This window comes from Nitrosomonas sp. (genome assembly GCF_022842015.1).
Classification (GTDB): Bacteria; Pseudomonadota; Gammaproteobacteria; order Burkholderiales; family Nitrosomonadaceae; genus Nitrosomonas.
Map to the genome: position 1 here is coordinate 1 of NZ_JALHQJ010000003.1, position 57671 is coordinate 57671.

Sequence of the window (57671 nt, forward strand, 5' to 3'; positions counted from 1 at the left end):
CTGGCATTAATTTCAACTGTAATCCCTAAAGAATTTTGAGTTACTCTTACTTGACCATCCTTAACTAATGGCTCCAGAGCATGGAGGATATTCTTAGCCATGCCTTTCATCTTCTCTTGTTTTTTTACTTTCTGAGCGTTGAAATTATCTGTCAGCCTGATCAGGCCACCTTGATTTGAGGGCTCATGTTGAAGAGGTGAAAATTCAACTACCGGTTGAGATTCGGGTAATTGTAGAGATTCAGAAGTAGTTGAGTTATTACTTTTAAACGCGCTAACTAATGAAGAGCTCAACACACGATACTTACCTTCATTTACCGATGAAACAGCATACATCACTACGAAAAAAGCAAATAGTAATGTTATAAAATCTGAGTACGAAACAAGCCAACGCTCCTGATTTTCATACGGCTCATCATCTATTTTCTTTCTTCTCTTTATCATTCAGCAACTTAATAGTTAAATTAATACTTAATGAGACTAAATATAATATCCCTTCAATCGGCTTTCTATCAGCCGAGGATTTTCACCATTCGCGATTGCCACAAAGCCATCCACCATCATTTCCTGCATGACAACATGCTCATTAATAATATTTTTTAGCTTATTTGAAATTGGCAAGAAAATAAGATTAGCCAAACCAACACCGTAAATGGTTGCCACAAAAGCCACTGCAATACCGTTACCCAACAGGCTAGGATCCGATAAATTCTCCATCACATGAATCAAACCCAACACGGCACCCAAAATACCAATGGTGGGAGCATACCCACCAGCTGCTTCCCAAATCCGTGCAGATTGCCGTTGATGTGTCTCCAAAGCTAAGATATCAATTTCTAGGACTTCACGTAATTTTTCCGGAGTACTACCATCAGCAAGCAATTGCAAACCTTTTTTTGAGAATGGGTCTATCGCCGTAGGTATATACGATTCGAGTGCCAACAACCCTTCTTTGCGTGAAATGTTAGACCAATTAACAACTTGCTTAATTAAGTTCTGCGGGGAACTTTCAGGTGGATAAAATACCCACCTAGCCATTTTGACTCCATTGACAAAAACTTTGACCGGGCTTTGTAACAATACAGCACCAACAGTCCCTCCCATAACGATCAAAAAAGCCGCCGTCTGCAATAAAGAACCGACGTGTCCCCCCTCAAGAAATTGTCCACCGATAATTGCAACAAAAGCCAACACAATACCGGTAACACTATTCACATCCATCTTTGATTTCTTATTCATCCCAACATTCAATTAGATCACTGGATAATCAGCATTTCTTGCACCTCAAAGATTTCTCAAACGGGCACGAAGCCTTGCAACGGCTTGAGTATGCAATTGGCAAACTCTGGATTCGCTGACTCCAAGTACTTCGCCAATCTCTCTTAAATTCATCTCCTGTTCGTAGTGCATTCCCATCATCTGTTTTTCCCGAGGTGGTAAATTATCAATCGCTGCAATCAACTGGTTGCGAAAATTCTCATCCAGCAGCGCATTTAAGGGATCTCCCTCAGAATCAATAAATAAACGATCCAAGAAAGGCTCTTCATCATCTTGCTGAAAATCTTCGTAATAAATTAATTGCGCGCCTCGAGCACTCTGCAGAGTTTCATGATATTCATCCAATGACATATCTAATTCTTTAGCTAAATCCAGTTCATTGGGCGCACAACCATTGCGCTGCTCTAATAAATTCACAGCTGCTTCAATACGACGCATTTTCTTTCGTATACTACGCGGCAACCAATCCGCCTCGCGCAATTCATCCAAGATTGAACCTCGTATGCGCTGTGCCGCATAACTCTCAAATTGCCGTCCGTATGAACCCTCGTAACGATTGATGGCATCCAGCAAACCCATCATGCCGGCTTGAATCAGATCATCAACCTGAACGCTAGCGGGCAATCGGGTCATCATGTGGTATGCAATACGTTTCACCAGTGGCGTAAATTCAGTTATAAACTGATCTTTATCAATTGCTTTAGTTCCAGTCGCAGTATACATATCATTTACACCATAAAATTGGCCATACTTAGATGACTTGTCTGAATCAATCGTTGTATAAAATTATCAATTCCCCCGTGATACTTATCTGGACAAGAGGAGCGTAAAATATTTTGCGCCACCTGCCCAAAGCACATTGCAGCCTGTGAAGACGGGTATGCTTCGAGTACAGGCTTGCGCAATTGCGTTGAACTGCGTAATTTCTCGTCGTTCGGAATATAACCAGCATATTCAAGCGTTACCGATAGATATTGACGAGCCACTTTGTAAAAATTTTGATAAATTGCTAACGATTCAGCTTCCGACCCCACTTTATTCACCACTATGAGAAAATGCTTCCTCGTATACTCCTGGCTCATGATTTTAATCAGAACATACGCACCTGTAAGAGATGCGGCTGAACCCGAAATCACCATCATCACCTGTTCCGAAGCCAAACTGAGCGGCAACACGTGGGTTGTCCCCGCCATTGCGGTATCTATCAGAACAATATCTACAGATTTAGTTAACTCTGAAAAACTTCTGACAAGCCAATCTTGCTCGAGCGGACTCAATTTGTTCAGCGCATGAATACCTCTCATGGCGGATAATATGGCAATATTTCGAGGGCCCTGCAAAAGCACCTGATCCAGCTTTTTATCCTTATAAATTACATGCAGTAGGTCAAAACGTGCCTGCAATCCAAGACTGGTACAAATGTTGTTATGGCAAGGATTTTCATCAATCAGCAATACACGCTGACCTTTCTGAGCCAAGGCAACTGCCAGATTCACAACAAGACTGGTTTTTCCAACCCGAGACTTCCCTCCCGCAATAGTAAAGACACGCGCTGAATCAGATGCCGTGAATGATGTTAGTCTGCGCAGGCCCATTGCCTGATCGTGTAACATTAATCTAGTCATGGAAGAACCCTGCCGATGATTTTTCTCCAAATTGCGCCATTTCAGCGCTCTTCTTAGTCGCCATTACCAAAGCAAATTCGGCATCTTGTAGAGTAAAAGCAGAATCACCAGGAATGGGTTTAAAAACACGATGCAATAAATAACGCGGATTTGCTGCGTGAATATCTTCCGGAACTTTCTGTCCATTTGCGACATAATGCAGCACCAATTTTCTGCGAATAACAATATCCAGCGCCACACCCAAGCTCGCAGCCTCATCGACTTTAGTGATAATACAGCCGTAAATACCACTTTTCTGATAAGCGGAAACCACTTCATCCAGTGTTTTCCCATTGGATGCTGCACTTAATATCAACAATCGTTTAACATCGGCTCCACAATTACTTAACATCGTAATCTGCTCGGCAAGCATTTGATCACGCTGACTCATCCCTACAGTATCAATCAACACCATATGCTTATTTCTAAGCTCTGATAGTGTCAGCTGCAAATCTTCAGTATCTTTAATCGTGCGCACAGGAATACCGAGTAATCGGCCATATATCCTCAACTGCTCATGACCACCGATACGGTAGCTGTCAGTGGTGAGTAGTGCCACTCTATCCGCGCCATGCCGAATTACACAACGCGCCGCCAATTTTGCTGTGGTAGTAGTTTTACCAACACCTGTGGGACCAATCAACGCATAAATACCGCCCTTTTCTATTATTTCGTCGTTGACAACAGTATGCAGGTTAGAGACTAATGCAGACACTGCCTGCTTCAAGCTTGACTCGTAATCAAGCTCAGCGGTCAGTTTCTCTACTAACCGGCGCGATAATAGCGGGCTAAAACCTGAATCCAGCAAAGTACGAAGCAGTTTTAGTTTTTCCGGACTACGTTGCGTAAAATTTCCCCATGCAACAGTATTCAACTGATCCTCCAATGCGCTTTTCATGGCCTGAATTTCAGCAATAATGTCGCGAGCAAACGAAGCAGTCATCGCATTATTTGTGGTTTTTCTAACGCCTTCCTGGTCATTCGTTAAGGAAAGTAGCTCTGCATATGACTCAACAGACCCTAATTCTTTAGTTAGCTTTTTATTTTGCTCATAGTAAGCCGCACTCACTGAGTGTGATGCAGGTAATGGTTGCGAAGGTACTAAATTAGACATTTCAGAGTCAGCCAGTGCCATGATTTCCACGCCATCTCTGGTTTTTCTGTTCGAGAGAATGACGGCATTGTCACCAAGCTCTTCTTTAACCTGGCGCATCGCTTCTCTGGATGTGGATGCAATATAACGCTTTACTTTCATTTGTTACCTCCAATAACGGAAGTGATCTTAATTCTTCTTGAATCGGGAATCTCAGAATGGGCTAATACTCTTAATTGAGGCAGTGCGCGACGCAAAAATCTAGCCAACAAAAAGCGAATGGTGCCCGGAACAAGTAATACAATTGGCAATCCGAGCTTCTCCTGCTGCTGGGCAGCACTGTGAGCTTCTTTTAACAAGGTATCGGCAAGCCCGGGTTCAATCCCAGCGCTTTGTCCACCGCCGGTTTGCATCACTTGGCTAAGAATATTTTCCAATTCGTGATGTAAGCTCATTACTTGCACTTCTGAACCTGCAGGATAATATTGATCTAGGATAGCGCGCCCCAAGGCTGTTCTGATGATTGCTGTCAGCTCGATAGCATCCTGTGTTTGCACTGCATGCTCAGTCAACACATCGATAATGGTGCGCATGTCGCGAATATGCACACTCTCTTGTAGCAAGTTATGCAAAACTTTCTGCACTGTTGACAGCGGCAATAATTTTGGAACCAGATCTTCAATAAGTTTGGGAAATTGTGTATTAAGATGATCAAGCAGTTTCTGCAATTCCTGCCTGCCCAATAATTCAGCAGCGTGCGAATGGATCAAGTGGTTGATATGCGTCGTTACCACCGTGCTGGCATCAACCACGGTATAGCCATGCAGTTGCGCCTGTTCGCGTAAGGTTGCTTCAATCCATACTGCTGGCAATCCGAATGCCGGATCACTGGTTGCTGTGCCGGGTAACTGCATCGTGACTTGTCCTGGGTTTATCGCTAGATACATACCCAAGTAAGATTCTCCCTGACCGATGACAGAACCTTTCAACGTAATACGATAAGCGTTAGGTCGTAACTCCAGGTTATCCCTAATATGAATTACAGGTGGTAGAAAACCGATTTCCTGAGCAAATTTCCTGCGTATGCCATTAATTCTTTTTAGTAGATCACCTTGTTGTGCTTTATCAACCAAAGGAATCAACCGGTAACCAACTTCTAATCCCAATGTATCAATTGGAGTTACATCATTCCAACTGGCATCTGTCTTTTCGATTGTCGGTATTTCTGGAGCAACAGACTCAACAAGCTGCGTAACTGGGCTTTTTTTCTTCCAATAAGCTATCGCACCTAAGGCAGAAGCGATAAAAAGAAATACAAAATTTGGCATGCCCGGGATGAGCCCCATCACAGCTAAAATTGCGGCAGTAATTACCAATACTTGCGGTTGATTAAATAACTGACTTAAAACTTGCTCGCCCAGATCTTGATCAGTCGTTACTCGACTTACCACCATGCCTGCAGCGGTAGAAATAATGAGCGATGGGATTTGTCCGACCAAACCATCGCCGATGGTTAACAAAGTATAATTCTTCGCTGCCGATGCTAATTCCATATCGTGCTGCATAACACCCACAATCAATCCACCGACAATGGTAATCAGCATAATCAATATGCCGGCAATTGCATCGCCGCGCACAAATTTACTGGCACCATCCATGGACCCATAGAAATCGGCTTCTTGCGAAATGACCAGTCTACGTTTACGCGCTTCGTCCTCGCCGATCAATCCAGCATTCAAATCAGCGTCAATGGCCATCTGCTTGCCAGGCATAGCATCAAGTGTGAAGCGTGCGGTAACTTCTGCGATACGCCCCGCTCCTTTAGTAATCACGACAAAATTGATTACCACCAGAATAATGAACACCACCAACCCGACAGCATAATTCCCACCCACTAGAAAATGTCCAAATGCCTCGATCACTTTGCCTGCAGCATCGGGTCCGGTATGTCCTTCAAGCAAGACAACCCGGGTTGAGGCGATATTTAACGACAGTCGCAACAAAGTTGTAATCAACAAAATAGTCGGGAATACTGCAAAATCGAGTGGATTCCTGGTATACAGGCTCACCATGAGCACGATAATGGCTACCGCAATATTGAAGGTAAACAGCAGATCCAATACAAAAGGCGGCAATGGCAACACCATCATGGCCAGGATCATAATAATCAAGACCGGCCCAGCCAAGGTCCTGAAATTATTAATATCTGCTAAAGATGACAATGTAACCGCGTTATTCATGGTTTCGAAATAAATAATTTAAAGAAAATTTAACTTAAAATTCACTCACGCTGCTAAACCGCAAGATTTACCTGATCCAGCTCAGCCGGAACAGGCACATCAACCGGCGGTCTCGGCTCAGCGCCGCCATACTCGTTATATCGCCGTAACTGGAAAACGTACGCCAATATCTCAGCCACTGCGGTATACAGCTTTTCCGGTATCTCGCTTTCTAGTTCCGCGTGGTGATACAACGCTCGCGCAAGCGGCGGTGCTTCAAGAATTGGTATACGATGCTCAGTAGCAATCTCCCGAATTCGTGCAGCCAGCAAATGCACGCCTTTGGCGACCACTTTGGGTGCACGCATACTATTACTCTGATATCGCAATGCCACAGCATAGTGTGTCGGATTGGTAACAATGACGTCTGCCTTTGGAATTTCAGACATCATGCGACGGCGTGCGGCTTCACGTTGCAGATTACGAATACGGGCCTTGACGTACGGATCACCTTCGCTTTCCTTGTGTTCTTTACGAATTTCGTCTTGAGTCATGCGTAATTGTTTCGCGTGTTCCCAGAGTTGAAATGGCACATCGATCGCAACTATCATGATCATTGCGCCAATGATCAGCAGAAAACTCATTGCCAGAAAGTCACCGGTACGGCTAATTCCCAAATCAATGGATACTGTAAGCAGCGCTATCACAGACTCTTTGTTATTCCAAATAACTAATGCCGCGACTCCACCAATGATGACGGTTTTAAGAATGGCCTTAACAAGCTCAATCAGGCTACGCATTGAAAAAATGCGGGCCAAACCTTTAAATGGGTCAATGCGCTTAAAATCTGGAATAACAGCCTTAGCACTGATAATCCAGCCACTCAAAAACATCGGAGCAAAGAATGCCACGACCAGAAGCAAAAACAACAAGGGTGCCATCGATATCAGACCTTCAATAGCAAGCTGATAAAAACGATCGATCATTAATTCAGGCTGAAACGCCAACTCCCGCTCCATTTGCATGCCAGATTGCATGATTTTCACCAACTTCTCCATCAGAGCTGCGCCCATCATCAATATCCCGACAGCAGCAGCCATCAATAAGGTAAATGTGGTAAGTTCTTGAGAACGCGCAACCTGACCTTCTTCCCGTGCCTTCTCCAGGCGCCTGGGTGTGGCCTCTTCAGTACGTTCTAGATCACTTTCTTCAGACATGACAAGCTCCAAATTTCTATCAATGAATTATCATTGGAATTATCTGAATCCCATATTGGGAATAAAGAAGGAATCATCCCCTTTATTACTGGAACATTAAAAGCAGTCATATATCGTTCCTATCACCCATGAATCAGATCATTTTTCAGTTAATGGCTATGGCAAATCTGAAACGTATTACTATATGATTTACCCGTTTATTTTTGTGATCACTCGATGCAGTTTACTTTACGTTTTGTCGGATACATTTTTGCAACAGGGCTGCTTATCACTGTCTTATTGATCCTTATCGCCTTCTTACTGCTGCGCGCAAGTTTGCCGCAATATGACGGCGAAGCACCGCTTGCTGGGTTATCTGCACCCGTATTCATCGACCGAGATGCACTTGGCAGCGTGACCTTTAAAGGCGAAAATCGATTGGATTTAGCGCTGGCGATGGGCTATGTCCATGCACAGGAACGCTTCTTTGAAATGGATTTGATGCGCCGACAGGCTGCGGGCGAATTGTCCGAATTATTTGGTACTGCATCGCTCGCGCATGATCGCAAAGCACGTGCATTTCGCATGCGCACGCGCGCCACCGCCGTTTTACAACAGTTGCCTAAAACTCAACTGCAATTACTCGATGTTTATCGGGACGGTGTCAATCAAGGCATTGCAGCACTGACGGCGCGCCCTTTTCCATACTTATTGACTCAAACCCAGCCTACCGTGTGGCGCAATGAAGACAGCATCTTAGTCATTGCTGCAATGTTTTTTACTTTGAATGAATCCAATATTTATCGTGAATTGGCGCTATCCCGCCTGCGCGCAACGCTATCAGAACCGGTTTATCGATTTTTGAACACTCCGGCAGGCAATTGGGATGCACCGTTGATTGATGAACCCATCACCTTACCGGAACTCCCTTCAGCGGTGCATATCAATCTGCAAGCATTAGACAAAAAATTATTCAATGGCAACCCGTTAGCCATAGAACAATCGCCCGGCAGCAACAGTTTTGCGGTTGCCGGAGGACTAACCGATGGCCCTGCCATCGTCGCTAATGACATGCATTTATCGTTACGAGCACCTAACCTTTGGTTTAGAACTCGCCTTATTTATCCTGATGCCGCAACTGCAGATCAGTTTCACGACATCACCGGCATCAGCCTGCCCGGCGTGCCTTCAGTTGTGATCGGCTCAAATCAGCATATCGCCTGGAGCTTCACCAATAGCCACGGAGATTTTTCCGATTGGGTAAGGATAAAAACTGATGCAGACGATCCAACACGCTACCTCAGTTCAACTGGCTGGCAACCGATGAAGATTCACCATGAAACCATTCGCATCCGCAATTCAATAGATGAAACCCTGCAAATTTCAGAAACTGAGTGGGGCCCTATTTTGGCGCAAGACCACGATAAAACCCCATTAGCGTTAGCCTGGACAGCATTGCAACCTGAAGCTATAAATCTTAAATTGACCGAGCTGGAACAGGTCAGGTCCGCGCAACGCGCCGCAAGGATTGCACCATTACTTGGCATCCCGGTACAAAACTTTATCGTCGGTGATCGTCATGGCAATATCAGTTGGACTCTTGCAGGCCGCATCCCCATCCGATCAGGTATGTATGATCCGCACGTACCTGCCGACTGGACTACAGCAAGTACGGGATGGAGCGGATGGCTGGAGCCTGAGCGCTATCCGCTCATCAATAATCCTGCAACACTACGACTATGGTCTGCAAATTCACGTCCTGTTTCAGGTAGCCTGCTGAATCTTTTGGGTAATGGCGGCTTTGATTTAGGCGCAAGAGCCACGCAAATTCGCGACAGTTTATTGGCGCGTAACCAATTTACCGTAGCGGATATGCAAGCCATTCAATTGGATAATCGCGCGCTCTTGTTGACACGCTGGCATCAGCTACTGAGCAATATTCTGGAATCGGCAGACAGTGAGCTACCGTGGGTTTTAACAATGAAAAATGCATTAACTGACTGGAATGGACAGGCTTCCACGGATTCTATTGCCTACCGGATTGTACGCACGTATCGCCATGAAGTGACAAAGACTGTATTAAACGGTTTTGCCGCCCCAGTGCGGCAAAACGATGCAGCTTTTGAATTACCTAGACTAAGTCAAGCGGAAGTAATTGTGTGGCAACTGCTCGAACAGAGACCCCAACACCTACTGCCATCGCCGTATAAAAATTGGGAAGAATTACTATACCTTTGCGCACAACAAAGTGCCAAACAGATGCAACAAGATGGCGGTATTGCTGAACGAAACTGGGGTGAAGTCAATGCAGCGCGTATTCGGCACCCCCTCAGTCAAAAACTTCCGTCATGGGTAGCACAATGGCTTGATATGCCAAGTGATCCGCTACCGGGTGATCACAATATGCCGCGTGTGCAATCCCCCAACTTTGGCGCCTCGCAACGCTCCGTGGTTGCTCCAGGGCAGGAAGAACATGGCTATTTTGATATGCCTGGAGGACAAAGCGGTCATCCGCTTTCGCCATACTACGGTCGTGGGCACGCCGACTGGGTAAATGGAAATCGCACACCTTTTCTTCCGGGGGCAGCGGAAAGACAAATGAAGCTTATTTCAGTCCAGTCTAAATAAATGGATTCCAGCAAAGCTGGTTATCTTGGTTAATTATCTTCATCGATAAGCACTGCACTGCCATAGTACAAACTATCTGCTATGCAACAGATTACTTCTTCTGTCCGCTCCGATGTACTTCCGTTTCTTCAATAATTTGTGCGTCTTCGATGATTACGGTTTGATCCATACCGGATTGACGGTTTACATCATTGGATTGCTGCATGGTCTTTTCATGTTTCCGGCGTAACCACCAGAAACGTATGCCAACGACCACAACCGCCACGGCAACTAATGCCAGGAAAGCGGCAAAAAAGAAAATACCCGCGAACACCATAACCACAACAACGGGAATCAGCATCGCATAAGTAAGCCAGCGATTTAAAGGCGAAACCGGTGCACGCTGAAATTCTCCCGACTCATCCTGACGGTATTCAGCAATCCTGCTCATTACAATTTTTCTCTCTTCATCATTCATTGCATTAACTCCTCTATTGCAGCAATTGTTTTGGGTGCCGCTAAAGTTAAAAGTTCATGGTCTGTTTGCGTAACCACCACGTCATCCTCAATGCGAATGCCAATATTCCAGAAATGCTCCGGCACATTATCCGCTGGACGGATGTAGCAACCCGGCTCAACTGTCAGCACCATGCCAGGCTGCAATAAACGCCATTCACCTTTCTGTTTGTATTCTCCAACATCATGCACATCCATACCCAGCCAATGACCGGTCTTATGCATATAAAAACGTTTGTAGTCGCCCGACTCCAGCACAGCCTCCATGCTACCCTGACATAATCCCAAATCAATAAAACCTTGCGCTAACACAAGCAGTGCGGCTTGATGCGGATCATTCCAGTTATTTCCCGGCTTCACTTGCAATATTGCTGCTGTCTGGGCAGCCAGCACGAGTTGATACACATCTCTTTGTGCGGCAGTAAATTTTCCATTGATAGGAAATGTCCGCGTAATATCAGAAGCATAGCCATCCAACTCACAACCCGCGTCAATCAATAATAAATCACCTGATTTCAATTCGGCATTATTCTGCACATAATGTAATACGCATGCGTTAGCGCCTCCGGCAACAATAGAAGTATAAGCCGGTGACTGAGCACCATGCCGATAGAAGGTATAAAGCAATTCAGCTTCAATCTCGTTTTCGCGCATTCCCGGTATTGTCGTTTGCATCGCGCGCTGATGTGCCTGCGCTGAAATATCCGCTGCCCGCTGCATAATTTGCAATTCGTCGGTACCCTTAATCAGGCGCATTTCATCCAATAATGCACGGTAATCATGAATCTCACTCGGTGCCGCAACGCCTGTACGTGCCAGTTCACGCACCCGATTTAACCAACCGACAACACGCTGATCCCAGTTCTGATCCAATCCCAAGGCGGTGTAAACAGCGGGTTGATCTGCGAGTAACTGGGGCAGCAATTCTTCCAATTTAGCTAATGGATAAGTCTCATCAAAGCCGAAAACCTCCTTGGCTGCCTCCGGCCCATAGCGAAAACCATCCCAGATTTCACGCTCAGCGTCTTTCTCCCGGCAAAATAAAATATGCTCGGCCGGTGCACAATCAGTTGCGGCAACAATCAAAAGCACCGCCTCTGGTTCACGAAAACCAGTCAAGTAATAAAAATAGCTATCAAACCGGTATGGATAATGCGCATCACCATTCCGTAACCGCTCCGGAGCCGTTGGAATAATCGCCACACCCGTTTGCATTTGAGCTGCCAGAAGTTTGCGACGTGCGATAAAAGGTTGAATATAGGTCATAGTTACTATTTCAAGTTATTACAATCAGTTATTACTTGATCCCTGTTTGCGATTTAAGTTGCTTATCCAGTGCTTCGAGTCGCTCCGATGTTCCTACATCAATCCACTTTCCGGAAAAATATTCACCGCTCACTTTGCCTATTGCTATTGCCTGCCGCAATACCGGAGCTAGTTTTACCGCCATGCCTGGTTTTATTGCGCTAAATAGTTGCGGTTGATAAATGCCGATGCCACTAAACGTTAATCGATTGCTGCCTGTCAGTAAGATCTGATCCTGCTGTAACGCAAAATCTCCTGCGGCGTGATGCGATGGATTATCCACTAGCACCAGATGCGCCAACTGTACTTTCTCCGACTGCATCGCTCTCATAACCGGTAACAACGATACATAATCCATTTCACAATAAATATCTGCGTTGACCACCAAGAATGGCTGATTGCTGGATTGACTCGTCAATAGCGGCAAGGCATTAGCGATCCCTCCCGCAGTTTCCAAAACTACTTGTTCAGGTGAATATTGAATATTAACACCATAGCACTCACCTGTACCCAAAGCATTTTCAATCATTGCACCCAGGTACGCATGGTTAATGACAATATCAACAAAACCAGCACGCGCCAGATTTCTTAACTGGTATTCAATTAACGCCGCACCTCCTGCCTTTAACAATGGTTTTGGTACAGCATCGGTAAGCGGGCGCATGCGCTCACCGCGCCCCGCCGCAAGAATCATTGCCTTGTAGGCAACATTTTTAGAAGGTGTAGCCAATCTTCTGGTCTGATTTAGCAGGATGCAATTCATCCAATAAATTCAGCAGCGGACGGAGTTCCCGGTAGCGCTCACACGCTGTACGCAAATATTGCATCACCAGCGGCATATCGTTTAGATAAGTCGCTTTGCCATCGCGATAATTGAGACGGGCAAAAATCCCTAACACTTTTAGGTGGCGTTGCACACCCATCCACTCAAAGTCGCGATAAAACTCTGCAAAATCTGCAGCCACCGGCAACCCGGCTTGGCGTGCTTTTTCCCAATAGCGAATGGTCCAATCCAGAATGCGGTCTTCGTCCCAGTGAATATAGGCATCTTTGAATAAAGACACCAGATCATAGGTAATCGGCCCATGTACCGCATCCTGAAAATCAAGAATACCCGGATTCGGCGTGGATACCATCAAATTGCGTGAATGATAATCCCGATGCACCAATACTTTGGCCTGTGCCAGATTGTTTTGCACTATATGATCAAAAACATTGCGTAAAACCGTTTGCTGTTCTTTGGATAGACTCACTTGCAAATGTTTCGCAATATACCAATCCGGAAACATATCAAGTTCTCGCTGCAATAACGCTTGATCATAACTTGGCAAGCCTTCGACTTGTTGCGACATCTGCATTTGCACCAACGCCTCCGTCGCATCACAATAAAGTTGATTGGCTGATTCAGGTGCCTGATTGAGTGCATGCAAAAAAGTGGTATGACCCAAATCGGATAACAACAAAAAACCAAACTCTACATTTTGTGCCAGAATTCTGGGCACATGCACCCCGGCTGCAGCCAAAATCTCCGCCACGTGCAAGAACGGCGCACAATCTTCATATTGTGGCGGCGCATCCATCACAACCAGTGTCTGGTCATCGAAAGAAACCCGGAAATAGCGCCGGAAGCTTGCATCCGCAGAGGCTGGTTCCAGCATAAATAATCTTTCGGGGAATTGCCCCTTTAGCCAATTCTCAAGTTGTTGTATACGTTCCATTCATATATCCGGATAATTAATCGCTCTCATCAAGATCAAAAATAGCCTATATTTTAACCCTTGAGAAAACTTCAGAAACTTTCCCTAGCGGGTAAAACTGGAACCGTTCTCAATAACAGTGGATAATTCGAACTTGTAAGCTCACAGCGTGAGATTTTATCACGTCACACACGTGGCCAGTTGATCAGCTGGCAGATCAATCAACAAGGAGAACAACCATGATTAATAAAAATGTAATTGACGAAATCAATGCCAAAGTCAGCGAAATTATGCAAAACAGTCCAGCCAAAGATATCGAAAAAAATGTCCGGGTTTTATTATCGGGCGCATTTTCCCGGCTTGAATTAGTTACTCGTGATGAATTTGATGTACAGCAGGAAGTATTACAGCGCACCCGTGAAAAACTGATGATTCTTGAAGCCAAGGTAACCGCACTAGAAGCTCAGTTGGGTACAAACGAAATGCAGTCAGAGTCCGATAAGTAATTTATACTCCGTGGTAATAGCTTGAGTAAATCTTAACCTGCATCCATAACTTAATTCTGCGCTTAATAGATGTCACTCGCCATACTGTATAGCCGCGCGCTTTCCGGTATTCAAGCACCGTTGGTGACAGTGGAAACGCACATCGCCAACGGCTTGCCCAGCTTCACCATCGTCGGCCTTCCCGATACCGAAGTTAAAGAAAGTAAAGACCGCGTCAGAGCGGCGCTGCAAAATGCACAATTCAAAATCCCTGCGCAACGCATCACCATCAATCTAGCTCCTGCGGACTTACCCAAAGAGAGCGGACGGTTTGACTTACCCATAGCATTAGGAATACTCGCCGCAACCGGGCAAATTCCCAAAGATAAACTGGACCAATATGAATGGGCTGGTGAACTGGCATTAACCGGAGAATTGCGCCCGATTCACGGCGCTCTGGCAATGACCTACAACGCATTACAATCTGGCCGCAGTTTTGTGCTGCCGGAACAAAATGCCGCTGAAGCCGCGCTAGTCAAAAAAGCCACGATCTACGCGGCCAAATCGTTACTACAAATCTGTGCGCATTTAACCGAACGAGAAACCTTGCCCATTTTTTCAGGCGTAACCGAGGCCAGGAATGAAGACTCCACTTACCCGGATCTTGATGAAGTCAAAGGACAAACGCAAGCCAAACGTGCGCTAGAAATTGCCGCCGCAGGTGGCCATAGTCTGCTAATGATTGGCCCGCCCGGTACCGGAAAATCCATGTTGGCGGCACGCTTCCCCGGTATTCTACCGCCCATGACAGAGGTAGAGGCTCTCGAATCTGCAGCCATTCAATCACTTAGTTATGGTAGCTTCAATATTGAGAATTGGAAAAAACGGCCGTTCCGCTCACCGCACCATACGGCATCCGGTGTTGCTCTGGTCGGCGGCGGCAGCCACCCTCGCCCCGGTGAAATTTCACTGGCCTTGCACGGCGTGCTGTTTCTGGACGAGCTGGCCGAATTCGACCGCAAAGTTTTGGAAGTGCTGCGCGAACCCCTGGAATCTGGAAAAATCACCATCTCACGTGCCGCACGTCAAGCAGAATTCCCGGCGCAATTTCAACTGATTGCCGCAATGAATCCGTGAGGTTCTGTTGCCTTTTTACCACGATTTAAGGAGGAATAATTAGAAATTATTCCTCCTTGTTTTGAGCCTGAATCTGGAAGTTGAGTTGGTGGTGGAGTATAGAAAAGGTTTATTTCGATTTCTCCATCACCAATAATAATTTTCTCTACGATAGCTTCAACAATACGACGTTTTTCTTCAAAGGGAAGCGACGGCCAGCGACTATAAAGATCACGAGCTTCTTCGATAGCTACTTCTTGGGAAAGATGAGAGATTTTAAGTATATCGATTTCGGCTTGGAGTCTAGGGATCTGCTCTTCAAACTGATCACGACGCTCAGCTAGGGGTTTATACTTTGTCCCGAAGCCATGTTTATCAATCATGCCCGACTGATATAAGTCATAAAGCTTATCAATTTCTAAGGTAAGTTTTTCTGATTCCTTTTTCTGTAAAGTTAGAAGTTCAACCTTTTGCTTCACCGTTTCATTGGCCTGCTCAAGGTGAGTTGCAATCTCCTGATCTGATACCAGGAAACTCTTGATCTGTTCGTGAAATACGGCTTCAAGATCATCAATCGGCATTTTGTTACGACATTGCTGGCAAGTGTATTTGGGGCTATTTGAGGGCACATACATCTTTGGGCCACAACTACAATAAGTTAGGCCGGAAAACAAATAAGTAGCGGGTTTAGCGGAGCGTTTAAGTTTATTTCTCTGCTCATCCAGAAAAAAGTTGCATTCCTGCCAGAGTTCTTCAGAAACAATTGGCTCTATTTTTGAATATACCCATTCCGATTCTGGTTTAAGTTGCCAAGCACCATTTCGATCTTCACTGGATGTATAGTTGGCTCGGCGAGTGCCAATAACAATTGTATCTCTGAGTAGTCTATCAATAGTTGTATCAGAGAATTTACCACCATTTCTGGTGCGGTAACCTTGTTCATTGAGAAGTCTTGCCACTAATTTCTTGCGTTTATGCTCCCGAAACAACTCGAACATGAGCTTGCGGACTTTGGCTTCCGCGTCATCAATGCAGAGTTTCTTATCCTTCCATTGATAACCATAAGGGGCTTGGCCACCAGTTGGTAAACCGGCTTTGGCGCGAATAGGCACCGCAGCAGCAACGCGCTCAGATATTTCTTCACGTTCCCATTGGGCCATGGCTGCAATCATAGTGTAAAAAAGGCGACCAGCAGGCGTAGATGTATCAATAGATTCTGCCAAGGAAATCAGGTCAGCACCATATTCCCTGAAAGTCTCAGAGAACTCCAAAAGTTCTTTGGTATTTCTAGCGAGGCGGGCCAATTTTGAGAAGATAAGGCCAGTGATATGACCTTCCCGCATGTCATTAATCATCCGCTTAGCTTCGGGTGTCTCTTTAACCGTTTTTCCCGACACAGCGTCGAGTCGATACACCTCGACTACGTTCCAGTCTTTTGCTTCAGCATAAAGACGAGCACGGCGTTCGTGGGTCTCAGGACTTTCACCCCGCACCTGATCTTCAGTGGAAACTCGAATCCAGATTCCAACCCGCTTTGATTCGTTTTTTATGCTCATTTGTGTACCTCGTATACAAATAGAGATTAGCTAATTGTTATTTCCTAATTATCACGAATATTGATAGCTAAATAGAAAGCAATAGTTTCCGTTTTAGGAGAGTAGAATTATTATAAAGTGGTTTAGTGATAGACACGAAGTTTTATCGGCTTATTGATTTTGTTGATTAATTATTTCTCTATGTGCGGTGGCATTAAATATCAAGATCAGAAAATCTACTTTCCCAAGTCCGATGCTCGGTTAACTGTATTGCTGCGACATGGTGGAGTAACCTGGATTACTTGGGGTAACCATACAACTGTCGATTCTAGTCGTTTTCCTAACGGTGGCTGGGCAAGGCTTGATTCCATTAAGTTAGGGAAGTGGAAACCTTGGCATCCCAGACCAGTTTTAATTCCGGCAGATAGTTTTATGGAAAAAGACCACGACAAGCAATCTCACTGGATAGATTTAGCTCCCAGCATGGCAATTCAAGCATTGCTAGCGGAAAGAAATAATGAACAACGAGTTTATGTGGTTACCGAAAACGCTCCGATTGAATACAATTGGATTCATGATCGTTGGCCAAGACTAAGAAAACTTTCTGATAAACAAGAAAAACATTGAGATATTAATAATGCGATTCATTATTCTTCTTGCTTCGTTGCTGTCTTTACCGATCCACGCAGAAAGCACCTACAACCCAATTCTTAAAAGTATAAAGCCACATAGCATCACCATTATTGGCGAAACCCATAAGCGGCCAGAATCTTTTCAGTTATTCCAGTCAATAATAAACGACTATCTACAAAAAAATAAATGTCTTATCGTTGCTTTAGAAATTGCTAGTAACAAACAATCCACGATAGATCAAGTGATTCAAGGTAAAGCTAAAGTTTCTGATATTGAAGTCGCGCCACCGATTGATCATCCAGATTTCCGGGTATTGATAGAGAACTTAGCAAAACTACAAAAGCATAATGACTGCTTTCAGTTAATTGCTGTAGATGCTGATATTAAACTGAAGACTGATCGTGATGAATGGATGGCTAAAGAGATGACTAAGCAGATTGGGAAGACGTCAATACTTGCGCTCTTGGGAAGTCTGCACACCTTAAAGAAAGTGAACTGGAATCCGGAACTGACTCGCAAACCACCTTATCTACCAGAAATCCTTATTTCCAAAGGCTATGCCGTGCAAACGTATCCACAAATCTGGAAAGATCGCGAATGCAACACTCATTTTCAATTTATCAATGCAGATCAACCGGAAGCTACTGAATTACTCAATACCAGCTTGTTTTCTGTATTGAATGCTTCTAAACCCAAAACTGTATCGAATATTATTGATGGAGTCATTCTCTGGAAATGTTAATAAATATTTTTGAAAAAATCTTAAAGAATATGAGCTCCGGCCAATTCAAGTTTTTCTTTTTTCTTTTCCCACATAGGATACTTCTCACTTAAAAAAGCAAAGAATTTTTTATCGTGGTTTTTATACCGCATATGGCAGAGCTCATGAACTATTACATAGTCAATACAGTCTTTTGAAACATGAATTAGTTTAGGATGTAAGACAATTTTTTCTTTACTGATAAAACTACCCCAACGCTTTTTCATATCACGCATTGATAGTATCGGCATTTGTTTATAGTCAAACCTCTCCTTCATTACATCAAAACGATCAGCAAAAACTTTCTCTCTTTTTTCTTTAAACCAGCTGGTCAACAACTTTTTAGTATATGTACTATCTGCAACAGATTTAGTTGTCTGTACCAAAAGTACGCCACGTAGCAGCAACACCTTGTCTTCCAAACTTTGTTTAACAAGTAATTGGTGCTGGCGACCCAGGTAGTAAAAACTCTCGCCCGACACATATTCTTTTGTATACGCTTTTCGTTGGTGCTTTCCAAAGAAATGAAGTTGTTTTTGAAGCCAATACCACTTACGTTTAAGAAACTGCTCTATTCTCTCGGGAGCAGTATCATGCGGACACTTAACACAAATTCGCATGTCAGGCGTAACGGTCAGACCAAGGGTTTTTCTATCTTGTGGAATGAGGTCGTAGCAGTAAACAAATGAACCGAAAATAAATTCTTTTTGATTCTTATGAGAAGATTTCATAATTATTTTCTGCAAGAGTGAGCGTGTTGTTTATAATCGCTCGCATATCCGCGTCAGACAAATCAACTCCTTTCTCTTTTTTCACAACGTCATACAGATAATCGTCGAGAGTGTTCATAATACGACGCTTCACATCAAGATTTTTGTACCAATCAACAATCGCTTCAGCTTTCACAATACCGAATATATCAAGAGTAATCACAATAAACGCATCCTCAGCAACATCAAACTTTTTGAAATCTTCTTTAAGGTTGCGATAGAAAATATCAGATCCTTTTATAGATTCAATGGCTCCAGGCAGAAACTCATCCTTTTTACTTACAACATCATCACTTATCAATTTAAGCTGTTTGAGCGCCGCCACGTCAGCTAGTTTTCCGTCACGCATCTTCTTCAAGATCTCTGAAATCTTCTTAGAAAATCGTTCATAGAATTCAGGATCAGAATCCAGCTTTTCAGAAATAGTCTTTTGGGTTTGGGCTGCAATTGCTTCAGCCTTCGATTTGTCAGAACCAAGCGATTCAATCGCTTCCTCAAACTGTTTGCGATCTGTAATATTTATCTGCTTTGTAAGCAACTCCACACCCATTGCATCAACGTATTTGTCCAAAATATTCACCAGGGATTGCTTGTACTCAGCAAGATCAACTCGATCTGCGTATTTCAAACTCGCTGTCTTGCGAAGTTCCATAAATTTCTTAAGTTCACGGGTATACATATCCAGGCTATCAAACTCATGTACAAAGTCCTGCAATACAAAACACTCATTCAGATTTCTAATAAATGCGTTGAGGGTTTTATAGAACACTTCACGAGTTGGAGCATCATCAAGTAGCTGTAAGAAAGCCTCATCATCAGATGTGCCCTTAATGGCTTTGAAAATGTCATGCAAAAGACTGTAGCTCTGTTCAAGTTCTTCTATCTTTTCAGCAACATCAATAAGGGTTCCCTGTACATCGGCTTCATCATAATTACCGAAGAGCTTCATTGCAGTATCAATATTCTTGGCATTCTCAGAATAATCAATGATATATCCCGCAGTCTTTGGCAATTTCTTGTTTTCATGGAGCCGATTTACACGAGCAATTGCTTGAAGTAGGTTGTGATCTTTCAGATCCTTGGCGAGATATAGAACCGTATTGCGTGGCGCATCAAAACCAGTGAGTAGCTTATCTACTACGATAATCACTTCAATACCGTCATCGTTGTATTTAAAGCTATCAATAACATCCTTTTCATATTTCGTCACACTGCTGTGATTTTTTCTGATTCCATCAAGATATTTCACAACCTCGGCTTTATGTGTGTTTGCTTCATCGCCGTCATCATGTTCATCAGAAACTACAACTGCAGTGCGTATATTCCCGCGTTCCTGAAAGAATTTTTGAAACAAAACCGCTGAGAACTTGGATGGCGCTACAATCTGCGCCTTAAGACCAGTATCTTGAAAATGTTTAGTGAAATGTTTTTCGATATCGTAGCCAATCTCGACGATTCTCTGAGGATTATCCTTAATGACTTTTGTACCAATATATTTTTGAAGTTCTTTTTTCTGTTTATCATTTAGAGCTTCAATAATACGTTCGACATGGCGATCAATCTGCTCTTCATTCTGAACCAAGTCCACATACCGACCTTCATAGATGAGCGGGAGAATTATGTTATCTGCTAAAGCGTCATCAATCGTATATTTATCAATATAGCCGCCAAATTTCTTCCAACTCTCCTTATCCTTCTTCATGAGTGGAGTACCAGTAAAGCCGATATAGCACGCATTTGGAATAATGCGATTCATCTCAAGACTTGCGATACCGCTTTGACTTCGATGCGCCTCATCAATGAGTACAAAAATATTTTGATCAGAATCGACAAAACCAGCTTTCTTTTTTGCAGCTGATTCAAACTTATCAATAATCGTGGTAATAACACCGAGGTTTCGATCCTTAATGAGATCAAGAAGATTCTGACCGCTCGTTGCCTGAATAACTTCCTTCTTAAGATTACAGTTTTTAAAGGTATCTTTAATTTGTTTATCCAGATCCTTACGATCGGTTACGATAATGACTCGGGGATTACTAATGTGCGGATTCTCAATGAGAGCTTTCACAAACATCACCATGGTGAGCGATTTACCAGATCCTTGGGTGTGCCATACAAGCCCACCTTTGCGACGAGTAATACCAGATTCTGAAGTCTCAGTTTCATCGACTCGTTTAAGCATTTTGTGAATCGCAAAGTATTGCTGATAGCGTGATAGTTTCTTTACCCCTGCATCAAAAAGAATGTAGTTTTTGGTGAGATCTAAAAGTCGTGCAGGTTCAAACAACGCCAAGATGCCCCGATCCTGTTCAGTAGGCAATCTTTGGGTTTTTTGTTTGTGCCCGTCAGTGTACCCATTGAGGTCTTTCAGTACCTTCTCATATACGGCATCATCAATCTTTTTACCAATGAGTTCTTTTGCTCGCTCATTTATTTCTTCAAAGGTCATCTCTTTTTCTTTCCAGACCGCATAAAACTTATTTGGGGTACCAGTAGTGCCGTACTGAAATTCCTTACCATTGGAACCTACAAGAAGTTGAGTGTAGGTAAAAAGTTTTGGGCAAAACTCAGGCCCCTGATTCCTATTCATCTGATTGATTGCCTCAATGACTGCCACACTCGATTTCTTGTTCTCAATGGTGGCGAATGGAATACCATTCACAAAGCATTGAACATCAGGGCGGATGTTCTGCTTACCACTTGCTACAAACTCAGCAGTCACATGAAATACGTTGTTTTCTGGATACTCAAAATCAATGAATCGAAAATTCTTTGAAATGGTCTTTCCACCCGCGCGCACACGGATAGTTTTACCACCCGAGGTGGGCATAATGATGTTGTATATCTTTTGAGACGTATCAATGAGACCCTCGTACTGAATATGCTCAAGTTCGTCCACCGCACCTTGGACATCCTTTTCACTAAACGTATAGCTTTCACCATCAACTTCGTACTCATTGATCTCCATGAGTTTCACACTGGCGATATTCGCCAAAATGAAATTACTTGTGTCACCACCACGTTCAAGTAGCGCCTCTTCTGCGGATATGTATTGATATCCCATCGCCAAAAGTAGCTCTAGTGCAGTGAGCTGTGATTGTTTGGCTTCATCGAAGTGTACTTTTTCTAGCATGATAGTTTATTTAGAAATTGATAATGATTCAGGTGTGGGGATCGCTCCAGTAACGAGTTTGTTGAGGAGATATTTCTTTTGGTCTTTAAGAATTGTTAGCTTTTGTTTAAGTCGATAAATTTCTTTGTCCGCAACGTCTAGAATTTCTGCGATTGCTGATTGTTCTTCAAATTCAGGTATTTTTATGTTTATTTTTCCTAATTCTCCAAGATATACACCCCCTTGAGCACCTCTACTTTCCCTTTGCTTCAACTGTTTCTGAAAATTGCTTGCTTGCATTAGTTGAAAAAAAAATTCTGGACTTTGATTTTTAAATCTTAGAATTCCAACACTACGTTGAAATGTATAATTATTTTTATAATCTTTAGTTAAAGCTACTCTTCCAATAGACCCAACCAAGCAAAGTAGCAGATCCCCATTTTGTATACGATATGATTTATGAATTTGTTCAAATTCTGTCTGACTAATAAGTCTAGGATCATTATTAGTGATAACATTTCCATCGACAATATCTTTGGCACTAAGTAACGGAATACCATTTTTGACATTCATGTGAGTTGCGTGGGTACCATCTTTTATTAAAGAAGTAATTTGAGTCAGTTTATAAATCTTCCATGGATTATTGAATCCCGGTAAGCGTGTCTTGCTTGTAAGCAATTCCTGCATCAAACCTTTTTTGATTTCTTTCTTAATTTCAATCTTTCGCTTCAAGCTTTTAATTGAGTGATCCCAGGCACCTAAAACTGCAGCGATCCTTTTTTGTTCAGAAATAGGTGGCAAATGGAGTTTAACTTTTTTTAAATCTCCAACATTTACATGCTCCATCGTAGAACCAGTTTTTATTCTTCTTATCTGTCTTTTACCCTCTAGTGATCTAAAGTATTGCAAGAAGTATTCTGGCGAAGCAATTTGTTTTTTAAGTCTAGTGATAATTAATGCGTGACAGTTTGCTCCAACTAATTTAGGTGGAACAATTGTTGTTAAACCAACTTCACCAGTTTGAACTATAAGCAAATCTTTTTCCTTTAAAATTGACTTGCTATTTTTTGTACTAAATTCTGGTGTTACTTTTTTTATACCATTAAAATTAAATCCAAAATCAGTGACGTTGTAACCTTGAACATAGGTAACCCCATTAGGTTCTTCAGTGTAGTTCTCTACCGCCTTACCAACAAATCCATTGGTCATAAGTTCACACGCGTCATTCATTGTGACTTCTTCCCATGTTTCAGGAATATTCTGTTGTTCCTGGTTAGTTTTCATAATTTCGCATTAAAGCTATTGATTCTTTCAGCTGAGAAAGAAAGCTCTTGTTTTTGTTCGCAGGATAGTGAATGCAGTTTCTTATAAATGTTGGTAAGGTGACTTGATTTTGTTTTCCCTTTTCTGGATAAGTTTTTTTAAGTTTTAATTTTTGAACAAAAAACTGTTCATCAAATGCATTTATGCCAATAGTCTCTTTCTTTTCATCTTCTACTAATTTTTCGTTTACTTCATCCAGTAGTCTTTGGCGGAGAAAGTCATAAAGTTCATTATGGTAACTATCATCTAATATTCCAAAAACATCAAAGTTTACACTTGCGTAAGTAGAGTTTTTTTCATCAAATGGAATTACTTCAGTTTTTTCATCTTTATCATGTTTAACTACCTTAAAATTTCTAGATAAACATTTCTTGTCTATCATATAATTTGAGTGTGTTGCAAAAAAACAGATATTATTATCTGATGAAGTTAGTTTTATTAGCTCACTCAAAAAATATTCCTGGGCTTGTGGATGAAGATGTGTTTCCGGCTCGTCTAAAAGAATAAGTGAGTTTGAAAGTGAATTTACTTCTTTCTGTGCAGATATGTTAAGAAGAAATGAAATAAACTGTTTAAAGCCATCGCTTCTTTGACTTGTGGTTTTTGCCTTTTTATTTGAATCCTTTACATGAAAATTGATCCCATCACCTGAAATATCGAAGGTTATTGTGATTGAATGATTTGGCCAAACTTTTCTTATAAGACTAGTAACTTGCTGTCCGAGTTTATCCCTCAGATCCTCTCGTTCAGTAGAATCTGTTGTTATTGTTTGTATGATGCTTTGTATTCTTTGTTTTGTATCATATCCACAAAGTTCAAAACATCTCTTAAGTGGAATAGAAATATTATCTGGGTTACTAGCAAATTGAGACAGTAATATTTGGTTTGTTATCAAATATTTCTCAGCATATTTCCAGTATATTGTGTAATGAGTAGAGCTAAATATTTGATCTAGCAATAGCGGCTCTATTTGAGTTTTTATATTCTCATCTGTCAGATCGTTAAATGATATAGTTTTTACTAGTTGTAAATTAGGTAAACTATAATTCACTTTTAGAGTTACATTTTTTATATCATTATCTTTAATTTTGATATCTGTATACTTTTTTACAATGAGTTCTTTACAAACTATAACATCATCTTTTTCTTGAACATATTCGTACTCGACTTCAATAGGAAGATCTTTATCTTGAAAATCTGAAGCGGTGGGGATAACGTGCTCGTCTAAAAGAGCAAACGATTGCAATATGCTACTTTTTCCAGCTTCATTAACTCCAATAAGTCCATACGTAAAAGTACCGTCAGAAACTTGGTTGATGTCAAATTTTACATTCTCAATACTTCTGTAATTTTTTATAGTGATAGATTGTAGTTTCATATGTTTATTTAATACCTAGCTCCTTCAAGTATTCAGACATCTGCTTTTCTAGTTTTTGCAGCTCCGGCTCAAGTTCAGCAAGTTCCTTAAGATTCGCACTGATATCGACTGGCGTTTCCTCTTCAAAAGTATCAACGTAACGAGTGATATTAAGATTGAAATCATTCTCTTCTATTTCGGCAAGATCAACCGAGCGAGCAAATTTTTCTACATCCTTACGCTTGGTGTACGTACCGTAAATCTTCTCAATATGCTCATCGGTCAGAACGTTTTGTGCTTTTGCTGACTTAAACTCCTTGGATGCTTCGATAAAGAAGATATCTTTTTTCTTTTCGTTCGCCCCACCTTTCTCACGTGATCGATCAATGACAAGAATTGCCACTGGAATACCTGTTGTTTGAAAAAGCCCTGCGGGTAGGCCAATAACTGCATCAATGATGTTTTCCTTGATCAGATGTTCACGAATCTTGCCTTCGACTCCACCACGAAAGAGTACGCCATGCGGAACAATGACTGCCACACGTCCAGTTTTTGGCTTTGCTACTTCGATCATGTGCGTAATGAAGGCAAAGTCGCCTTTGTCCTTTGGTGGAACTCCTCGCCAGAAGCGATTATATGAATCTGATTCAGCATGTTCTGCACCCCACTTTTTAAGCGAGAATGGGGGATTGGCTACAACAACATCAAAACGCATCAGCTGGTCATTTTCGACGAGAAGGGGATTATTGAGCGTATCGCCCCATTCAAGACGTGCCGAATCTTTTCCGTGAAGGAACATGTTCATGCGAGCGAGTTGGAAAGTTGAACCTGTTGATTCCTGACCATAGAGGGCGTAATTCTTTGAACCTTTCTTTTCAACTTCTTCACCAGCCAAAAGAAGGAGGCCGCCCGAGCCACAAGCTGGATCACAGATACGATCACCCTCCTTAGGTTCTGCAAGCATAGCGACCAGCTGAGCCACCGAACGAACCGTGAAGAATTCACCTGCTTTTTTACCTGCATCGGCACCAAAGCGTTCAACCATGTACATATATGAGTTGCCGATGATATCGTCGCCCACATCCGAGAGGTCAATCTTTGCAAAATCCTGAATGAGATGGCGAAGCATCTTGTTACGTTGTGCCAACTTGCCAAGTACCGACTCAGAGTTGAAATCAACACCAAATACACCTTCAAGCTTCTCACTGTTTGCATCTTCAATACGGCGCAGCGCTTTATTTATCTCATCTCCAATGTTGTCCTCTTCAATTTTGCTGTAGATATAATCGAAAGAAGATTTTGGGGGAAGATAAAAGCGATCAAGCTTCATCTTCTCCTCGATTCGTTTTTCATCACTTCCAAAGCGCGCCTTGTATTCATTGTGACGCTTCTTATTAAGATCACTCAGGTACTTAAAGAAAAGCATGGTGAGTGCATAGTCTTTATATACACCGCCATCAACACTACTTCGTGAGGAATCAGCGGCGGCCCAAAGAATTTTATTGAGTTCTTCCTGAGTGAATTTTTTAGTCATGGTGGTTTGTTAAGTTTGTAAATATTGCGTCTAGTATTTGATGCTTGAGCTCGTTTCTTCGATCTAGTATCTGCTGTTGCATTTGCATATTCTGGTAAAGTTTAACAATTGCTTTTTGTTTTCGTAGGTCGGGTATCGGCATTTTTAGTTGTTCAAGCAAACGACGGGGAAGTGCACCAATGTATGAACCTGTCACTATCTTTGAAAGCAAATCTTGGCCATTTTTTGAATTCAGATAATGAGTAACATATTCGGGCAATATGCCAGGAACTGTAATGCGGATAATATGCAACGATGATGATGCAATCACGTTCGATGCATCTGACTTAAATACTGCTGCTCTAAAAGCTCCGGCTCTCATTCCTCTTGCAATAATAAGTACGTCATTCTTTTTGATACGATTCGGATATCCAGCCGAATCAAAAGCGATTGGAGTGAGGATGCTCGCGTCAGTAATAAACGTATTTCGTCCTAGATCCTTTGCTTGAATCACAAGGAGATCACCATTTTTGTCGGCCGTGATTGCACCACGGAAGGTGTATCCAGCGATGATAGTAGCAACATTATCTAATTTCATTTGCATGAGTATAAGTTACTGCACATTATTTGTAAATATTGACATATTACAAATATAACTACCTGAGTAATATAACATTTTATTTATTGATATTAATAACTCAAAGTAAAATACGATATAACACCTCTCTACAGGTATGAACTTGGTGCTATAGAGTAAGAAAAACCCGGCAAAATTACCGGGTTTAAAAGAACTATAAATTTGCAGTCTTTTCCATACTGCTATCTGTAGCCAAGCTTTCCAGATACAAACTGGCCGCCGAAGCCGCACTTGCTGCCGCAAAGATCGCTGTTTTGTGTTCTTTGAGCACTTGCAGCCAACTAGCAATGTATGCAGCATGATCTGATCTTGGATAGGTATTTATACCAAGCGTAGCGCAAAGAAACGAAGCGCCAAGCTCAGCAATCAACTCTTCCATAGCATAAGCACTTGATCCAAATCGTCCCGATAAATCACGTTTAAGTCGTGAAGGATGTCCAGACCAGTGAACATGCTCATGGAAAAGCACGGCATAGTAGCCTTCTACCGATGATCCTGATTTAGTATCTCGAAACACTGATTGATTTGGCATATAGATACAATCCAAAGCTGGACTGTAATAAGCGGTGTCACTGCCGTGGCGAATTTCACTTTGCAGGGAATTGATAAAACATACTGCCTTAGAGAATTTCTGGTGGTTTGCATCGTCAGACACTTCATTTGCCATCCAGCCATCAACCTGATCGCCATTAAACACATGAGAATAGCGAATTACGGCTCTCGCTTGATTTTGGGTATCGTCTTTTTCAACATCTTCATCCTCTTCCTTCCGTTGATAAAAAACGATAGTGGCTCCCTTTTCTCCCTGTCGCACTTGCGCTCCCAATGAATTCCATTGCAAATACGAAGCCCAATATGAACTGGCGAATCCGGCTTTTCGCCTTGTAATCCACAGCGCTAACGCATTAATCCCTTGATACAGTTTTTTAGTTGCCGGATTGCGGGGAAGTCCAGCTTGCGCTTGTCTATGCCAAGGCATCTCGAAATCAGCCGCACCCGCTTCGATGGCACTGATTATTTCATTGGTGATCTGGGTATAGATGTCAGCTTTTGAATTACCTAATATTTTCTGATGCATAATGATCTCCTTGTCACGTGAGGAACACCGGAAATTCGGTGCTCCTCGATGACAAGGAAAGTCATTAGCTACTAAGAATCAGCGTCAAATGGGCTTGGTATGCCACGGCTACCGTAGAAAACTAATCCTAATGCCGCCGCATCAAATAGGCTTTGGCGTGGATCGGCACTCATCCAGGGTTTTCGTACCCGTGGCAACCTATGACTGAAAGCCGGTATTTGCCGTCCAATAGCTTCGGCGATTTGATACTTTGTAACTGCACCCACAGCGCTGAAATATTGCTTAACTTCGGTATTAGAAAATCGGTGTAGATCAATATGCTCGGTAGCAGCTAAGTGAACTAGCATTTGATAAAGGTTTTTAATTCGTGAAGAACGACGATTAACTCGGCTATTAGTATCTTCAAGAACAATCACTACCGGGCTATAGCGATCAATCAACTCTTTGATAGCAATGATTGTTTTATCATTACGATGTTTTTCTCTGATTTCCTTCACACCCCAGTCAAATGGGCTTTCTATGCCTTCAAACAAAACAAAGGCAAAACCGCGACTAAAAGGATAGATGGCGAGAACCAAATTCTCTTGACAAACGACACTCATACTTCCTTTTGTGAACGCGACGTGGATAAAGCTCGTTTTAGCGCGAAATTGAACAACTCTCGCTTGCGTAATCCCGTAAGGCTGGTAGTGTTGCTGAGCGCCTGGTCCATTCGATACATATTTCGCATGACCTCTTCCTCGACCAAGGCGTGGGCATCTGGAAACATGATCGAGGGGGGAACCCCGAAAATGACCTGGCAAGCAAGCGCGACCTCAATCTTGGGGGCGCGTTTGCCGTTTTCATAACGACTAATCTGCACACTGCTTGCTGTACCGACCAACTTAGCAAGTTCTTTTTGGGTAAGTCCCCAATTGCGCCTGTGCGTGCGCAGATAGCACAGAACAACTGTGTTTTTCTTTTTCTCCATTGGATATTGCGCTTCTGGGGTTATTAAGCAGAAGCAATATAATTGTCGCGCTATATCGATTTACGCAGTAGAGGTTAAAATTTTCTGTGGTGGATAATCGGGTGGACTTGGGGACGTGGGGACGAAGAAAAGGGATACGGTATAGGCCAATATATTGAATTATAATGATATTATAAATAACGGATATCAGTAGTCTGATACCCGTTATTTACGTCCCCAAGTCCCCAAGTCCACCCCTGCATCATTATTCGTCAACTTCTCGCTCCGTTACCCCGTAACGAATGCATAGCTCATCAACTTTTGTCTTCTCCGTTGCCGGGAGAACGTATACACCGTGACTTTTGTATGTCACAAGACGTAATCGTTTGCGAAGGACACCGCCAATTATTCGTGCAGTAATCGGGCGTTCATATTCAGCGGAGAATCGCTCAGTAAAAATGGTAGTGACTTCGGAGACTGGTATCGAATTTTCTTTGCCTTGCTGATATAAATCCTTTAATACTTCAAGCACCCCGGCTTCGATGGAAGAAGATCGTTCGGCATAAAGTTTTTGGTCAAAGGATCGCACGGTGACTCTGATTTCTTCCCGGAGTTTTTCATCTTCAATGATCGATAGCAGTGGAATGAGTATTTGATTGAGTCGCGGTGACAGTGACGGATCAATCAATGATTCATTGATTTTGATGGTGGTTAGCATGGTGAAACGATACATAAGCAGTTGGTTTCTGAGCGCCACCGCTTCAATTTTTTGAATATCTGGAAGATTAATCGGAATATCTCGCCTCAGGCTACTTTGTCCCATTTCTTCTGTAAGAAACCGGCTTTCTAGTGCAGGATCATCAAATGACTTTCGCATCGCCACGATCTTGGGGCCATAGACGTTAAAAGCCCGCGGATCGAATTCTCGTTGAGTGGTGATAGCGGTACGGAGAATCGGAAAACCCCGTACATTGCCGTTGTTAAATATCTTCACCAGCTCATTTTTCTCATCACTAAAGCGAAAGTCGGCTTCATCAAAAATCAAGGTTCCTCTGAAAGTATCGAGGGTATGAAAAATCGGTGACACCGTTGACGCTCCACTGGCAAAGAATGCCTTATTGCACAGTGATCCAATCACAAACAGAGCACGGGTTTTGCCGGAACCAAAATCACCCCGCAAACGTAAATAGGGAAGCTCATTAAAAGCGTCGTAGACCCAAGTTAGGAGAATGTAGTAGCTAGCGATCTTGCGAAAATGATCGGATATATCAACATAGCGGTAAATGTATATTTGGACATCGGTTATCAGCTTGGCCACTGATTGGTAGGATGCCGGTTTCTCGGCAAAAATTAGCGCTCCGTGCTTGATAAGGTTGTTGGAAGCGGGAATCGGCTCCAGTTTTCCTTCTTCTGGTGTTTTGTAGGAAGCAGCAACGGTAACTTGACCATTTTTTAAATAAGCCAAGGAAGTTTGTTTGGTATTGGCATCGTAAACCGTTTCAATAATGACGCCACTTAAGAAGTATTCGGATACTATTTTTCTGGTTTGCTCTACCGGCTTGGGTGTTTTTTGTGTCATTGATACAGAATACCCAGCCATCCAGCTTTGCTCGAGGATGGATTGTTTGCGGTAGCGCTATACCTTCAGTACCTACCAAAGCAAATCAATTCTCGCAAACTAGCGGGATGAGAAAAATCAAGGAACCACCAGAAATTGCCGATATCGTGCGGTATTTTATGCCGGATGCCAATGATGAAGAATTAAAGGAAGCCACCATTAATTTCCGGGATTATTTGGCTGTGCTTTATCGAATATTCCTGCGCTTGGAAGCCGAGGGGCGTTTGGATGAGATTCGTGACTTTCCTGATAATAATGATAAAGTTAATGAATATAAACCTGATTAAGTATGAATAACGTTTATGCCTATATTCGAGTATCAACCATTAAACAGGGTACGCAAGGCTCTTCCTTAGTTGAACAGCGCTTTGCTATCGAAAATTATGCCGAGCGCCATAACCTAACGATCAAACAATGGTTTGAGGAAAAGGAAACGGCGGCAAAACGAGGCCGCACTATTTTCACTAAAATGCTAGGGCTTTTGATTAAAGGTAGAGCGCAAGGGGTAATCATCCACAAGATTGATCGCGGGGCCAGAAACCTCAAAGACTGGGCTGATCTTGGTTCCCTGATCGACAAAGGTATCGAAGTACATTTCGCACATGAAAGCCTGGATATGCAATCCCGCGGCGGTCGCTTGGCTGCTGATATTCAAGCGGTAGTAGCCGCCGACTTTATCCGCAACCTACGGGATGAGGTTAAAAAAGGGTTTCGGGGACGATTGCGCCAAGGGCTCTATCCGTTACCTGCGCCACTAGGATATTTAGATCAAGGTCGAGGATTACCAAAACTGCCTGATCCGGTAATGGCTCCGCTGGTACAACAAGCCTTTAAATTATATGCAACCGGCGAATACAATCTCTATACCCTGGGCAGAGAAATGTATGAAGCTGGTTTGCGTAATCGTCGTGGCAACCGAGTATCCCGAAGTGGCTTATCAACTATGCTTAACAATGAATTCTATTTCGGTATTATTCATATCGTATCGACAAACGAACGCTACCAAGGTATCCATGAACCACTAATCAAAAAATCCCTGTTTGATCAGGTTCAGGATATTTTGCACGGAAGAACCAAGAACACCGGCCTAAAACACGAATTCCGCTACCGAAAAACTATCAAATGCTTGCATTGCCACTATAACCTCATTGCTGAACGCCAGAAGGGAAAAGTCTATTACCGTTGCCAAACAAAAGATTGCCCACTTACGTGCATCAGAGAAGATACGATTGATCAAGAAATGCAAACCATGCTTGATAGACTTAGCCTTCCGGAAGCGGCTATTAACCGACTAGAAGCTGAATTTGCTACGCTCCAGGCTGAAAGGTATCAGCATCAAGATGAATTAATACAATCAGCCCAACTAAATCTCGCTAATATTAATGATCGAATCACTCGTCTCACCGATGCTTATATTGATCGAATGATAGACAAAGAAATGTTTGATAACAGAAACAAAAAGTTACTGCACGAGCGGATAAGCGCCAAAGATACTTTGGACGAATTACGATCAGCTATGACCGACAATGACTACAAAACTCAATCGTTTCTGAAGTTGGTAAAAGCTATATCTCTGAACAAGACACAAGCCAATGAAACTGAAAATCGTGATCTACTAAAATCAGTTACCTCGAACCTTGAGATTGATGGAAAAAGGCTTGTCTTTACTTTGCAAAAACCATTTTCTGCTATTGCTGATTGGGACGAATCTCTTTATGGTGAACCACACCGAGCCACATCTCGAACTTTTGATGTAAAAGCCAGTAAGACTTCAAAGAATTTGTTTAAGTTGATACATGACAAGGAACCACCTGGTGATGAGCTAGGCAAGTTAGCTGCATAAGTTATATTTATGATCTAACTCAATGTTCTCAAAAACATGTTTTGAATAAAAGGAGGGAGATATTGCAAAATTATGTTATCTAAACAGTAACTTGCAATTTACAAAACTTGTGGCATAGTGTAGTACTGTTCTTTAATAAAATTTAGTAGATGAGACGAACAAGCAGAGTGGCAAATATTGATATTCTGCTTGTTCGTCTCATTTTGAGCGGACATAACTTCAACTAATTGGAGGCACACGATGTCAAACATCGCACACCTTGATACCGCTACTCTTGATACTGTCGCCAAGTTTTTCCGCATCATGCGGAAAGCTGGTGCTGATTTCACGGGTCCTATGCAAGATCTTAACAAAAGGAAAAACCTAGTAGCCTATTTGGCGCTTGAATGTCCTGAGATCACTGCCGAAGGCACAACAATCGTCACGATTATACCCAAAGGAGCCGAACTAGCACGACGGATCTTAGGTGACGATTTCATCGACATCACCGAAGTTTCCTCGGCGTACAACTTTTCGTATTCTGATGAACAGCTAGTGAACTTTTCAAACACCTTGCCTGACTTCGATACTCTAATATGGCTACGTACTAATGGATACATGCTAGTCGCTGGGCCAAATGTAGATATCAATATGGTTGATATCTACAAAATCAACCCCTCGCTGTATTACAGCAAGTTTCCCACTTTCGATTACGGGGAGGTTTGGCAAGAAAATGACAAGGAAAAGTTCCCGCGGTTGGACATGGTCAAGGCAGGGAAATGGCTTATGCTTCGCAAAGGTGATGTTCCGAATTCTCGGGCTAGTCCATGGTCTAATCAGAGTAAACTAGTCACCAGCCCCGAATACATTCCCAATATCGCCAAAGTCATATACGGTGTGACTGTGTATCATAAAATTCGTAGTCATTACCTTCTATCAAACTTTTATGTCCGCACATCTTCATCTAATATGTATGGCAATTCTGTAGGTGTCGGTTTTTTTGGTAGACATGGTATATGTATAGATGACAAATCTTTGGAAGATCGAGGCTTTGGCAACTGTGGCGTATCGTCGATTCGAGACTGAACTTTAAGATTATCAAGATTCTTAGATAGTTAAATAGACTAATTTGATCTTCATAAACAAAAAAAACACAGACCCCCAAGTTGAAAAACTTGAGGGTCTTTCTTGATTAAGAATACCTAGTAAAGGGCGTTTAATCAGTTCGATTCCCACCAAGGTCTAATCAAAAGATATTCAATTTGGCAAATTTTCTTCCCAGAGCGTAAAACACAAAATCGCTCTTAAAATAAGAGCGATTTTGTGTCAAGGTAGGGAAACTTACCAAATGAAAGATATGGTGAGCCATGTCGAGCCACATCTCGAACTAAAAACACTAAACCAGGTAAAACATCTAAGAATTTGTTTAGATTGATACATGACAAGAAACCGCCTAGTGATACTTCTAGCAAGCAGGTCGCTTAGTCTCCTTTATAAATCTTTGTTTATGTTCTCAAGAGTGAAACTTGAACAAAAGGAGAGAAATGTTACCAACAATATTGTTTTTGTAGCAGAAGGTTTATCATTACTAAATGACAACAATTATTATATTGATGGATGCCCAGCTTTTGTGGGAGAAATAATACTACAAAATCAACTAATTGATGTAATATGGCACAATACAATTGCTCTATGAGTCTTCTATTATTGATTAGGAGCTCTGTGGTTGCTTTATTAATTTTTTAAATTTCACCTATGTTTGAATTAGATCACAAGCATTTCATGCAGCTTGCGTTTGAACAAGCCAAAAAATCGTACGATGAAGGAGGATTACCAATTGGCGCAGTAATGATAGAAGATAATCTTGTCATTGGCTCGGGGCATAATCGGCGGGTACAAAATGGAGACCCAACTGCTCATGGTGAGATGGATTGTTTTCGACAAGTTGGTAGACGTAAAAACTACCAAGATGTCACTCTCTACACCACATTAAGTCCATGTATGATGTGTGCTGGCACAGTGGTGCAATTCGGAATTCCACGGGTTATCATCGGTGAGAATAAGTCATTTGCCGGTAATATTGATTTTCTCAAAGAACATGGCGTCGAAGTCATTCTTCTGAACGATCCGCAATGTGAGTCCTTGATGCAAAAGTTTATTATTGAAAAACCAGAATTGTGGAATGAGGATATTGCTGGGAGAGAACGTGTTTAATCATAAGCTGTTTCGTTTTAATATCCAAGATCAACTTCCCGAGACAAAAGAAGAGTTAGATGAATATCTCAAAAACCTCAAAAACCTATTAAGCGATCAACAGCAAGAACCGATTTTTGCACACTTATATGAAAATCTATCAATTTTAGATGCAAAAGCTGCGTCATTGTTGCAGTTCAACTCAATCTTACTTGCAGTATTGGCCATATTTCTAACAGCCGACGCCATCTCAAGTACTGCTTTTTTTATTACCATAGCCGGTATATTCCTTATACTAATTTCATCATATTTGTTACTGGATGTTGTTTGGGTACATTGGTCAGCAGCGGATCATATGCACATCAGAGAAGATCATGAGCTTAAATTGCTTGAAGTGCGTAGAAGTCGCACGAGACTTTATCGTATTGCTTGGAATTTCTCTAGGGGAAGCTTATTGATGGTCGCAGCAGTTGTTATTTTTGAGCTTTTTCTAAAGATTACAGAGAAAGTTTAGGAAAATTACCATCCAATGAATCGTCATACTTCAATAAAACTTCAAAGAATTCATTGAATTAAATCTCTGGGCACTACTAATATTTTCCATAACATAAGGCTAGAAGAGTTGCTTGTAGGTAGATCAAGTTCAAGTTTTACTTCACAATTAGCCTTTCTATAAGGTAGAGAACTTCCTAATTTTTTTTCTAATTTCTTCAAATCGCATTATTTCATCATTAAGATTCTGTGGTTCAGGATTCTTGTAAGCATATTTATCGCTATGGGTATGTCCTTCCATATAGCGACAACATTGTGCAAAACTATCTTGTAGTTCTTGAATTAAAATCTGGTCAAAGTTCACTTCTGATAAGGAATCAATACTAACTCTATCCTCAAATGGTCTTACTGTATTATTAAAGAGATCATAGATAACTAGTACCTCATAAGAAGTTCTTAATGCAGAAAAGCCTTGGGCTAAATACCTGTATCTTTCTTCCGGAGGACAATCGTCTTTATTGCTATTCCTGAAGTAATTCTTTGCAGGCTCAGCATTTCTGTATTTCTTCTGATATATTGGAGCGTTTCCGAACCAAATAAAACCAGGCTTATTGTTTCTACTTTCAATCCAATGACATAATACTTCGTCTTCTTTTGATTTAGATAAAAGATTAGATACGAAAACCAAATCGTGTGAGAAGACAATTACTTGCTTGGCTGATGATTCGGCAATTAATCTCCTTGCTATTTCAGCTTTTCTTGCATCATCTAAAGAAGTAACAGGGTCGTCAAATATGATTCCTCTGTTCACTTCTGATAATTGCATTTCTGCTATAAAGTCAGCAATAGCAATAACTTTCTGCTCTCCTTCACTCAATACAGCATTCGGGTTATTACCTCGTAATTTTAGCTGTCTATACGATCTACCTGCTGTGCCTGTATGATTTATCTCGATACCAAAATTTCCATTTAGTTTTTGACACTCTTCATTAAAAGTTTCGACATATTTCTGATTGAAATACTTATCTGATAGAGCTTTCTCAGTATCGGTTATTTTTCTTTTGGCAAAATTTGCACTACCTGCTTTTTTTATCCATATTTGATTATCAACGAAAGCCTCAAATTTTGAAAAATGAGTATTAAATTTCTCTTTGTGTTCTAAGAATGTTTTTTCCTTCAGCAATTTTTCCAATTTATTGCTTTGTTCATCATCTTTGAACAATTTAATTGCATCGCCAAGCGCTGTTTCAATCGTTGTGTGCTCTTCAACGCTAATTTTTACTTCAATTCGATTATTTGCTGTTTTATTTTGAATATCGGAAATGATGCTTTCAGATAGCGTTTTTTGTTCAGTGAGCCTTTGTTTTAATGAGTTCAAATGCTGGGGATATTTTTCAGTAAGCCAAGCTGAGAGTGTATTTTCTATAGGAAACAACTCAAAAACTAATTTCTCAAAAGCTTGCCTGATTTTATCAAGCTCTTCCTGTGCTTTTTTTGCATTCTCTTCCGCGACACTTTTTATAAAAGTCCAATAACTTGCAATCAATTTCTCAGCATCTTCTGAAAGTGGCTGATGGCAAAATAAACAGTTATCTCCGTTTTCAGGATAAATAGCTTTTTCAAATTTTTGATTTATTGCGAATGCTTCGGCGCTTACAATAAAATCTTTCCACTCTTCAGTGCCAATACCTTCAATTTTATCCGTTTTAAAATTTTCAATTCCCTCGGCTTTAGCAACATCTTCTTTTTTCTTGCAATCGTTTATTACTTTTTTTACCTTTTCAAGTGTTTCGGTTGAGAAATATCGGTTAAGTGTTTCAAGTGCCTTTTTATTTTCTCCTAATAATTTTTTAATGTTCTCAAGATCTTTTATTTCCTTATCCTTACTTCTTGAAGCCAGAAGCAGTTCGTCATATTGCTTCTGAATTTCCGCTTTTTTGGTTTTATCTTCTTCTGAAAAAGGAGTGTATTTTTTCAAATCTTCAATTTTGGTTGAGGCAGAAAGTTTCTCAATTGCTGTTTTAATTTCAGATTCGCCATCAAATAAAAATAAAAGACTATCTAATGTATGCCCAATCCTCTTATCACTAATATTAGCATTTAGTTTTTGTTCAATTTTTGTAATAGCATCGGTGTATTCAGCAAAAAAACTTAATCCTGCTGGCCGGAACTCAAATTCATTTTTGTTCTCAAGTTGCTTTAATAATCCCTTTCCGTCAAAAACAGAGAACTGTTCAAACTCTACTGAATTCTCATTTGCAGGATATTCCAATGGAATGTCTGAATTCTGAGAAATGAAAGTAAATTTTGCTTTAATGGATTTGTGACCGCTATTGATATGAACATTGGGCAAAATTTCTTCTGGAGCTTTTGAGTAAAATACTTTTTTGAGCAATCTAACATAACCTGATTTTCCGGAACCGTTTGCACCGTAGATGATAGTCAGATTAGGGCTGAATTCAATTGTTTGGTTTTCAGTTAAAGCGTTTACACCTTCAACACTTTCAAGTCTTGAAAGTAATAAATCAAGTTTATGATTACCTGAATTTCCGGCATTGTAATTGATTGTAATTACAGGCTTCTCGGTCTCATTCTTTAGCTTTAATTCTTCAAGGAGACAGGAATACGAAGTATCGATGTCATTTAGAGAAATGGCATTCCCTGACAAAATCTTCTGAGCGATGTATTTTGCCCAATACGGGAGATTATTGGCAAAATTATTTATTTCAGATTCAAGTGTTAAGTGCTTAGAAGTCATTTATGTATTCTACATAAAACACAGATTTCTACAAAGATAAGCAAATGATGTTAAGTTCTCACACCATGCCTATCCTCCAATTATGGTGAATTATTTATATCGGGTTGTTCTTTTGATTTCAAAAAGGAGTCCGATATGTCAATGCAAATGCGCTCAAACGCTGAGCTTCTCGCCATGCTGGTGGGGAAAAGAAAAGCCGATAAGCTATTTCGCAACACACTGGTTTCACTATTTTTTGCCAGGGAAGGAAGCAATAAATACTCGAAGGAACTGGCCGCTGCCAAGGAGCTAGTTAAACGCTCTCTAAATGAAGAGATACAGCAATTGGATGCTCTCAGTTCACCGGCAAAAGTGGCTGATTACCTGAAGTTAACGCTCATGGGATATGAACATGAAGTTTTTATCACCTTATTCCTTGATGCACAAAACCGCCTCATTGCTACCGAAGAATTGTTTCGTGGCACTTTGACCAATACAGCCGTCTATCCACGGGAAATCGTCAAGCGGGCGCTTTTGCTCAACGCGGGCAATGTTATCTTTGCGCACAATCATCCTTCCGGATTGGCGACACCAAGTCATGCCGACAAAGTGCTGACAGAGACTTTAAAACAAGCATTAGCGCTCATAGACGTGAAAGTGCTCGATCATTTAGTGATCGGAGACGCCGCTGCGGTTAGTTTCGCCGAAAGTGGATGGTTATAAATTAAACCCTGCCATAAACAGCAGGGTTTTTATTTTTTGTGAAAAACAATGGCTATAGAAATTACCAGAGCAGTAATTCACCACATCGTGCCATTTTTTTAGCGCAATCTATTCTAGCTAGGTGCATTACCAACCCATTTCATTTTTTGGAAGAACCAACGCTCGAAATTCTCACCGCCACTTTGGTATCAAAAATAATGACCGTTTTTCCCATATCTATGTAATTGGCCGTACCGGGGCTGGAAAAACTACCTTATTGGAAACTCTGGCTACACAGGATATACAAAATGGCAAGGGCTTATGCGTCATTGATCCACATGGCGATCTGGCTGAAAGATTAGTATTAAGTGTTCCAGAACAGAGGACTAATGACCTTTGTTATGTGAACGTACCCGATATACAACAACCTTATGGCTATAACCCACTAAGAAAGGTACACCCTTCCCGTATACCCTTGGCCGTGTCGGGACTGATGGAAGCTTTCAAAAAACTTTGGGACGAGGCCTGGGGCGTTCGCATGGAGCATATACTTAGAAATACGCTCTATGCCTTGATTGAAGCCGGTGACGCCAAGCTACCCGATATTCTTGGTATGATTGCTGATAAAAACTATCGCGCAACCATCATTCCGAAAGTTAAAAATGAGCAAGTGCGTAGTTTCTGGCTGGAAGAATTCACTGCCTATAATCCCCGCTATCGGCAGGAAATGATCGCTCCTATTCAAAATAAAGTCGGTGCATTTCTGGCCGATCCCAAGCTAAAACGCATCTTTACCGCAGCCCCCGTTAACCTCCAATTTCGATCAATTATGGATGAAGGGAAGATTCTGATTGTGAATCTAGCCAAAGGTCGTCTTGGTGAGGATAGTGCCTCACTGTTTGGTGCGCTACTCGTAACCACTCTTGGTTTAGCGGCTATGAGTCGTGGTGATATGCCGGAGTCAGAGCGCCGCGATTTTTTCATATACATCGATGAATTCCAGAGTTTCACTACGCTTTCCATCGCTAATATGGTTTCGGAGCTGAGAAAGTATCGTATTGGCCTTGTTTTGGCGCACCAACACTTCTATCAATTGGAACCCGATGTTAGGCATGCGGTATTAGCCAATGCCGGTACACTGATAGCGTTTCGGGTGGGGCCAGAAGATGCACCGCTGATTGCTCGGGAATTTGCACCAGTTTTCAACGTCACCGATCTTATCAGTCTACCAAACCACCATATCTACCTAAAACTCATGATCGACGGCGCTCCTAGCCAGCCATTTAGTGCCACCACTTTACATCCCCATGATCTTAATCATTTAAGTTATTAACCCTTCTATCCGCTAATACAAAACGTAGATACTTTAGTTACTTATCTTATTCATGAGAAAAGAGGAGAAATCATATGAAGTTATTGCTACGTCGTAATCAAAAAACCGGCATGCTCGGAAAAATCATCTTTATCATCGCCGTCCGCGCGGAACTATCCGATGAAGAAAAAGCCGATATCAAAAAATACAAACTTGGCGATACTATGCTCTATGAACGCTCCAAAATCGCTGATCCCGGTAGCGGACTTCTTGGCATGGCTTCACGCTTAGCTTTCAGAATGATTAATCTGTCAATCTCAGTTAATGATTTAGAGAAGGGAAAAGAGGTTGAGTGCAAAGATGTGGTGGAAATGCTGGCCGTTGAAGAACAAATAAAAGAAGCCGCCCATACCTTTCGGACAGTCCTTGGAGCCGCTAGTACTTTTGGTGGTGAGGAAATTATCGAGATCAATTAAGTGTCTCAAAACTGGCTTTCCTGGCTCAAACCTTCGCCTAAACAATTAGAACAGGCGGAGATGCTGACTATGTTGCAGCAGTTACAGCAGCATAGTCAGTGGGCATCGCCTCTCAATACCGAAGACAAAGTTAACAACTTTATAATTGATGTCATTGCTGATGCTTGCAGTGAGCATGGCACTCTACCCGGCATACCTTTAGGCGAAGCGCTATTCTACGCCATCAAAACTCTTTTAAAAGATGATTCAATTATCGGAGAGTTACCAACTGAATCAGAAATTTGCCATCTAAGTATTGAAGAAGGTGTGCGTCTCCGAGCCGCTTTTAGACGCTATGAGCGGTTTCTAGCAACCCCAGATCGATTATTAGCTATCTGGCAGGCAAAGCTCATATGGCTTTTTAGAGGTCTGCTTGGATATTTTCCCGAGTCCGCGTTTATTGATGTTAATGAAAATGGACAAGGTGCTGATGATTCCGTTGTTTTCCCCAAAGCTCAGGCTTTTGATCTTTGCGACAACCTTCCGGAAGTCATTCAGCGCATCATCGCGACTTTATTTGATGAGGATGTTGTTGAGGCACAGCTTTTTGCGCCAGAGCGAGACATATTTAACCGGAATTTGTTAAAAGCATCAGGCTATTCACCTGATGCTACCTTTAACCATGATCCCAAAATAATATTACCCACAGAAAGCAAACTTAGAGAACCTGCGGCGTTGGTCGATGCGTATTTAGGCGGTACGCCATTTCAGGAACTGTTATACAGCCCATTACCGTTTGCGATTCCGTTTCCGGCCCGATTTGAACACACGCACATTGTTGGCGGGACTGGGCACGGCAAAACCCAGCTTATGCAATTCTTGATTCATCACGATATTGTGCGCTCACAAGATGATGGACGCTCAATTGTGGTGATTGATAGCCAAGGTGATTTGATCAATACCATTTCAAAGCTTGGTTATTTTAGCAATCCGGCACTAGCCGAACGTTTCGTACTCGTTGATCCAAACGATATTGAGCATCCGGTATGTCTAAACATGTTTGATTTCAATCGGGACAGACTAAGCGGTTATGCACCGGTTGACCGGGAAAAGATTTTAAATGCCACCATTGAGCTTTATGAGTATTTCTTTGGTGCTCTTCTTGGCGCTGAACTTACCCAACGCCAAGGACTAATATTCCGCTACTTGGCCCGGTTATTGATTGAGATTCCCGATGCCAATATTCATACACTCAGGGAATTGATGGAAGATGGGGCAAAATTCCGGCCCTATATGGAGAAACTAACCGGTACGGCCAGAAGTTTCTTTGTCACGCAGTTTTTTGATAAAAAATTTGGTGAGACCAAAAAGCAAATTTTGACCCGTCTTTGGGGTGTGCTATCGAATTCATCCTTGGAGCGGATGTTTTCCCATACTCGCAATCGGATAGACATCTTTGAGCTCCTAAATCAAGGCAAGATTATTCTTATTAATACCGCCAAGGACTTGTTAGGGCAAGACGGTGCAGCCATTTTCGGGAGATTCTTTATTGCCCTGATCGCTCAAGCCTCGATTCAACGGGCCGCCATGCCACCGCATACCCGTCGATCAGCTTTTGTTTATATTGACGAAGCGCAAGACTATTTTGATGACAATATTTCGCATCTGCTTAATCAAGCTAGAAAGTATCGAGTAGGACTGATCTTTGCTCATCAAAACATGGATCAATTAACTGCCAATCTTCGTTCCAGTGTACTGGCTTCCACCACCATTAAATTTGCCGGTGGTTTAAGTGCCAAGGATGCCGGAGTTCTTGATTCTGAATTCCGTACCGATGCCGATTTCTTGCTAGGTATGAAGAAAGGGAAAAATCATACCGAGTTTGCTTGTTATGTGAAGAACTACACTAATAAAGCGCTGACAGTATCGATTCCACTCGGGTTTGTGGAAGATAAACCCAAGATCACAGCCTTTCAGTATGAAGAGCTTTTGGATCGGAATCGTGAGTTATACAGTGAACCGCCACTATTGCCTGAAGAAATAGCGTTTCCTGAGCAGAGCAAACCAGAGTATAAAGGGCTACAACCAGCCAAACCCAAAGAAACAACACCAGAAAAGCCATCACAGCCAGTGGCTACACCAGCTGAGCAAGAAAAATCCGCTTCACATGTACAACAGTCAATTATCACGCCTATTGAATCGGAAGTACCTACTACACCAGAAGCCACCGCTAAAACAACCGCTGCGCCTAAAAAAGCGAAACCCATACCACCAGAGGATATTCCTCAAGCTGGCCGTGGTGGGCGACAACATAAGTATCTGCAACATTTAATCAAGCAATTGGCCGAAGAACGCGGATTCCGTGCCACTATTGAAGAAACCATATTGGATGGCGCTGGACGGGTCGATGTATCGCTTATTCGTGAGAAAATACGAGTAGCTTGCCAAGTTTCGGTCACCACTACCAAAGATTGGGAACTTGGTGGTATCGAGAAGTGTTTTGCGGCTGGCTATACCGAGGTAGTGCTGGTATCGGGGACGGAACGGCATATCAAGAAATTATCCAAGTTTGTGGAAGAAAACCTTGATCCCAAGGATCAGGGACGTGTCCGGTATATAATTCCTGATGGCGTTATTGAGTTTCTTGATAGTCTTGGGAAATTTACTCCGACTGAACAAGTGGTGCGTGGATACAAAGTACGCACGGTGCAACAGGCTACTGATTCAGAAGATGCGGCTTCGAGGCGGAAAGCAATTTCGGAGGTTATTGCTAGGTCGTTGCAGAAGGAGAGGGAGAAATAAAACTTGGGAAAACAATTAAAATAAACTAAGACATTGAATTCTTCTTCAGTAACATGATAACCAGATACCCCCATGAAGATTAATTTATCGTAAGCAAATTCTTTCGAAAGTTGCTTAAGTAACTCTTAAATAATGCATTTAAATAGGACAGTCACAGCTAAGTGAAACCATTTTACCGTTATACTAAAAATATTTAAAATCAATTAACATTGATAAGTGTTATCAAGTAATTGAAATTTTCTGTTTTTCTTTTTATTATGACAATGTAATTATTTAACTGAAAAAGGGCACTATATGAAAAATCTTTTTGATAGAAATCTTTCGTTAATAGAATCCGAAGTAGGTAATAATCTACTGTTGTATGATACTGTTAAAGAAGTATTCTTTGTACTTAATCCACCAACAAAATTTATATGGCTGTTGTATTCCGAGGAGGATTCAATTACGCCAATCATCCAAATGATCAAAAAGTATTATAAGCACCCTGCAAGAGAAAAAGAAATTATGGATGATGTTATCCAGATGGTAGATGAGCTAAAAAAAAATAAAATCCTTATCCCTGCAGATAATACTAAATCATCTCATTCCCAGTCCTTAAACTTAAGTACTTCTATTGAAGAACAATACAGCAAACCAACCCTAAGAAGTCTTACAAAAGAATGGATGCTGGAGTACCATCCAGACTCATATTACAGGGGTTCCCATTTTAGTGACCTGTGGGATTCTTGAATTGAAAAGCTTTTCTTTTCTCTCTACTCCTGTTAAAAAATTAATTGAACAAGACTATCCTGAATTAAATTATGGAGAATACTTTTCTTCAATTGAATTTGAAGATCGGTCATTGCTGGTAGAAACGAATATTCCAAATTTAATTCCATTACTGAACAAAAGATTCTATTGTGTCTCAAAAACAAAATTATCTTTTTGCCAAGCTTTTGTTAAGATTATTAAATCAAAAGAAAACCTTATTATTGAAACATCTTACAGAAAAACAATTTGTTTATGGAATGAATTATCTATATTTTTTGTAAAAAGAAATTCAACAAATAAAATTATTCAGGCTGGTAGTTTCAATCAGGCAATTGGATCAAGCGACCCCCTTGATGACTCACTTACAGCCGAAATTAACACCCTAATATATTTTTTCATTGAAAGAGAAATTCTTTTAGAAATAAATTACTTATATAGAGATTATCTTTTTTTGCACGCATCATGTGTATATAACGATATGAGTAAGTTAGTCTTTCTGGGGCCGTCCTATTCGGGAAAAACGACACTTGCATCAGCATTTGAATCTCTCGGCTGGCAATTTTTATCTGATGACATCATTGCAATCCACAGAATAACAAAAGAAATTAAATCATTCCCCAAAAAGAAACACTTGCGCGAAGGAACAAGGAATCTTATCAATAATATTCATTTATCCAAAATTGCGAAGAAAGAATATATGAATAAACCAAATACTCGAGGATATTTTTTATGCGGTTATAACCAAGGCCATGACCCGGAAGTAATTCCGGTCACTAACTTGGCTGATACACTTAATCAGATTTCACAGCATTTAATCATTCAAACTAAAATGAATGGTGAAGAGAAATTTAATCAACTTTTTCCAATATTTGATAAATGGGAATTCTTCGAAATTCGAAGCATTTATGGTGACTTAACAAGCACTATTGAAGGCATTATCCAATGAATCCTACCACTCAAGAAAAAATACTTTTAACACCACAGATTAGAAAAGTGGTTGTTAAACTTACCAACAAGTGCAACCTGACTTGCAAACATTGCTATGTTTCAAGTCATCCACATGGAGAACATGGTCTTCAAGTAAATCAAGTTAAAAAAATTATCGATGAAACCTATAGATTGTATGGTTCTTTACTTTTTACACTCAGCGGGGGTGAAGCTCTCGTTAGAAAAGCAGATGTACTAAATCTGCTCAGATATTCAAAAAATTTTCATAAAACAGCTTTATATTCTAATGGAACTTTATTTACTAAAACTGTGAGCGAGCAGATTGCAGCGATAAGCCCAATAGTTCAAATAAGTATTGACGGTGCCTCATCATTTTCTCACGATACCATGAGAGGGTCCGGAGCTTTTGATCGTACCCTTCATGGAATTGAAAATCTACTTACTGCCGGCTTGTCTTCCGAAAACATTCAGATTTTCTCGTCTATTACAAATGAAACGGTTGAAGAAATGAATGAAATTCTTATGCTTGCAGATCGCTTGAGCATCAAGAGAGTGAGATTCGAACCAATTGCAAAAACAGGGAGAGCGAAAGAAACATGGCCAGATTCAGCTTCCCAAGTTTATGAAAACACTACCAAAAAATATCTAACGTATATAAAAAACCAAAAGGAATGGGTTAATGATTGGGTTATGGAAGAAAGAAGAGACCTAAATTTTAATTTGCTTAAAATCTATAGCGATGGAACGGTGATGCCATATGCCTATTACGATGAAGAAGATAAGAAACTGGGCTCATTAGGAAATATTTTTGTCAATGATATTACAGAAATAGTCAATCCAGAAAATTTTACAAAAAAAATCATTGGGAAGTTTATCAGCGTATCAAGTGGCCCCCAGCGAAGCTTGAAAGCTATTCAATTTACAAAACGAGGTTGTAATTTGTTATGGGATGTAATATGAGCTCTTTCCCAACATCTAAATCCAACAAAGAAATAATTGCTACGCTGCATCATCATAGATCAACTCTCTTCTCGTTTGAAAAAGAAGATCGTGTGATTCTCGGGGCAGTGTTCTCTAACTATATGACAGCGCTCAATCGAGCAGCTCAAGTGATACGAAATGTAACCAATATTAAAACTAATCACACCATTCTCCTTAAAAGTCCGATAGATTCTTACCTCATTAAACCTGTATCAGATACTTGTAATTTAAGATGTACTTATTGTTATGAAGGAGAAAAAGTAATTCGCAAGAACGGAAAAATGCCGTTAAGTCTTTTGGAACCATTAACGAAGCAAATCATTGACATATCTCATGATAAAATCACAATTTCATGGCATGGTGGAGAACCCATGCTTAGAGGAATTGACTTCTTTAAGAAAGCTCTTTTCTATCAAAATAAATATAACAAAAAAGACCTCACAATCATCAATTCAATTCAGAGCAATGGCACATTGTTAACGAATGAATGGATCGAATTTATATTACTTCATAACATTAAAATCGGCATTAGTGTTGATGGACCTCTCTTATTACACGACAAATCTAGGATAGATTCAAATAATAAGGGAACCTATAATAAAGTAAAAGAAAGTATAAAAGCACTACAGCAAAGAGGAATAAATCCGGGAATAATATCAGTCATTCAGCCTCATCACATTGGAAATGCAAAATTGTATTTCGAAGGAATTGTAAAATTGGGTATCAGGAACTTAGATGTGCATCCATCTTTCGGATTTCACGGCCCAAGTGACCCTACAACCATTACAGCAAAACAATTTTCTAATTTCATGATTGAATTATTCGAATTGTGGTTAGCTTTTGGCGATCATACTATCAGGATAAGAGCTTTTGATGAATTTTTCAAAGGTTATTTAGGTGAAAAACCCGTTGTTTGTCACAATAATGGTGGTTGTTCAAAAATCTTAGCAATAAATGCAAATGGTGAAGTTATTCCATGCACCAGGCCATTTCATGACAAAGAATATATTTTTGGAAATCTTTATTCAACTTCATTACATGAAATAATACAAAGTAGCAAATGGAAAAATTTTGTTCAAAACGAAATAAGTGGTCAAAATCTCTCATCTGACTGCAAATGGAAAAGTATATGTTATGGAGGATGCCCTCAACATAGATATTCAGACAATCAGCAGGATATTAATTCATCAAACTATTTTTGTAGCTGCAGGAATAAAGATGAGAGCGGTTTCGGTCAATTATGGAGCCATATGCTGTGTAGAACGGATAGCATTATTTCGAATCTTAATGAAAAACACCTCGATTGTTTGGTACAGACCTACGATAATAGATACAATCAAAAAGTAACCCCATAAAAGTGACATTTAATCTTGGTGGAAAATTCGAAATTAACCGAATTGGTTATGGTGCCATGCAGCTCACTGGTAAGGGTGCTTTTGGTGAAATTCAGGATCAGGAAAATGCAATAAACCTTTTACAAACCGCAATCAGCAGTGGAGTAAACTTTATTGATACTGCAGAAGCTTATGGACCTCATACCAATGAAATATTAATCAAAAAAGCACTTTATCCTTATAAGGAAGATTTGGTCATTGCGACGAAAGGTGGTCTCTTCAGACCTGGTCCATTTCAATGGAAATACAATGGCAATCCGGACTTTATCCGGAAAAATATAGAATCCAGTCTAGAAAGGCTTCAGATTGAAAGCATTATTTTATGGCAACTGCATCGAATTGACCCTGAAGTTCCAATTAAAAAAACGCTGGAACCTGTACTTGATGCTGTGAATACGGGAAAGATAAAGTTTGTTGGCTTGTCAGAAGTTTCCATAGATCAATTGAAAGCGGTTGAAGAAATTTTGCCTATTGTTTCAGTTCAAAATCTCTATAATCTCTCGATAAGGAAGTGGGAAGATATGGTTGATTATACAGCCAGCAGAAATATTGCATTTATTCCGTGGCACCCATTACATTCAGGAAAACTTTCCTTATCAGAAAAGATTAGAGATATTGCAATCGCTCACGATGCGACAGTGTACCAAATTGCATTAGCTTGGCTGTTGAAACGGTCCTACAATATTATTCTAATTCCTGGCACGAAATCACTCACACATTTAATTGAGAATTTAAAATCTGCAGACATTAGATTATCAGATTCTGAATTTACTGAAATCTCAAAAGCAATGTATTAAAAAATGTGTTCTCATATAAAAATATCACGAAATACGGGTTGATAAATATACAATAAAAAAAGACCAATTTATTTACCATGTCGCTCATTCCACTGCTTTCTCATAGTTTTATCAATAATATCCTCATTCATACCAAGAAATGAAGCAACGAGTCGCCGGTGATCATTCTTCATGATCGTTCCACCGCCTTCCCAATCCTTTACAGTACAAGGATCAACGCCTAAATTCCTAGCAACTACCCGCTGGCTCCACCCTAATTCTCGGCGCTTGGCAAACAACAATTCCGCAATTGATTTGGGATTCAAGTTAACAGGATCATAACCAAGAAATTTGATCAGGATCGGCGTTTGGCAAAATTTTGGTTCTGAATGCCCATTTTCCCAGTTACCAACGGTGAAGTGAGTAACATTAAATAGCTCTGCTACCTCTGTTTGTTTCATATTAAGAAAAAGCCTTCGTTTAAGAATGTGTTCACCAATTGCTTTTGGTTCAAATTCATAAGGCTTAGGAATTAATGACTTAAGTGAGGTGCGCACATATGGTAAAAAGGCAACGCGTCTATGCCCTTGCGGCTACTTGGGCCATTCCAACGGAAAATGCCATTGCACCCCAGACCAGATTTCCCGCTATCGCGGCAGAATCTCCGGCCCGTTATTGGATCGCATTGATATCCAAATTGAAGTTCCGGCGGTGCCGCAAGAAGAATTGATGCAACGCCGAATTATCGGCGAAAAAAGCAACATAATCAGAGACCGCGTGACGGAATCGCATCAACGACAACTCAGCCGACAGGAAAAAACCAACAACCGCTTGAGTGTTAAGGAAATCGACAAATTCTGTGCACTGGATACTGCTAGCGAAAACCTACTGAAACAGGCAATCAGTCGTTTGAACCTGTCTGCCCGGGCGTATCACCGCATACTGAAAGTCGCGCGAACAATTGCGGATTTGTCGGGTATCGAGAGAATCAATAATCAGCACATTGCGGAAGCGATTCAGTATCGTAGGTTAGATAAACATTAGATTTCATATATCTGATGAATCAACAACGCCAAGACGAAAGATTTTGTACCTTGCATAGATATTTCAAATACTAATAAACAGGATCAATTTTTACTTTGGACTTTTAACAAATCATCTGGTACAACATTTTTGCTTTTTAACTCAAATGCCCCTGTATGAATGCCATTGACTGCATATTCATAAGCACCGGTCCCTAAGTCATACACTTGCAACGGTAGAACGAGCGTATATAGTTTGTCATCTGTAGTGCAGGGAACTTCTATCTCATTTCCCGAGAATTGATTGTAAGATGACACTGTCACTTCAAATCGGAAGCGATATTGCGGCTTATCTGCATATTTTGTCTGTCCTTGATTAACAATCAGTACATTCCCACATGAATAGTTGAAATGTCCGCTTAATTTAAGAAAAACCTGAATTGGCTGCTCGCCCGTCATGACAAGCTCTACCTGCTCTACGATATCTTTATTTAACGGAACTTCCTCAACTTGCATCAATTTGTACGCATCAATATCTGGATCATGCTGCAACCGAATTTTGTGATACCAAGTCCTGTTGAAGTGTTGATCCAACGTAAAGACACCGGCTATCGAAACTATGCCCTCAAGAGTATCGTAATAATTTCCCGGCTCATGTTTTCCCAAAACACTTGTATCTTTATCCCACATTCCGTAATAAATTGGATTACTATGCGCCGAAATTGGATTTAATACCGTTAATCCCAGAATTAAAATAGAAAAGATCGTTTTTCTTGCTTGATGAGTATTCATAGCGATCAATCCAAGTTAGTTTAAGATGATTTAAAATATGCACATATACGCAGAGGCTTTTGCAAAAGTCTCACGCATTGTATATCTCAAAATAGGCCCTTGTCCTTGTTATTTTCTCTCCGTCGCTTACAGAAATGCTGATTTGAAAAATGATATCCCTAGCTAGAGGTAGGGTTTGTTAAAATCCAGGTGTCTATCAGTTCGCGAAGATGATCAGGATGCGTGGCTGGGAGCCAGTGATCGGAGTCAATGGTAACAAACTCCACTTGTGGCAATGTTGCAAGCGCAATTTGCGTACGCCTTACATCGGTGATGCTTCGCCCGCGTGATTGAATCACCAGGCAAGGGCAATGCACAGCAGTTACCGGCAGGGGTTGCATAAGTTCAATGAGATTACTGAGGTACTGGACTGTCGGCATCGTCTTGATGTCAAGCCAAGGTGAACCGTAATCCGTCAGTATTTCTTTTAGTTGCGCGTGGCTGGCTTCATGAAGGCGACGATCCAATAGCTGCAGGTCCAGAGTTTCGAGCTGGCGCCGATAAAGTCCGAGGCGATTGAGTAATTTAATCAATCCCAGAGCAAGATGCAGTACCGGCAAAAGCCGCCGCAGCCAGACAAGGATGCCAGTTACCGCCTCTCGATCCATGGGTTCGATGAGCACCAATCCAGCACACCTATCGGGAAAGCGCGATGCGAAGCCAAGCGCAATGTTGGCGCCCAAACAATGGCCCACAACGAAAGCTTGCGTCTGCTGCTCGTGATCCAGCATGCTGGCAATATCTTGACTCCAGTCCTTGATACGTGCCGCTCCTCGCCAAATGGATTTTCCGTGTCCGCGCAGATCTGGACGGAGCACAAGCCGATCGTTAGTCAAGCGGCTATGCTTAACGAAATGCCACCAACGCGTAGAGTTGCTTGCAGCACCATGCAGCAGTACGATGGGCGTATTCCGTTCACTTTGTACCGGTGTCCATCGCCGGTATGTGAGTTCAACGCTATCTTCACCCTGGAAATATTGTTTCTCATCCATCTACAAACGCCCGCTTTTTTCCAAACGCCGCTTGACCATCCAGTGGTAGAGTGACGACAGCAATGGGCGAATCACGGGCAGACCGATGAACCAAGCCAGCGGTTTTAGCAAGAATACCCGGGACATCAACACAATGTAAGCATCCAGTTCGGAAACTATCTCCCGGCGTTCATCACGAACATGCAACTGAGTCAGTGCCAGACGAGGATCAATACCGATGTCACGCAAATGTTCGTCTTGCCCAGTGATATCAAACCAGCATACATCTTCCCCATTTTTTCCTGCCAGCTTTTCATAGTTTTCTCGATCCTTAATACAACTAGGGCATGCGCCATCATAATAGACGGTGATCTTTTCTTTTCCTTCACGCATCATTAATCCCCCTTGATTAGATACCAAAACAGCAAGGATTTCGAGATCAGGCCTTACATCTCACACCCTTCTATATTGCAATGACCCAAGCAATGTGGCTGGCAAAAATAAACAATGCGAGTGCCAAATGTTTAGGTCTGCAACGGGTACTTCATTGTGTGATTATTATGTCTTACGTAATTGCGTTGTGCTGGGCAGAAAAACCCAGCACAACGGCATTTGATCTGACTTCAGATATCGATTTGTTACCTAATTCCTACAATCTATTTGTCATCAGATCATAATAATAAACTGGCTTTCCTTTTCACTGACTTGAGCCTTAGTCATCATTGCTACCCTCTTCTTCTAGCAACTGCCCCCGAATCACACCTGCAGGGAAAGCTGTACTATGCACATTCGCGTAGATTTTTCCGCCTCGCATTGCAAAAGCCAGAGAAGCAATATTATTGAGCGGCACACCGCATACTTCAATAGCCTCAGGTGTTTCAGGCGATACGATATCGCTGTTATCCAAGGCAACTTCAACTGAACCTTCGCCCACATCCACTGGCGGATCTACAGGACCGAAAAGAAAAGCCACGACTGGCCCGTTCACCCCCGCAGATGCGCAGTGAAAGTGTGCCTGCGTTATTCCAGAACCGTTACGAACAGTAAGGCGAAACTGTGCTTTGGTTAGCGCCGAATCAAATTCAACTTCAATTGCGCCGGTAGTATCAGCAACAACTCCGCCTGCGGGAGTGGTAACCTCTTGCGCGCCACTTAAGCCTGCCTTAAATTTTAATTCATTTGCAGCATATGCAGAAACAGAACTCAGTCCAAAAAACAAAATTATTAATAACAACAGGTTAATATACAGTTTATTCATGATTTATTCTCCTTATAGAATAACCACCTTGTAAAATAGTGATATTTCTAATTTAAAACTCAAGGCGGCATTCAGGTTCAAAATTAAGAATCCTTGTGCTTGCGAAGAACAACGCCAAACCCACTTCGGCGCAAATATAGTATGGTGAATTCAAGCACCAACCGCAATAGTTATTATTTAGTAGTAAACTTGTGACTCCCCGTGGTCTCGCTACGAGGCTGTTTATTAATTTAAAGTTATGACTCCATGAGCAACGTTGTTCTTGTTTTACTATGTAAGCGACCGGCTCTCGGCATAGGGAAACAAAGATTGGCTGCAAGTCTAGGTATGGAATTGGCGCAGCAGATTGCTGATGCTTTGTTGGCATGTGCGCTGGAAGACACGTGTAATTGGCCTGGTTCGGTGATCATTGCGCCCGCCAATCAAGAAGATATGGAATGGGCGCAAGCCTTGCCAGTGCCAACGAATTTTCCGGCAACCGCTTTGCCGCAGGTGGCAGGCAATTTGGGACAGCGGCTCAATGCGCTAGATCAGGCATTGCGTGCGCAAGGCATGGAACAATTGGTATTTATCGGCAGTGACGCACCGGGGTTGACCTCAGTTGATTACGAGGCGACCTGTGCTGCATTGCGATATCATGATGTTGTGTTAATTCCAGCCCTCGATGGTGGTGTCGTGCTTATGGCTAATCGATGTGCATGGCCGGACTTGGCTGCCTTGCCGTGGAGCAGCAATCGCTTAGGCCTCTCTTTGATGGATATTTGCCGCAATGCCGGACAATCCGTGATGACGATAAAACAAGGGTGTGATGTCGATGAGTTGAAAGATTTGTTAGCGTTGACTGGTTTGCTGCGACAGGATAAACGACCCGCGCGTCGTGCATTGCTGGAGCTTGTTGATAAGATCACTTCATCTACAAAAATACCTTATGGTTAAGTGTAGTGTCATTATCCCTTGCTATTATGATAATGAAAATTTAGCACGTTTAACGGAGCAGTTGCAGCAATTACCGAATAACCCGTGTGAAATCATTGTCGTTGATGCTGCCAATAGCACCCGCTGCTTAGATATTTGTAAACAGTTCGGGGTACAGCGGTTGGTGAGTGAGCCTTGCCGTGGGCAGCAATTGCGTCAAGGCGCAATACAGGCCAAAGGCGACGTTTTGTGGTTTCTACACGCGGATGCGCAACTCTCCACCGATCCGGTGGCAGCGATATCAAGTGCGTTAGCACGAGGTGCAATTGGTGGTTATTTTCGTTTCCGCTTTGCCAAGCCGCGTGCTTGGCAAGCTTTTATTTTGGAACCGGCGATAGCCCTGCGATGCCGTTTCGGTGTTCCCTATGGTGATCAAGGGATTTTTATCAAACGCTTAGTTTATCAACAAATAGGCGGGCATGCGCCGTGGCCGCTGTTTGAGGAAGTGCCTTTAGTGCAATCCGCTCGCCGTTGTGGTAAATTTTTAGCACTATCCGAACCTGTTTTTGTCGATACGCGTCGTTGGCGGCGTGATGGTTGGTGGCGGCGTACTTGGTATAATCGCAAATTGGCCTGGAATTTTATGCGTGGCGTTACGCCACAGGAACTCGCTGAAAAATACCATTCTAAAATTGGCTCGTAAATGACATAATAATGCAAATCATCCTATGTGAAGGAATATCATGCAAGAGATTGTGCAAAAATATTATGGTGAAACCCTTACGGGAACTCAGGATTTATTGACCGATGCGTGTTGCACAGACACAGGACTACCGCATTTTATCAAGCCGCTGCTGAGTCGAGTGCATGCGGAAGTGCGAGCACGTTATTACGGCTGCGGTTTGGTTTTGCCTGAATTACTGGAGGGACTAGCCATTCTGGATCTAGGGTGCGGTGCGGGGAGAGATGTGTATGTGCTATCGCAATTAGTCGGGGAGAAAGGACAAATTATCGGCGTGGATATGACTGAGGAGCAACTGGCAGTTGCCCGTCAGCATGAAAAATACCACCAGCAAGCCTTCGGCTACAAACGCAGCAATGTGCGCTTTCTGCACGGCTATATCGAACGGTTGCACGAGCTTGAATTGGCGGATGCCAGCGTGGATTTAATCGTATCGAATTGCGTCATTAATCTGGCGTCAGATAAGGCGGCGGTATTGCGTGAAGCTTTCCGTACATTGAAACCTGGAGGGGAATTGTATTTCTCCGATGTCTACAGCGATCGGCGTATTCCAGCGGAATTGACGCATGATCCGGTACTGTATGGCGAATGCTTAAGCGGCGCGCTGTATTGGAATGACTTTTTGCAACTGGCGCGCAAGAATGGTTTTGCCGATCCGCGTTTGGTCGACGACCGGCCAATTGGCATTAACAACTCTGAGTTATCCGACAAAACGGGGAATATTCGTTTTTATTCGGCAACTTATCGGCTGTTTAAATTGCACGACCTGGAGCTGGCTTGTGAGGATCATGGACAATCGGTGGTATATCGAGGCACGATTCCTCATCATCCTCATGCATTTCGGTTGGATAAGCATCATTTTATTGAAGCTGGCAGGCAGTTTCCAGTGTGTGGGAATACCTGGCGTATGCTGCATGACACGCGATTCAGAGAGCACTTCGATTTTTATGGTAACTTTGGTCAGCATTTCGGCATTTTTCCCGGTTGTGGCATGGGCATTCCGTTTGCAGATGCAACCACTGGCGGACAGACCAACGGATGCTGTTGAACATGAATGCCACTGTTTTACCAACATCTGAAAAGCCTCGTACTCGTCGCTCCAAATCATGGTATGTCACACACGACGACAAGCCGCATGGTTTTATCCGTTCGCATGCTTTGGAGGAATTATGGTTTCACACCGGCACCGCGTGTAATTTAGCTTGCCCCTTCTGTCTGGAAGGATCAAAACCTGGTGATGATCGTCTGCAACTGATGCGTTTCGATGATGCTAAACCATACATCGACGAAGCGATGGTTCTGGGAGTTAAGCAATTTTCTTTTACCGGTGGGGAGCCTTTTGTTAATAAAGACATAGTGCATATTCTCGATTATGCATTGCAGCATCGTCCCTGCATGGTGCTGACTAACGCCACGGAACCACTGATCAAGCGTTTGTCGCAATTGGAGTCAGTGCGTGAACGTCCCCATGCTGTGCATTTCCGGGTTAGCCTAGATCATTTCCTGGCGGATGAGCATGATCGAGCCCGTGGTGAAGGGATGTTTTCGATGGCGCTGGATGGTTTATGTGCTTTGAATGAGTTGGGATTCAGTGTATCCGTGGCAAATCAGAAAATTGCTGATTTATCGGCAAGTAAAGTATCTAAGTGCTTCGCGGAGGTTTTTCGCGGCGCAGGTTTACCAGAAAATTTACCGCGGATTGAGTTTCCTGAATTTTATCCGCCTAATAGTACCGTTCCTGCACCCCAGATTACACAAAGTTGTATGGTGGATTATCAAACCGAATCGACCCGGCGTGAATTCATGTGCGCTTTTAGCCGTATGGTGGTTAAGAATGCCGGTGAATGCAAGGTTTATGCGTGCACACTGGTCGATGACGATCCCGATTATGTATTAGGGCGAACTCTAACTGAGAGTCTGCAAGAGCCGGTGAGTATGAAACACCATCGTTGTTACAGTTGTTTTCAGTTTGGTGCCTCGTGCAGCGAAATGAAGCGATAATGATCAAATATCATTGATTGTTTGGATTGTTTTTTAGTTTTGACCTGCAGTGTTTTCAATGCCGCAATGAGAATAACATCAAGTGCCTAGGAAATGAGTCAGTGGATATCAGAAGGTATCAATCATCATGGCGTTTGAGTGCGTTCAATATGGCAGTGCCTGAAAATGGCCTGGCATCATACTGATACAAACTGATGACTAAAGATCAGCATATCCCACTGTAAGATTGACTCCAGCCAGAAACGAATCTGCCGACTATAATGAAGCTATTACAATCTAGAGGTGACAGACTATGGCATACTCTACCAAAGAAACCAATAAAGTAAGTCATAATTCAGTGACAAAGAATGAACAACTACTAACGATAATCGAGCGCGTCACTTGTGCTCTCAGAACTTTGAGCGCCGGCAATCATACTTTATTGCATGCCTCAGACGAGCAAGAATTGCTGCATGACATGTGCCAAGTTATCGTGGAAAAGGGTGGTTATCGCATGGCTGGCGTCGCATATGCCGAACACAACAAAGAAAAGAGTCTTCACTGGATGGCAAGTATTGGAGTAGATAAAGAATTTGTGGAGGCGTCACAATACACTTGGGCCGACACAGAAATGGGACTCTCCGCTACAGCTACTGCGATTCGCACAGGCCAGCCCTGTGTGGGCAGGAGCATCCTCACTGATCCTGTCTACGCTGTCCCCGCTTATGCTCCCCTTCGCGAAAATGCAATCAAGGTCGGATATGCTACAGTTACCGCTTTTCCCTTGCGCGTTAATGAGCAAGTGCTTGGTGCCTTGGTTATGGGTGCGATCGAACCTGATGCGTTCGATGAAGAAGAAGTCAAATTACTCAGCGAATTGGCCGATGACCTGGCTTATGGCATCGCCAATCTGCGCATACGCATTGAGCATCAGACAGCCCAAGCTACCATTGCACGTCTGGCTTATTATGATTCCTTGACTGAATTACCCAACCGCACCTTCATGCTTGAGCGCTTGCAAGATGCCATTCAAACTGCAAAACGTAACCACCACCCTCTTGCTCTCTTGCATATGAGTATTGTCCGGCTACGTGGCGTCAATCAAATCCTGGGTTATGGTTCGGGAGATCAATTGCTGCAAAAACTGGCTCAGCGTCTGAAGCGCAGCCTGGAAACTGGTGATTTTCTGGCGCGAGTCGGAGAAGGCGAGTTTGCTTTGCTCTTGCCCAGCGGAGGATCTGATGATGCTATTCAAGCTGCACAGCGGCTGGCTAATGTCTTGCACGACTCCGTGGAAGTGGCGGGTCTAATGGTCGATCCGCGCGTCAGCATAGGCATTGCCCTCTATCCAGTTCACGCCATCGAAGCGGATATCTTGTTGCGGCGTGCCAATGCGGCTACAAATGATGTCTGTCCTGCTCGAGGCGGCTACGCCATATATACAGGAGGACAGGAACAAGAATGTACCCGACGTCTTTCCTTGATGGGGGATTTTCGTCAAGCGATTGAACGAAAAGAGTTATTGCTCTATTGCCAGCCCAAGGTCGACATTGTGTCGCGACGGGTGTGTGGAGCAGAGGCTTTGGTGCGCTGGCAGCACCCTGTGCACGGCATGCTTGCAACCACGGAATTCATCAAGCTCGCTGAAAATGCCGGTTTAATTACTCCTCTAACGCATTGGATGCTCGACGCAGTTTTTAGTCAAAGCTATGCCTGGCACGAGATAGGGTTGGAGCAGGCCTTATCGGTAAATTTGTCCGCGCATGATTTGTATGATCCTATGCTCATTGACCGTATCAAAGGTTTGTTTTCCACTTGGCATATTAGTCCGGAGCTGATTCAATTTGAATTGACCGAGAGCACCTTAATGGAAGAGCCATCAATCGCATTAGAGACATTAACCAAGCTCAAGAAACTCGGGACCCGATTATTCATTGACGACTTTGGCACGGGATATTCGAGCTTGAGTTATTTGCAAAAACTGCCTGTAGACTCAATCAAGATTGATCAGTCGTTTGTCATGCCCATGGAAGCAAATAATGATTCAGCTGTGATTGTGCATTCGACCATTGAACTTGGACATAATCTGGATTTGGAAGTGGTGGCGGAAGGAGTGGATAGCCAAGCT

Annotated in this window: 51 protein-coding genes and 2 pseudogenes (1 of these 53 running past the window's edge); 25 read left to right on the forward strand and 28 right to left on the reverse strand. The window is 42.1% G+C overall.

Annotation, left to right across the window (positions count from 1 at the left end; translation table 11 throughout):
- From Q0C11_RS00880 to flhB, 7 genes are all read right to left on the reverse strand, one after another.
- Positions 1-443: flagellar motor protein MotB (locus Q0C11_RS00880; RefSeq protein ID WP_293004913.1), on the reverse strand; the 443-nt coding region annotated here is incomplete at its 3' end.
- Between the two features lie 36 nt (positions 444-479).
- Complete coding sequence (locus Q0C11_RS00885; RefSeq protein ID WP_367273717.1) at positions 480-1220, reverse strand: flagellar motor protein; 741 nt, start codon at positions 1218-1220, stop codon at positions 480-482.
- A gap of 63 nt (positions 1221-1283) precedes the next feature.
- Positions 1284-2000, reverse strand: coding sequence for an RNA polymerase sigma factor FliA (locus Q0C11_RS00890; RefSeq protein WP_293004916.1), 717 nt, complete (start codon positions 1998-2000; stop codon positions 1284-1286).
- 5 nt (positions 2001-2005) lie between these two features.
- Positions 2006-2902, reverse strand: a complete 897-nt coding sequence (locus tag Q0C11_RS00895; RefSeq protein ID WP_293004917.1) for an AAA family ATPase — start codon at positions 2900-2902, stop codon at positions 2006-2008.
- Complete coding sequence (gene flhF, locus Q0C11_RS00900) at positions 2895-4196, reverse strand: flagellar biosynthesis protein FlhF (protein ID WP_293004918.1); 1302 nt, start codon at positions 4194-4196, stop codon at positions 2895-2897. The genes Q0C11_RS00895 and flhF overlap by 8 nt, the downstream gene beginning before the upstream one ends.
- Positions 4193-6274 carry a flagellar biosynthesis protein FlhA gene (flhA, locus tag Q0C11_RS00905; protein ID WP_293004919.1) on the reverse strand — a complete coding sequence of 694 codons (2082 nt, stop codon included), beginning with the start codon at positions 6272-6274 and terminating at the stop codon, positions 4193-4195. The genes flhF and flhA overlap by 4 nt, the downstream gene beginning before the upstream one ends.
- 53 nt (positions 6275-6327) lie before the next feature.
- Complete coding sequence (flhB, locus tag Q0C11_RS00910) at positions 6328-7470, reverse strand: flagellar biosynthesis protein FlhB (RefSeq protein WP_293004920.1); 1143 nt, start codon at positions 7468-7470, stop codon at positions 6328-6330.
- A gap of 216 nt (positions 7471-7686) precedes the next feature.
- On the opposite strand from flhB, the gene Q0C11_RS00915 reads away from it, so the two are divergent.
- Positions 7687-10077: a penicillin acylase family protein gene (locus Q0C11_RS00915; RefSeq protein ID WP_293004922.1), complete on the forward strand. Its 2391-nt coding sequence runs from the start codon at positions 7687-7689 to the stop codon at positions 10075-10077.
- A 91-nt stretch (positions 10078-10168) separates the two neighbouring features.
- Here Q0C11_RS00915 and Q0C11_RS00920 read toward each other — a convergent pair whose 3' ends face one another.
- From Q0C11_RS00920 to Q0C11_RS00935, 4 genes are read right to left on the reverse strand one after another with little or no spacing between them, the layout of a single operon-like run.
- A complete protein-coding gene (locus Q0C11_RS00920) occupies positions 10169-10534 on the reverse strand; it encodes a hypothetical protein (RefSeq protein WP_293004924.1) in 366 nt (121 codons plus the stop codon).
- Entirely contained in the window at positions 10531-11838 is a 1308-nt protein-coding gene (gene pepP / locus Q0C11_RS00925) for a Xaa-Pro aminopeptidase (protein WP_293004925.1), read from the reverse strand. Before pepP ends, Q0C11_RS00920 begins: the two co-directional genes overlap by 4 nt.
- 31 nt (positions 11839-11869) lie before the next feature.
- The gene (murU, locus tag Q0C11_RS00930) at positions 11870-12571 is read right to left on the reverse strand and encodes an N-acetylmuramate alpha-1-phosphate uridylyltransferase MurU (RefSeq protein WP_293005034.1); all 702 of its coding nucleotides are present in this window, start codon (positions 12569-12571) and stop codon (positions 11870-11872) included.
- A 19-nt stretch (positions 12572-12590) separates the two neighbouring features.
- Positions 12591-13595, reverse strand: a complete 1005-nt coding sequence (locus Q0C11_RS00935; protein ID WP_293004927.1) for a phosphotransferase — start codon at positions 13593-13595, stop codon at positions 12591-12593.
- A gap of 218 nt (positions 13596-13813) precedes the next feature.
- Between Q0C11_RS00935 and Q0C11_RS00940 the strand changes: the two genes are divergently transcribed.
- Entirely contained in the window at positions 13814-14080 is a 267-nt protein-coding gene (locus tag Q0C11_RS00940) for an accessory factor UbiK family protein (protein ID WP_293004929.1), read from the forward strand.
- Between the two features lie 69 nt (positions 14081-14149).
- Positions 14150-15193: pseudogene (locus Q0C11_RS00945) on the forward strand (YifB family Mg chelatase-like AAA ATPase); the annotation flags it as partial.
- Here Q0C11_RS00945 and Q0C11_RS00950 read toward each other — a convergent pair.
- A complete protein-coding gene (locus Q0C11_RS00950) occupies positions 15169-16731 on the reverse strand; it encodes a recombinase family protein (RefSeq protein WP_293004931.1) in 1563 nt (520 codons plus the stop codon). The pseudogene Q0C11_RS00945 and the gene Q0C11_RS00950 sit on opposite strands and share 25 nt — an antisense overlap.
- A 180-nt stretch (positions 16732-16911) precedes the next feature.
- Between Q0C11_RS00950 and Q0C11_RS00955 the strand changes: the two genes are divergently transcribed.
- The gene (locus tag Q0C11_RS00955) at positions 16912-17337 is read left to right on the forward strand and encodes a hypothetical protein (protein WP_293004933.1); all 426 of its coding nucleotides are present in this window, start codon (positions 16912-16914) and stop codon (positions 17335-17337) included.
- A 10-nt stretch (positions 17338-17347) separates the two neighbouring features.
- Entirely contained in the window at positions 17348-18085 is a 738-nt protein-coding gene (locus Q0C11_RS00960; RefSeq protein WP_293004935.1) for a hypothetical protein, read from the forward strand.
- 20 nt (positions 18086-18105) lie between these two features.
- Here Q0C11_RS00960 and Q0C11_RS00965 read toward each other — a convergent pair whose 3' ends face one another.
- The 10 genes from Q0C11_RS00965 to Q0C11_RS01010 form a co-directional block, all read right to left on the reverse strand.
- On the reverse strand, positions 18106-18834 hold the full coding sequence (locus Q0C11_RS00965) for a M48 family metallopeptidase (protein WP_293004937.1): 729 nt from the start codon (positions 18832-18834) through the stop codon (positions 18106-18108).
- Positions 18818-22006 (reverse strand): type I restriction endonuclease subunit R, encoded by a 3189-nt coding sequence (locus Q0C11_RS00970; protein ID WP_293004939.1) that lies wholly within the window; start codon positions 22004-22006, stop codon positions 18818-18820. The genes Q0C11_RS00965 and Q0C11_RS00970 overlap by 17 nt, the downstream gene beginning before the upstream one ends.
- A 6-nt stretch (positions 22007-22012) precedes the next feature.
- Positions 22013-23269 (reverse strand): restriction endonuclease subunit S, encoded by a 1257-nt coding sequence (locus Q0C11_RS00975; protein WP_293004940.1) that lies wholly within the window; start codon positions 23267-23269, stop codon positions 22013-22015.
- A complete protein-coding gene (locus Q0C11_RS00980) occupies positions 23259-24686 on the reverse strand; it encodes an AAA family ATPase (RefSeq protein ID WP_293004942.1) in 1428 nt (475 codons plus the stop codon). Before Q0C11_RS00980 ends, Q0C11_RS00975 begins: the two co-directional genes overlap by 11 nt.
- Before the next feature lie 4 nt (positions 24687-24690).
- Positions 24691-26199 (reverse strand): type I restriction-modification system subunit M, encoded by a 1509-nt coding sequence (locus tag Q0C11_RS00985; protein WP_293004944.1) that lies wholly within the window; start codon positions 26197-26199, stop codon positions 24691-24693.
- The gene (locus tag Q0C11_RS00990; RefSeq protein WP_293004946.1) at positions 26192-26782 is read right to left on the reverse strand and encodes a restriction endonuclease subunit S; all 591 of its coding nucleotides are present in this window, start codon (positions 26780-26782) and stop codon (positions 26192-26194) included. Before Q0C11_RS00990 ends, Q0C11_RS00985 begins: the two co-directional genes overlap by 8 nt.
- Before the next feature lie 187 nt (positions 26783-26969).
- Positions 26970-27893: a zincin-like metallopeptidase domain-containing protein gene (locus tag Q0C11_RS00995; protein WP_293004948.1), complete on the reverse strand. Its 924-nt coding sequence runs from the start codon at positions 27891-27893 to the stop codon at positions 26970-26972.
- Positions 27894-27964: 71 nt separating this feature from the next.
- Complete coding sequence (locus tag Q0C11_RS01000; RefSeq protein ID WP_293004950.1) at positions 27965-28495, reverse strand: hypothetical protein; 531 nt, start codon at positions 28493-28495, stop codon at positions 27965-27967.
- Positions 28492-28863 carry a helix-turn-helix transcriptional regulator gene (locus Q0C11_RS01005; protein ID WP_293004951.1) on the reverse strand — a complete coding sequence of 124 codons (372 nt, stop codon included), beginning with the start codon at positions 28861-28863 and terminating at the stop codon, positions 28492-28494. The genes Q0C11_RS01000 and Q0C11_RS01005 overlap by 4 nt, the downstream gene beginning before the upstream one ends.
- 244 nt (positions 28864-29107) lie before the next feature.
- Complete coding sequence (locus tag Q0C11_RS01010; protein WP_293004952.1) at positions 29108-30421, reverse strand: hypothetical protein; 1314 nt, start codon at positions 30419-30421, stop codon at positions 29108-29110.
- Between Q0C11_RS01010 and Q0C11_RS01015 the strand changes: the two genes are divergently transcribed.
- The 5 genes from Q0C11_RS01015 (at position 30415) to Q0C11_RS01035 (ending at position 34989) form a co-directional block, all read left to right on the forward strand.
- Complete coding sequence (locus Q0C11_RS01015) at positions 30415-30747, forward strand: hypothetical protein (protein ID WP_293004953.1); 333 nt, start codon at positions 30415-30417, stop codon at positions 30745-30747. The two genes, Q0C11_RS01010 and Q0C11_RS01015, sit on opposite strands and share 7 nt — an antisense overlap.
- Before the next feature lie 2 nt (positions 30748-30749).
- The gene (locus Q0C11_RS01020) at positions 30750-32303 is read left to right on the forward strand and encodes a recombinase family protein (protein ID WP_293004955.1); all 1554 of its coding nucleotides are present in this window, start codon (positions 30750-30752) and stop codon (positions 32301-32303) included.
- 240 nt (positions 32304-32543) lie between these two features.
- A complete protein-coding gene (locus tag Q0C11_RS01025) occupies positions 32544-33368 on the forward strand; it encodes a hypothetical protein (protein WP_293004957.1) in 825 nt (274 codons plus the stop codon).
- 669 nt (positions 33369-34037) lie between these two features.
- Entirely contained in the window at positions 34038-34496 is a 459-nt protein-coding gene (locus tag Q0C11_RS01030; RefSeq protein WP_293004958.1) for a nucleoside deaminase, read from the forward strand.
- Positions 34489-34989, forward strand: coding sequence for a hypothetical protein (locus Q0C11_RS01035; RefSeq protein ID WP_293004959.1), 501 nt, complete (start codon positions 34489-34491; stop codon positions 34987-34989). The genes Q0C11_RS01030 and Q0C11_RS01035 overlap by 8 nt, the downstream gene beginning before the upstream one ends.
- Positions 34990-35145: 156 nt before the next feature.
- On the opposite strand, the gene Q0C11_RS01040 is transcribed toward Q0C11_RS01035, so the two are convergent.
- The gene (locus Q0C11_RS01040) at positions 35146-37725 is read right to left on the reverse strand and encodes an AAA family ATPase (RefSeq protein ID WP_293004961.1); all 2580 of its coding nucleotides are present in this window, start codon (positions 37723-37725) and stop codon (positions 35146-35148) included.
- Positions 37726-37860: 135 nt separating this feature from the next.
- Here Q0C11_RS01040 and radC point away from each other — a divergent pair, with 135 nt between their 5' ends.
- From radC to Q0C11_RS01085, 9 genes are all read left to right on the forward strand, one after another.
- Positions 37861-38427: a DNA repair protein RadC gene (radC, locus tag Q0C11_RS01045; protein WP_293004963.1), complete on the forward strand. Its 567-nt coding sequence runs from the start codon at positions 37861-37863 to the stop codon at positions 38425-38427.
- A 121-nt stretch (positions 38428-38548) separates the two neighbouring features.
- A complete protein-coding gene (locus Q0C11_RS01050) occupies positions 38549-39739 on the forward strand; it encodes a DUF87 domain-containing protein (RefSeq protein ID WP_293004965.1) in 1191 nt (396 codons plus the stop codon).
- Positions 39740-39813: 74 nt separating this feature from the next.
- Positions 39814-40194 carry a hypothetical protein gene (locus Q0C11_RS01055; RefSeq protein WP_293004967.1) on the forward strand — a complete coding sequence of 127 codons (381 nt, stop codon included), beginning with the start codon at positions 39814-39816 and terminating at the stop codon, positions 40192-40194.
- On the forward strand, positions 40195-42975 hold the full coding sequence (locus Q0C11_RS01060; protein ID WP_293004969.1) for a type IV secretion system DNA-binding domain-containing protein: 2781 nt from the start codon (positions 40195-40197) through the stop codon (positions 42973-42975).
- 294 nt (positions 42976-43269) lie between these two features.
- The gene (locus tag Q0C11_RS01065; protein ID WP_293004971.1) at positions 43270-43704 is read left to right on the forward strand and encodes a PqqD family protein; all 435 of its coding nucleotides are present in this window, start codon (positions 43270-43272) and stop codon (positions 43702-43704) included.
- A gap of 1 nt (position 43705) precedes the next feature.
- Positions 43706-44671, forward strand: a complete 966-nt coding sequence (locus Q0C11_RS01070; protein ID WP_293004973.1) for a hypothetical protein — start codon at positions 43706-43708, stop codon at positions 44669-44671.
- Positions 44668-45633, forward strand: coding sequence for a radical SAM/SPASM domain-containing protein (locus Q0C11_RS01075; RefSeq protein ID WP_293004975.1), 966 nt, complete (start codon positions 44668-44670; stop codon positions 45631-45633). The genes Q0C11_RS01070 and Q0C11_RS01075 overlap by 4 nt, the downstream gene beginning before the upstream one ends.
- Positions 45630-47009, forward strand: a complete 1380-nt coding sequence (locus tag Q0C11_RS01080) for a radical SAM protein (RefSeq protein WP_293004977.1) — start codon at positions 45630-45632, stop codon at positions 47007-47009. The genes Q0C11_RS01075 and Q0C11_RS01080 overlap by 4 nt, the downstream gene beginning before the upstream one ends.
- Before the next feature lie 2 nt (positions 47010-47011).
- Entirely contained in the window at positions 47012-47845 is an 834-nt protein-coding gene (locus Q0C11_RS01085) for an aldo/keto reductase (RefSeq protein WP_293004979.1), read from the forward strand.
- 68 nt (positions 47846-47913) lie between these two features.
- Here Q0C11_RS01085 and Q0C11_RS01090 read toward each other — a convergent pair whose 3' ends face one another.
- On the reverse strand, positions 47914-48285 hold the full coding sequence (locus Q0C11_RS01090) for a helix-turn-helix transcriptional regulator (RefSeq protein ID WP_293004981.1): 372 nt from the start codon (positions 48283-48285) through the stop codon (positions 47914-47916).
- Positions 48286-48406: 121 nt separating this feature from the next.
- On the opposite strand from Q0C11_RS01090, the pseudogene Q0C11_RS01095 reads away from it, so the two are divergent.
- Positions 48407-48868, forward strand: a pseudogene (locus Q0C11_RS01095) (ATP-binding protein); the annotation flags it as partial.
- 83 nt (positions 48869-48951) lie between these two features.
- On the opposite strand, the gene Q0C11_RS01100 reads toward Q0C11_RS01095, so the two are convergent.
- The 4 genes from Q0C11_RS01100 to Q0C11_RS01115 form a co-directional block, all read right to left on the reverse strand.
- Positions 48952-49638 (reverse strand): hypothetical protein, encoded by a 687-nt coding sequence (locus tag Q0C11_RS01100; RefSeq protein ID WP_293004983.1) that lies wholly within the window; start codon positions 49636-49638, stop codon positions 48952-48954.
- A gap of 158 nt (positions 49639-49796) precedes the next feature.
- On the reverse strand, positions 49797-50669 hold the full coding sequence (locus tag Q0C11_RS01105) for an alpha/beta hydrolase (protein WP_293004985.1): 873 nt from the start codon (positions 50667-50669) through the stop codon (positions 49797-49799).
- The gene (locus Q0C11_RS01110) at positions 50670-51044 is read right to left on the reverse strand and encodes a thiol-disulfide oxidoreductase DCC family protein (protein WP_293004987.1); all 375 of its coding nucleotides are present in this window, start codon (positions 51042-51044) and stop codon (positions 50670-50672) included. It lies immediately after the preceding gene.
- Positions 51045-51360: 316 nt separating this feature from the next.
- Positions 51361-51906, reverse strand: coding sequence for a CHRD domain-containing protein (locus Q0C11_RS01115; RefSeq protein WP_293004989.1), 546 nt, complete (start codon positions 51904-51906; stop codon positions 51361-51363).
- A gap of 309 nt (positions 51907-52215) precedes the next feature.
- Here Q0C11_RS01115 and Q0C11_RS01120 point away from each other — a divergent pair, with 309 nt between their 5' ends.
- From Q0C11_RS01120 to Q0C11_RS01140, 5 genes are all read left to right on the forward strand, one after another.
- The gene (locus Q0C11_RS01120; protein WP_293004991.1) at positions 52216-52842 is read left to right on the forward strand and encodes a DUF2064 domain-containing protein; all 627 of its coding nucleotides are present in this window, start codon (positions 52216-52218) and stop codon (positions 52840-52842) included.
- Positions 52835-53524, forward strand: a complete 690-nt coding sequence (locus Q0C11_RS01125) for a TIGR04283 family arsenosugar biosynthesis glycosyltransferase (RefSeq protein WP_293004993.1) — start codon at positions 52835-52837, stop codon at positions 53522-53524. The genes Q0C11_RS01120 and Q0C11_RS01125 overlap by 8 nt, the downstream gene beginning before the upstream one ends.
- 40 nt (positions 53525-53564) lie before the next feature.
- A complete protein-coding gene (locus Q0C11_RS01130; RefSeq protein ID WP_293004995.1) occupies positions 53565-54611 on the forward strand; it encodes a methyltransferase domain-containing protein in 1047 nt (348 codons plus the stop codon).
- 2 nt (positions 54612-54613) lie between these two features.
- Positions 54614-55564: a radical SAM protein gene (locus Q0C11_RS01135; protein ID WP_293004996.1), complete on the forward strand. Its 951-nt coding sequence runs from the start codon at positions 54614-54616 to the stop codon at positions 55562-55564.
- A 292-nt stretch (positions 55565-55856) separates the two neighbouring features.
- Positions 55857-57671, forward strand: partial view of a GGDEF domain-containing protein gene (locus Q0C11_RS01140; RefSeq protein WP_293004998.1) — the 5' portion only. Its footprint extends 120 nt past the window's final position; 1815 of the gene's 1935 nt are visible here — the first part of the coding sequence; the start codon lies at positions 55857-55859; the stop codon falls past the right edge of the window.

Bases quoted from the DNA above. Each gene is read 5' to 3' on its own strand.
- Q0C11_RS00885 (WP_367273717.1), bottom strand. From the start codon at position 1,220: ATGGATGTGAATAGTGTTACCGGTATTGTGTTGGCTTTTGTTGCAATT.
- Q0C11_RS00890 (WP_293004916.1), bottom strand. From the start codon at position 2,000: ATGTATACTGCGACTGGAACTAAAGCAATTGATAAAGATCAGTTTATA.
- Q0C11_RS00895 (WP_293004917.1), bottom strand. From the start codon at position 2,902: ATGACTAGATTAATGTTACACGATCAGGCAATGGGCCTGCGCAGACTA.
- flhF (WP_293004918.1), bottom strand. From the start codon at position 4,196: ATGAAAGTAAAGCGTTATATTGCATCCACATCCAGAGAAGCGATGCGC.
- flhA (WP_293004919.1), bottom strand. From the start codon at position 6,274: ATGAATAACGCGGTTACATTGTCATCTTTAGCAGATATTAATAATTTC.
- flhB (WP_293004920.1), bottom strand. From the start codon at position 7,470: ATGTCTGAAGAAAGTGATCTAGAACGTACTGAAGAGGCCACACCCAGG.
- Q0C11_RS00915 (WP_293004922.1), top strand. From the start codon at position 7,687: ATGCAGTTTACTTTACGTTTTGTCGGATACATTTTTGCAACAGGGCTG.
- Q0C11_RS00920 (WP_293004924.1), bottom strand. From the start codon at position 10,534: ATGAATGATGAAGAGAGAAAAATTGTAATGAGCAGGATTGCTGAATAC.
- pepP (WP_293004925.1), bottom strand. From the start codon at position 11,838: ATGACCTATATTCAACCTTTTATCGCACGTCGCAAACTTCTGGCAGCT.
- murU (WP_293005034.1), bottom strand. From the start codon at position 12,571: ATGATTCTTGCGGCGGGGCGCGGTGAGCGCATGCGCCCGCTTACCGAT.
- Q0C11_RS00935 (WP_293004927.1), bottom strand. From the start codon at position 13,595: ATGGAACGTATACAACAACTTGAGAATTGGCTAAAGGGGCAATTCCCC.
- Q0C11_RS00940 (WP_293004929.1), top strand. From the start codon at position 13,814: ATGATTAATAAAAATGTAATTGACGAAATCAATGCCAAAGTCAGCGAA.
- Q0C11_RS00950 (WP_293004931.1), bottom strand. From the start codon at position 16,731: ATGAGCATAAAAAACGAATCAAAGCGGGTTGGAATCTGGATTCGAGTT.
- Q0C11_RS00955 (WP_293004933.1), top strand. From the start codon at position 16,912: ATGTGCGGTGGCATTAAATATCAAGATCAGAAAATCTACTTTCCCAAG.
- Q0C11_RS00960 (WP_293004935.1), top strand. From the start codon at position 17,348: ATGCGATTCATTATTCTTCTTGCTTCGTTGCTGTCTTTACCGATCCAC.
- Q0C11_RS00965 (WP_293004937.1), bottom strand. From the start codon at position 18,834: ATGAAATCTTCTCATAAGAATCAAAAAGAATTTATTTTCGGTTCATTT.
- Q0C11_RS00970 (WP_293004939.1), bottom strand. From the start codon at position 22,006: ATGCTAGAAAAAGTACACTTCGATGAAGCCAAACAATCACAGCTCACT.
- Q0C11_RS00975 (WP_293004940.1), bottom strand. From the start codon at position 23,269: ATGAAAACTAACCAGGAACAACAGAATATTCCTGAAACATGGGAAGAA.
- Q0C11_RS00980 (WP_293004942.1), bottom strand. From the start codon at position 24,686: ATGAAACTACAATCTATCACTATAAAAAATTACAGAAGTATTGAGAAT.
- Q0C11_RS00985 (WP_293004944.1), bottom strand. From the start codon at position 26,199: ATGACTAAAAAATTCACTCAGGAAGAACTCAATAAAATTCTTTGGGCC.
- Q0C11_RS00990 (WP_293004946.1), bottom strand. From the start codon at position 26,782: ATGCAAATGAAATTAGATAATGTTGCTACTATCATCGCTGGATACACC.
- Q0C11_RS00995 (WP_293004948.1), bottom strand. From the start codon at position 27,893: ATGCATCAGAAAATATTAGGTAATTCAAAAGCTGACATCTATACCCAG.
- Q0C11_RS01000 (WP_293004950.1), bottom strand. From the start codon at position 28,495: ATGAGTGTCGTTTGTCAAGAGAATTTGGTTCTCGCCATCTATCCTTTT.
- Q0C11_RS01005 (WP_293004951.1), bottom strand. From the start codon at position 28,863: ATGGAGAAAAAGAAAAACACAGTTGTTCTGTGCTATCTGCGCACGCAC.
- Q0C11_RS01010 (WP_293004952.1), bottom strand. From the start codon at position 30,421: ATGACACAAAAAACACCCAAGCCGGTAGAGCAAACCAGAAAAATAGTA.
- Q0C11_RS01020 (WP_293004955.1), top strand. From the start codon at position 30,750: ATGAATAACGTTTATGCCTATATTCGAGTATCAACCATTAAACAGGGT.
- Q0C11_RS01025 (WP_293004957.1), top strand. From the start codon at position 32,544: ATGTCAAACATCGCACACCTTGATACCGCTACTCTTGATACTGTCGCC.
- Q0C11_RS01030 (WP_293004958.1), top strand. From the start codon at position 34,038: ATGTTTGAATTAGATCACAAGCATTTCATGCAGCTTGCGTTTGAACAA.
- Q0C11_RS01040 (WP_293004961.1), bottom strand. From the start codon at position 37,725: ATGACTTCTAAGCACTTAACACTTGAATCTGAAATAAATAATTTTGCC.
- radC (WP_293004963.1), top strand. From the start codon at position 37,861: ATGTCAATGCAAATGCGCTCAAACGCTGAGCTTCTCGCCATGCTGGTG.
- Q0C11_RS01055 (WP_293004967.1), top strand. From the start codon at position 39,814: ATGAAGTTATTGCTACGTCGTAATCAAAAAACCGGCATGCTCGGAAAA.
- Q0C11_RS01065 (WP_293004971.1), top strand. From the start codon at position 43,270: ATGAAAAATCTTTTTGATAGAAATCTTTCGTTAATAGAATCCGAAGTA.
- Q0C11_RS01075 (WP_293004975.1), top strand. From the start codon at position 44,668: ATGAATCCTACCACTCAAGAAAAAATACTTTTAACACCACAGATTAGA.
- Q0C11_RS01080 (WP_293004977.1), top strand. From the start codon at position 45,630: ATGAGCTCTTTCCCAACATCTAAATCCAACAAAGAAATAATTGCTACG.
- Q0C11_RS01090 (WP_293004981.1), bottom strand. From the start codon at position 48,285: ATGAAACAAACAGAGGTAGCAGAGCTATTTAATGTTACTCACTTCACC.
- Q0C11_RS01100 (WP_293004983.1), bottom strand. From the start codon at position 49,638: ATGAATACTCATCAAGCAAGAAAAACGATCTTTTCTATTTTAATTCTG.
- Q0C11_RS01105 (WP_293004985.1), bottom strand. From the start codon at position 50,669: ATGGATGAGAAACAATATTTCCAGGGTGAAGATAGCGTTGAACTCACA.
- Q0C11_RS01110 (WP_293004987.1), bottom strand. From the start codon at position 51,044: ATGATGCGTGAAGGAAAAGAAAAGATCACCGTCTATTATGATGGCGCA.
- Q0C11_RS01115 (WP_293004989.1), bottom strand. From the start codon at position 51,906: ATGAATAAACTGTATATTAACCTGTTGTTATTAATAATTTTGTTTTTT.
- Q0C11_RS01125 (WP_293004993.1), top strand. From the start codon at position 52,835: ATGGTTAAGTGTAGTGTCATTATCCCTTGCTATTATGATAATGAAAAT.
- Q0C11_RS01130 (WP_293004995.1), top strand. From the start codon at position 53,565: ATGCAAGAGATTGTGCAAAAATATTATGGTGAAACCCTTACGGGAACT.
- Q0C11_RS01135 (WP_293004996.1), top strand. From the start codon at position 54,614: ATGAATGCCACTGTTTTACCAACATCTGAAAAGCCTCGTACTCGTCGC.